This is a genomic window from Romboutsia sp., from assembly GCF_051659545.1.
GTDB lineage: Bacteria > Bacillota > Clostridia > Peptostreptococcales > Peptostreptococcaceae > JBOFOR01.
This window is the reverse complement of record NZ_JBOFOR010000021.1, coordinates 1-54,515: the sequence shown is the minus strand read 5'-3', so window position 1 is coordinate 54,515 and position 54,515 is coordinate 1. Positions and strand designations below refer to the sequence as shown.

Sequence of the window (54,515 nt, the reverse complement as noted above, 5' to 3'; positions counted from 1 at the left end):
AAATATAATTTAAAAAGTTGTCCATCGCTCAGCTAATCATTATCTGAATATCTGGCTTGGTTTGTTTGTGTTTTAATTCTGTTAAGAATTATGTTTGTTTCTATAAATTAACCTACTGTTTAATTTTCAAAGTTCATATCGTTGCTATCTTGCAACTTCTTTAGTCTAACAAAGCAATTTCACTTTGTCAACAACTTTTTTCTTCAAGTTGTTTTTACTTTTCTTAAGTACAAGTAATAATATATCATCTTTATTTTATTTAGTCAATACTTTTTTATATCTTTTTATTTTTATTTTAAATAATAAAAATTCTATTTAATAATATAATGTATTTTATAGTTAATGAACCATACAATTAAGCTACCTTCTTATTTAAGGTAGCGAATTTGTTTTGCCTTAACTTTATCATTTGAATAGTATATATAAATTTTGTAACAATATATAATAATTCTATTTTCTATAAGGAGATGATTCTATGACTAATTTTAGCACTCTAAAAGGTTTGTATGAAGATGGATATAGATGCATTTATTACGACCAAGTTAATAACAGCCATACTATTTACCTTAAAAATTTCGACAGCGAAGATTCTCAAGTAGTCGAATTAGATGACGAAAATGAATTTTCTCAATTCCAAGCTTATATTGACGATTTGAAAATGTCATAATTAAATATCTTATTACAAATTTAAAGGTATAACGACAAAATAAGGAGTGTTACCACTCCTTATTTTGTCGTTATTATTCTCTTTATTAGTTGCAAAAGCTCTTTTCTATTTGTATCTGATTTCGTTTTTTTCTCTCTATATTCCTCAAAGTTGATAATTTTCGCCATAGATTTTTCCATAAAATCACTTCCTAATAAAAAATCATTCATTTTCTAGCATTATTATCTTATTTTATTATAATTCTATATGATTTATATTTTTCCTTTTATTTAATTTTTCATTTTTTCTCAATATTTTCTTCTTATTTCATTTTTTCTTTAATCCAATTAACAGCCGCATCAAGCTGCTTTTCTGTGTCTTTTTCTTCGATTGTAGGCTTTATACCTTTTTTATTTATATAATCACCACTAGGAGTAAAATATTGAGCTACCGTTAATTTATAACCAGTTCCATCTTTTAATTCTTTTACACTTTGTACTAATCCTTTGCCAAATGTAGTTGTTCCTATAGATATACCGGCTTTATTATCTATAATAGCACCTGTAAGTATTTCTGAAGCAGATGCACTTCCTTCATTAGTCAATATTGCTATAGGTAATCCTAATTTTTTTTCGTTAGATTTTAAGTATTCTGTGTTTCCTTTATTGTCCTTAGTATAAACAATAGTACCTTCTCCTATTAATTCATCTGCTATATCTTTGCATACGTCCAATAACCCTCCAGGATTATCCCTTACATCTAATATTAGACCTTTTATGTTTTTCTCCTTTAATCCATCTAAAGTAGTTTTAAATTCTTTATATGTATGTTCACTAAAGGAAGTAATTTTTATGTACCCTACATCATCTTTTAACACTTCACTTTTTACTGTTTTTGAAACTATTTCTTCTCTTTTTACTGTTTTGTCAAATATTTCAGTTTCTCTTTTTATAGTTAGAGTTACTTCTGTTCCTTCTTTTCCTTTTATCATCCCTATAGCTTTATCTGAATCTTTAGCTGAAACAGTTTTTCCATCTACTTTTAATATTTTGTCTCCTGACTTTATTCCACTTTTTTCTGCTGGCGAACCTTCTATAGGTGCAATTATTGTTATATGATCATCCTCTGATGTAGGACTTATATACACTCCTATACCTACAAATGAACCACTAGTTTGTTCCATTAATCTCTGAAACTCTTCTTTTGTATAATACTGCGAATACGGATCATCTAGTCCAGAAAACATTCCTTTTATAGCTCCATCAACCAATTTATCATCTGATGGTTTTTTATAAAATTCTTCTTTTACAGCCCCTTCTAAACCTACCATTTTATTATACTTTTTATAACTTTCATACATATCCTTAGATATTACTACTCTATTACCTATAGTAATTGAAAATGTAGAAGTAAATAAAGCTGTTACTATTACTAATACTACTCCATACATAATAGCCTTCTTTTTAGATATCATAAGTTGCATCTCCTTTTTATAATCTACTTTATATTATATGACTAGCTATTCTTTTTATTACTCTTTCCCTATTATGTTGCCTTAAGTTGTTTAAATGTACTAAACTTTATATTAGATATATATTATATCCACATTATACCATATTAAAAAGGGGGGGGAGATTATATGAAAAAAGAATTTAGAAAAAATGTTATCGCTGATAGAAAAAAACAACCTCATGAATTTATTGCTAAAAATTCTTCTATAATCACAGAAAAGTTATTATCTATGGATTGTGTAAAAAATGCAAAAATTATTATGCTTTATTTAGATTTTAATAATGAAGTTCAAACAACTGAGCTTGTTAATAAGCTTTTATGCCTTAACAAAGTAGTTGCAACACCTGTAACTATAATGGATAAAAGAGAATTAGTTCCTTGTCAAATTACAGACTTAAAAGAAGGTATAAAAATAGGAGCATACGGAATAAGAGAACCTAAAGAAGATTGTTCTCCTAGAGTAAATATAGAAGATATTGATCTTGTTATTGTTCCAGCTGTTGCATATGATGAGGATTGCTATAGACTTGGATATGGCGGTGGATTCTATGATAGATTCCTTAACAGACTAAGAGATGATTCCTTAACAGTGGGAATAGCTTTCGATTTACAAATATTTGATACTGTTCCAAAAGAATCTCATGACGCTCAACTCGATTACATAATTACCGAGTCTAGAGTTTTAACTCCATCTAGATAATTATTATTTTAAAAACATAAGCAAAAGTATTCTTGATTAATAAATTCAAGAACACTTTTGCTTTTAATTATTTTATGTCTATATCTTTTTTATCATTTTATTTTGACTCTTCATTTTGTTTTGAGTTTTCTTTTTTACTTTCATCTTCATCTTTATCTTCTTTATCAAATTTTCTATACATCTCTAATTTATCTTTTACAATACAATCTATTTCTTTCATAGTTTTTCCCATTAAAATTTCTAGACCTTCTTCAATATTTGATATTGCATATATATTAAACTTTCCTTCTTTTACAGCTTCTATAACTTCATCTTTTAATAATAGATTTTTTACATTTTGTATCGGCATTAAAACTCCTTGATTGCCTGTAAATCCTTTTATTTTGCATACATCAAAGAATCCTTCTATCTTTTGATTAATCCCTCCTATTGGCTGAATTTCTCCTTTTTGACTTACTGATCCAGTTACCGCAATATATTGCTTTATAGATATGTCCGCTATGCTAGATATAATAGCGTATAATTCTGTACTAGATGCGCTATCTCCATCTACTCCACTATAATTTTGTTCAAAAGTTATAGATGTAGTTATAGATAGAGGTTTTTCTTTGCCGTATCTTGCTCCTAAGTATCCACTTAATATCAACACTCCCTTGTCGTGTATACTTCCACTTTGTTTTATTTCTCTTTCTATATTTATTACTCCACTTCTACCCTTGTAAGTAGATGCAGTTATTTTAGAAGGTTTACCAAAAGAGTATTCTCCCGTTCCCATTACTGCCAGACCATTTATTTGACCTGTTTTTTCCCCTTCTATATCTATAAGTAATGTTCCATCCTTAAACATCTCATTTAATTTTTCTTCGTATTTATTACTTCTATATATTTTTTGGTCTATAGCATTTTGAACATCTTCTTTTGTTACATATCGATTCTCATCATTACTAAGAGCATCCGACTCATATATAATTTCTACTACCTTATTAAATCTAGCTGTCAGCTTATCTTGATGGTCGCTCATTCTTGTACTATACTCTATTATTTTTTCTACTGCTAGTTTATCAAAATGTTTTAATTTTTCCTCATTGCACTTATTAGATATCAATTGAACTGTTTTATATACATTATCTTTAGTTTTATCAATTTCTATATCAAAGTCCGCCATTATTTTAAATAAATTTCTAAAATCCTCTTCATGAGCATATAAAAGACTATATAAATATCCATCACCTACTAGTATTACTTTTATATCTAAATCTATAGGGTCTGGTTTTAGGGTTGATGTAACTAAGTATCCATACTGTTTATTTAACGACTCTATGGATATCATTCCCGTTTTCAAAGTTCTCTTTAAGCAGTCCCAGGCATATGGGTTTATTAATAAATCTTTTACATTTATTATTAAATAACCTCCATTAGCCTTGTGAAATGAACCAGGTTTTATTTCCATAAAACTAGTAGTCATTGCTCCTATTTCATTTTTATATTCAATACATCCAGTGAGGTTATAATATGTAGGGTTATTTTCCATAATTATTTTACACTCATCACATTCACTGTTATCTATAAATAAATTAACCTTATATCTATTGAAAAACCTCTCGTCATTCTTTGGAGACATAATTCCTAGCATCATCATTGGATTTTGTTTGTTATCGTCTTCTTCTATTTTAAATTTAGATATATGATTTACTATATCATTGCACAAATCATTTATATACTTTTGAGTTTTTTCATCTTGCCCATACTTACTTATAAGATATTGTCCGTAAAATCCAACTAAGCTTCTACCTACATTCTTGTCTAATTCTCCATTTTTAACCTTATAATTTTCTTCACACAACTTTATCTTATCTATATAATCTTTGCTATCTTGATTTAATTTTAATCCATCTTCTCTTAGTTTTTTTATTTCTATTGCTGTAAGGCCTCCTAATTCTTCTTCCTTCATTATTGTCCCATCTTCTTTCATAGGAACACTCATTAAACCTCTTTCAGTAACTTGAAATTTGAATTTTCTTGGTTTAGAAAACTCATTTAATTCTTCTATTATTTTTTGTACATTATCTTCTAGTTCGCTCACCAATAATCTGTTGTGGTATTCATATTCTTTTGAGTTAAATATTTTAGGTATTTCAAATTTAAGTTTTTCAATAATATCTTCTACATCCTTTTTGAATACTTTTCCAACACCAACCTTAAAACACAATGCTATAGGTTCATTAGCATTTTTGAAATTATTCACATATATCCAATCTTTCAGGTTATAACTCTTCTTTGCATGTTTTTTTATTAGTGTATAAGTATAACTAGTCCTACCAGTACCACTAACTCCAGCTACATATATGTTATATCCTTTTTGTTTCATTTTGAGCCCAAATTCAATTGACTGCACCGCTCTATTTTGACCAATTATTTCTTTTATTGGAATTATATCTTCAGTACTATTAAACTCTATGTCATTTAATGAATGTTTACACTTTAAATTGCCTATGTCTACCTTGTATTTATCTATATTCAACATTAATTCACCTCTAGGTATTATTTTGAGTTTTATTTTTCCCTATTTGATGGTAAATAATTAATAATTATAGATAATTTATAAATATTAATAAAATAATAGTGCCAATATGATATTTTATCATACTGGCACTATTATTTTATTTTCCCTCTGTAGAAGTACTCAACTCTATTCTATCTGGTAAATTAGTAAGATTTGTTTCAACTACTATGTACGGATAAGATTTTTCCTTATCTTTATATATAACTTTAACTCTCATCACATCCTTGTCTTCTTGTTTTAGCAAGTCTATTTTATCCATTTCGATTCCATAATTATTAGTTCCCCTTGTTACTATTACATAAACTTTCCCATCCAACTTAGCCGCTAATGCTCTTTCTTCACTCGTGTATTTGTCCATCATATCTAAAATTTTCGTAGGCACTGATTCTCTTTGTACAATTGTGTAATCTACAGGTTTATTTTTTTCCATAAACATATTCGGTAGTAAAACAAACCCTCCTATTATTAGAGCTATGAATATCACACCATACATTACCCCTTTAATATTAAATTTTATCTTCATTTCATCACCTCCATATACATTAAATATATGAAAGTAATACAAACCTTAGAAGAACATTTAAACTAAAAATTCACTTCGCTTGAGCGACCTGTCGGCGAAACACTTCATATCGCCAACAGCTCTGCGCGTTACTTAAATATGGCAACTTTTTCACATTTTTTGAGGTAATATAATTTCTTCAAGCGTAAAAAAGGATATAATCTAGAACTCTAGACTATATCCTTTTTTACGCTTATTATTTCTTTTTTATAGTTTCTTTTACTGCTATAACTATATCATCAGCTGTTAAACCGTATTTTTTTAATAGTTCTGCAGGTGTTCCAGATTCCCCAAATGTATCTTTAACTCCTACTTTTTTAACAATAACTGGACATTCCTCTGTAACAACTTCACTTACAGCAGAACCTAATCCACCTATTATGCTGTGCTCTTCAGCAGTTATTATTGCACCAGTTTCCTTAGCTGCATTTATTATTAACTCTTTATCAATTGGCTTTATAGTAGACATATTGACAACTCTAACATTTAATCCTTCTGCTTTTAATGTCTCACAAGCTACTACCGCTTCATTTACCATTATTCCACAAGCTATTATAGTAGCATCATTTCCTTCTCTGACTACTACACCTTTTCCTATTTCAAACTTGTAATTTTCATCAAATAGCGTAGGCACTGCACTTCTTCCTAAACGAACATACATTGGTCCATAAACTCTTGCAGCTTCAAATATCATTTGTTCCGCCTCTACACCATCTGCAGGAACTAAAATAGTCATATTAGGTACTGCTCTCATTATAGCAATATCTTCTATACTTTCATGAGAAGCCCCATCTTCACCTACTGTAAGACCAGCATGTGTTGCACATACCTTTACGTTTAATTTTGGGTATGCTACTGAGTTTCTTATTATTTCAAATGCTCTTCCTGTTGCAAACATAGCAAAACTACTTGCAAAAGGTATTTTCCCTGCTGTTGCAAAACCACAAGCTGCACCTATTAAGTTTTGTTCTGCTATACCCATATTGAAGAATCTTTGTGGGAATGCTTTATAAAAATCATTTGTTTTAGTAGATTTTGATAAATCTGCATCTAAAACAACCACTTTATCATTAACTTGTCCTAATTTAACTAATGCTTTTCCGTATGCTTCTCTAGTTGCTATATTACTCATTATCAGCACCCCCTAATTCTAATAAAGCTTTTTCTAAGTCACTATCACTCGGAGCTGTACCATGCCATCCTGCTTCATTTTCCATAAACGATATACCTTTACCTTTTACAGTTTTAGCAACTATCATTGTAGGTTTTTCTACTATTTCTCTAGCCATATCTAAAGCTGCAAATATTTGGTCAAAATCATGTCCATCTATTTCAATTACATTCCATCCAAAAGCTTTGAATTTATCTACTATCGGACCTATGTTCATTACTTTTTCTGTAGCTCCATCTATTTGGAGACCGTTGTAATCTAAGAATGCAACCATATTGTCAAGCTTGTAGTGTGCTGCACTCATAGCAGCTTCCCAAACTATACCTTCTTGAACTTCCCCATCTCCAAGTACAGTATATACTCTCCAAGGAGCATTATCTAATTTAGATGCCATTGCCATTCCACAAGCAACAGAAAAACCTTGTCCTAAAGATCCAGTCGACATTTCTACTCCTGGAGTACCCTTCATATCAGGATGTCCTTGTAGCATACTTCCTATCTTTCTTAACTTTTTTAACTCTTCCTTATCAAAATAACCTTTTTCAGCTAATGCTGCATATAAAACTGGTGCTGCATGGCCTTTTGATAAAACAAATCTATCTCTATCTTCCATTTTACAATTATTAGGGTCAATGTTCATTTCATCAAAATATAAAGCTGTAACTATTTCTACTGCCGATAGCGATCCTCCTGGATGACCAGATTTAGAGCCATGTATCATAGATACTATATCTTTTCTTATAGTACGTGTAATCTCATTTAATCCTTTATGGTCTCTCATGTAATTACCTCCTGTATTTGTAAAGTAAAAATTACTCATATATAGTGTATTTTTATTCCAATCCTCATATTATTATATCACTTTTATTTACATTTTTACCTTCTTTTTTAAATAAAACACATAATATATGTTTTTATGATGTATGATTATTTTTCATTTATGTATAATATTATAATTTTTTCTAAAAAAAAATTATTGATATTACTCATATCAATAATTTTTACAATGTAAATAAGCCCAAACTTATCTGTAGGCTATTATCTACTTTTACCATTGTGTTCTTATCTAGACAACCAATTTTCTCTCTTAGCCTTTTCTTGTCTATCGTTCTTATCTGCTCTAAGAGAATAACCGAATCTTTATTAAGCCCATATTCATTAGCACTTATCTCTATATGAGTAGGTAACTTAGCTTTGTTAATTTGAGATGTTATCGCTGATACTATGACAGTCGGACTGTACTTGTTTCCTATATCATTTTGTATAATTAAAACTGGTCTAACTCCACCTTGTTCTGATCCTACGACAGGGCTTAAATCGGCATAGTATAAGTCTCCTCGCTTTATATCCAAGTTAATACTCACCTTGAGCGATATTTCCTTCCACACTATCTTGGGAAGATACCTCATTTGTCATACCTAATTCAGCTAATGACAGGTTAATTTGACCCATTTCTTTATAACCCTTAATCATAGATTCTTTAACATCTATTTTCTTTTTTTGAGTTATATAGAATTGAAGGGCAGCTTTTGCAAAGTCTTCTCTATTGCTATTCTCCATCTGTACAATATAATCAACTTCAGATATTAGAGAATCAGGCAAAGTAAATACAATTTTTTCCTTACTTTTATTGTGCACAAAATCGCCTCCCGGGGTATACTATCATTTCCATTTTACCAAATAACTATCTACTTGTAAAATTGCATCTTTTTCCATATAAACACGGTCAACTCTTCTTGATACCATACATAAAACTTCGTAGTTTATAGTATTTAAATCTGTAGCTATATTTTGCACATTATTTTCAACATCTCCAAATATTATAACCTCATCACCAATTTTTATGTTTATTTCCTTATCTATTTTTACCATACACTGATCCATGCATATTCTTCCTACTACATCAAATAGCTGACCTTTTATATATACCTTAGGATTTTTCTGCATTCTTGTGAAACCATCCGCATATCCAATAGGTAATGTGACTATTTTTTCAATATGCTCTGCTTCGTATTTCAGTCCATAACTTATACCAGTGTGAGGGGTAACGTCTTTGATATGTGCTATTCTTGTTTTTAGAGTCATCGCCGGTTTTAATATAAGGTTTTCTTTTATAACATCCTCTGATGGATAATGACCATATAGTACTATACCACATCTAACCATATCAAATTTCAAGTCTGCTAAGTCCATTGTAGCCGCACTGTTTGATACGTGTTTTATAGGTATATTTATTCCTATGGATTCTAAGCTTTCTACCATATATTTAAATCTTTTAGCTTGAATATAAGTAAAGTTTTTATCCTTTTCATCTGCTGTTGCAAAATGAGTATAGATACCTTCTACTTCTACAAATTCTAGTTTACAAATTTGTACAATGTCTTTGATAGCAAGCTCATCAGCCATAAATCCTATTCTAGCCATTCCTGTGTCTATCTTAATATGAACCAAAGTTTTCTGTTTTATACACTTACCTATATTATCAATTTTTTGAGCCATTTCAAGTGAATAAACAGTAAGAATTATATTGTTCTTGATAGCTATTTCTAAGGATTCCTCAGGGACATAACCTAAACATAGTATTGGAAGCTTTATATCATTTTGTCTAAGCTCTATTGCTTCTTCTAATCTAGCAACTGCTAGATAATCTACTTTTTCATTTTCTAATATCTCTGCAACTTTAACTGCACCATGTCCATATGCATTAGCTTTTATTACTCCACAAATTTTAGTATCTTCTTTTAATAATTTTTTTATATTATTTAAATTAAACTTTATGTTATCTAGATTTATCTCCGCCCACGTAGGAGCTGTTATTTTAGTTTCCATAGTCTTTAGTATTCCCCCTTATTTTTTCCACTGAAAATCTTTGTAGGTTACTACAAACTTAATATTTTCTTTATTATCTAGTATCTCCATAATTTCAGGAGTTTTAGTGTCACAGTTAACGTATAATACTTGTTTATTAAAGTATTCGTTATCTCCCGGTATGTACGTTTCTAAAACTAATTTATTATCAGACAAACTTATACTTACTTCTTCATTTTGAAGGTAGTTTTTTATAAAATCCCCAATAAACATATACTGTTCGTTTTTACCAACGTTAGGTAACTCTAGTACATCATTAATATTAGGGTTTTTGACTAATATTTTATCACCTTTATATTCTATAGTTTTTCCTTTTAAGTGCTTTGGTGATATAACTTCTAATTTATAATTATCTGGCTTATTATAACTATGAATAAATACATAATTATGTTCACTCTTATTTCCTACAGCCTTTATCTCTGCTATACAACTATATGAGGACATTGTAGAAATTTTCTTTTGAAAATCACTATAAACTTTTTCTTTTGTGGACTGTTTCTTTTCGCATCCTATAAAAACCCCAAGGATTACTATAATCATAATCGAAATAATTGCCCACTTACTTTTCACAAAAATCCTCCTATTAATTTTTATTCATCATACATAGCTCGTATAATATCATACCTGCATATTATTCCTTTTAATTGGTTGTTTTCATCTACAACAGGTACTCTATTTATAGATTTTTTTATCATTATATTTGCTATATCATCAAATTTGTCATCTTCATTAACCTTAATTATGTCTTTAGACATTAAATCTTCAACCTTATATGCAGCTATTTTTTTTAGGTCATCTTCCATCTTTTTTACATCATCTAAAAATATTATACTTTCTAAAAAATTTATAACTCTAGGTGTGTCTACATATTTTTCTTTCTTCATAATATCAGTTTCTGATATTATACCTATTACCTTATTTTCTTCATCTACTACAGGCAATCCTCCTATTTTTTCTTTAATTAACAATTTAGCTACATTTGCTATATTCTCTCCTTTATGAGCCACTATTACTTCTGTGGTCATTATATCTTTAGCTGTTTTGTTCTTCATATTATCACTCCTTAACTATAGCTATAGCATTAGCTACAGCATATTCTTTGCAATGGGATATACTTACTTTTATATCTATAACATTATAATCTATGCAAATCTGTGTTAAATTATTATATGTTTTTACAATGGGTTTACCTATTTCATTTCTTAATATTTCTATATCTTTAAAGTTAAAATTTCTAATTCCAGTTCCTATAGATTTACTTATTGCTTCCTTAGCTGCAAAGTTACCAGCTATAGTTTCATGCTTTAATCCTCTTTTATTAAAGTAGGCTATTTCATTTTCTGTAAACATTTTATCTAAAAACCTAGGATTTGTTTCTATAGCTTCTTTAATCCTATTTATTTCAATAATGTCTACTCCAATATCTAGTATATTCATAATATCCTCCAAAAAGTGCTTATACTACTATTGTATTACTATTGACTATTTATATTCAACAGCAGAATATATTTTTAATAAAAACAAAAAAAAGGACTAGATATTAACCTAGTCCTTTTTTATAAACTTTACATTATAACCATTTTGCAGATTCAGTAACTATAACAATTTTTTCCTTCTCTACATTCATAAATCCTCCAGAGATTTCAGCTTCTCTGAATTTTCCATCCTTTTTTATACGTAAAGTTCCTGTTGCAATTCCTGTTACTAAAGGTCTATGATTTTTAAGTATACCTCTATCACCTTCAGTAGTTCTAACTATTATCATCTCAGCATTTTCCTTATAGAAGGTATTATCTGGAGTAACAATTTCAACCGCAAATTCGCTAGCCATTATTATCTACTCTCCTTAGCTTTTTCCACTGCCTCTTCTATACTTCCTACGAATAAGAATGCTGATTCAGGTAAGCTATCATGCTTTCCTTCTAATATTTCTTTGAAACTTCTTACAGTTTCCTTTAATGGTACATATTTACCTGGGAACCCTGTAAACTGCTCTGCAACGTGGAAAGGTTGAGATAAGAATCTTTGTATCTTTCTAGCACGAGCAACTATTATTTTATCTTCATCAGATAATTCATCCATACCAAGTATAGCTATTATATCTTGAAGTTCATTGTATCTTTGTAAGATAATTTGAACTCCTCTAGCTATTTCATAGTGTTCTTTACCAACTATTGATGGATCAAGAACTCTTGAAGTTGACTCTAATGGGTCAACTGCAGGGAATATACCTAGAGATGCTATTTGTCTAGATAAAACTGTCTTAGCATCTAAGTGAGAGAATGTTGTAGCTGGTGCTGGGTCAGTTAAGTCATCAGCAGGTACATATACAGCCTGAACAGATGTTATTGATCCGTTCTTAGTTGATGTTATTCTCTCTTGTAGTTTACCCATTTCTGTAGCAAGTGTTGGTTGGTATCCAACTGCTGATGGTGTACGTCCAAGTAACGCAGAAACCTCAGAACCTGCTTGAGTAAATCTAAATATATTATCTATGAATAATAAAACGTCTTGATTTTCTTTATCTCTAAAGTGTTCTGCCATTGTAAGTCCTGATAACGCAACTCTCATTCTCGCTCCAGGCGGCTCATTCATTTGTCCAAATACTAGTGCAGTTTTCTTTATAACTCCAGACTCAGTCATTTCTTCATAAAGGTCATTACCTTCTCTTGTTCTTTCACCAACACCTGCGAATACTGATATTCCACCGTGTTGAGTAGCTATATTGTTTATAAGTTCTTGTATAAGAACTGTTTTACCAACACCTGCTCCTCCAAATAGACCTATCTTACCACCCTTTAAGTAAGGTGCTAATAAGTCAACTACTTTTATACCAGTTTCTAGTATTTCTGCAGTTGGCTGTATATCTTCAAAACTTGGAGCTGCTTTGTGTATAGGTGACATAGGCGCTTCTTTTAAAGCTCCTTTTCCATCAACTGCCTCTCCTAGTACATTGAATATTCTTCCTAACGTTGCATTACCTACTGGAACACTTATAGGTGCTTCTGTATCTACAACTTCCATTCCTCTTACAAGTCCGTCTGTCGAACTCATTGATATACATCTAACAGTGTCATCGCCAACGTGTTGAGCAACTTCCGCCACTATTTCTTGATCTCCATGCTTTATCACTAATGCATTTAATAGATTAGGTAAGCTTTTTTCACTATTAAACTTAACGTCTAATACTGGCCCTATAACCTGAACAATTTTACCTATATTTGCCATGGCCTAACCTCCTTAATTATTTAGCTGATGCTGCAGCTCCTCCAACTATTTCAGATATCTCTTGAGTAACTGCTGCCTGTCTCGCTCTATTGTAACTTAATTCTAGTTTTGCTATCATATCATTAGCATTGTCTGTAGCTGATTCCATCGCAGTTCTTCTTGCAGCTTGTTCAGATGCATAAGATTCTGCTACTGCTCCATGTATAATACCTGAAACATACTTTGGTAATATATATCCTAATACTTCATCCGGTGATGGTAAGTACTCCACTGCAGCTTTTGCTTGTTTAATTTCTTCAGTTTTATTTTTATCAATCGTTAAAGGTAATAACTTAACTACTTTTGGTTCTTGATTTAACGCAGATATAAATTGTGTATAAACAAGATGTACCTCATCAACTTTTCCTTTTTTAAAAGCCTCCATAGCAGTTTGTGCTATTCTGCTTGCATCTTCATAGACAGCATACTCTACACTAGGTATAGAATCTATTATTTCATAATTCCTCTTAGTAAAATATTCTTTAGCTTTTTTACCTACAGGTATTACTTTTCCTGTTCCTAAAGTATTGCTTCTAAGTACAGTTTTTAGAATATTAGAGTTATAACCTCCTGCTAGTCCTCTGTCTCCAGCTATTACTATATAACATACATTCTTAACTTCTCTTTTTTTAAGAAAAATATTCTTACTATTCCCCGTATTTTCAGCTATCTTTTGTACAGTACTGTACAACGTGTTAAAGTAAGGTCTTGTACTTTGAGCTCTTTCCTTAGCCCTTCTAAATTTAGAAGATGATACTAATTCCATAGCTTTAGTAATTTGTCTAGTACTCTCAACACTCTTAATACGAGTTTTAATTTCCTTCATTCCAGCTCCTGCCAATTGGGTTACCTCCTTTTGTAAAAAGGATTACGCTTCTATAACAAATTTTTTCTTAAATTCATTTATAGCGTTAGTTAATTCTTGAATGAAGTCTCCACCTTCAAGAATTTTCTTTCCTATTTCTGGATAATTCATATTAACGAATTCATATAATTCATTTTCAAATTTTAATATATTATTAACTGGTATATCTGCTAATAAATCATTTGCAACTGCATGTATTATCATAACTTGATTTTGTACAGCTAATGGTTGTTGTTCACCTTGCTTTAATACTTCAACTATTCTTTCACCTTGAGCAAGCCTCTTTTTTGTATCTTCATCTAAATCAGATCCAAACTGAGCGAATGCTGCAAGTTCTTTGTATTGAGAGTAAAGAAGCTTTAATGGTCCAGCAACTTTTTTCATTGATTTTATTTGAGCAGCTCCACCAACTCTTGATACCGATATACCAGGGTCAACTGCTGGTCTTATACCTGCATAGAATAATTCAGGCGTTAAGTATATCTGTCCATCAGTTATAGATATAACATTTGTTGGTATATATGCTGAAACGTCTCCAGCTTGAGTTTCAATTATAGGTAATGCAGTAATAGATCCTGCTCCTAATTTATCCGATAACTTAGCTGCTCTTTCTAATAATCTTGAGTGTAAGTAGAATACATCCCCAGGATAAGCTTCACGTCCTGGTGGTCTCTTAAGTAATAATGACATCTCTCTATATGCAACAGCATGCTTAGTTAAATCATCATACACTATAAGAACGTGTTTTCCTTCAAACATGAATTCTTCACCCATTGAAACCCCAGCATATGGTGCTAAGAATTGAAGTGGTGCAGATTCAGAAGCTGTAGCAGATACTACTATTGTGTAGTCCATTGCTCCATGTTTTTCAAACGTATTAACTAATTGTGCTACTGTAGAACGTTTTTGCCCTATAGCAACATATATACATATAACATCCTTACCTTTTTGGTTAAGTATAGTATCTATACATATAGATGTTTTACCTGTTTGTCTATCACCTATTATAAGCTCTCTTTGCCCTTTTCCTATTGGAATCATTGCATCTATAGCTTTTATACCTGTTTCAAGTGGTTGATGAACAGATTTTCTAGCCATTATGCCTGTAGCTTTAGACTCAACTGGTCTTTTCTTATCTGTATTTATAGGCCCTTTTCCATCTATTGGTTGACCTAATGAGTTTACAACTCTTCCTAATAAGGCATCTCCAACAGGAACAGAAACTACGTTTCCAGTTCTCTTAACTATATCGCCTTCTCTTATACCTTGATCATCACCAAGCATAACTGCCCCAACCATATCTTCTTCAAGGTTAAGGACCATTCCGTATACTTTACCAGGAAATTCTAAAAGTTCTCCGGCCATAGCATTTTCTAATCCATAAACACTCGCTATACCATCTCCAACTTTTAAAACACTGCCTGTGTCAGTCAATTCAACTTTGTTTTCATAATTTTTTATTTGTTCTTTTATTATAGTACTGATTTCTTCAGGTCTTAATTTCATGGATTCACCGCCATTCTAAGATATTACTTGCGATAGTTGTTCTTTCATACCCGCTAAGCGAGTTTTAACAGTCCCATCTATCTCTTCATTTCCAAGTCTAACTAGAATTCCTCCTAATATAGACTCATCAACTTTATTTTCTAAAGTAACATTTTTATTGTATTTACTTGAAAGTTTAGCTTCAAGTTGCTTTAATTCTTCTAAACTCATAGTCACCGCTGTTATTGCGATTCCTTCTATGATATTATTTTTTTCATTTAATAATACTTTGTAATATTTTGATACTGCCTCTAAAGCAGACATTCTATCTTTATCTATCATTATCTTTAAGAAACTATTTAAGTTAACACTTAATTGGTTTCCAAAAACTTTTTCTACTAAATTCTTCTTTTCTCCCTTTGCTACAAGTGGAGATTTTAAAACATTATTGAAATCTACATTAGATTTCAATATATCTACTACTTCATTTAATTCTTCATATAACTTAGTAGTAGAAGCTGTTTCTTCTCCTATTTGAAATAGGGCTTCAGCATATCTTCCTGCTACTATACTTATCATTTAGCTTCGCCTACCTCTTTTATAAAGTTATTTATTAACTCTTCGTGTTTAGACTTATCTATATCTTTCTCAATAACCTTAGATGCAGCTAACAATGCTATGTCTGATATATCATTTTTGATTTCATTCATAACTTTCTGTTTCTCTTGTTCTACATCTTTGCTAGCTTTTTCTTTTAAGCTTTGAGCTTCTTCTTTTGCAGTAGATATTATTTCAGATTCTTTTTTCTCTGCTCTTAAAGTAGCTTGTTTGATTATTTCTTGCCCTTCATTCTTAGCAGAAGTTATTTTTTCTTCGTATTCTTTTTTTATAGATAAACCTTCAGATTTAGCCTGTTCTCCTTGAGCTAAATTTTGATCTATATCTTTTTGTCTAGCTTCTATTACTCCCATAACAGGTTTAAATAAAAGTTTTTTTAGTATCCAGAATACTAAGAAAGTATTTATAAGCTGAAATACCAATTCGTATGTTATGCCTATAAGTGGCTTAAATTCCATTATTTATCCTCCTTTCTACTAATCGTAATCGCAATTCATAATTAGAAGATGATTATACCATCTTCTAATTATGATAACTAATTATAATCTTTTCCATAAATTTATTATATCCATGGGTTTGCGAATAAAAGGATTATTGCTATAACAAGTCCGTATATACCTGTAGACTCTGCAACTGCTGCTCCAAGTAACATTGTTTGAGTTATATCTCCTTTTGCTTCTGGTTGATTTCCAACTGCTTCTGCTGCTTTACCTGCTGCAAATCCTTGTCCTATACCTGCTCCTATACCTGTTATAACTGCAAGACCTGCTCCTATAGCTGAACCTGCTGCTACTATTGCTGTAGTCATATCCATAATTTTTTCCTCCTTGAATTTTTAATTATTTTTTAATTATATTTTTACTCTGCTGCATTTCCTACGAAAACCATCGTTAACATTATAAATATAAACGATTGTAGTAGTCCAGCAAATAAGTCAAAGTATAAATGTAATGGCACCGGTATTAATATTTGTCCTATCGGCACTGAACCTATAGCTGGTATAAATGATGATAAATACGCTAAAAAGTCATAGAACAACTTCATTATAACCGCACCACCTAATATATTACCAAATGGACGGAAACTTAACGAGATAGGTCTAGCTAACTCTCCTATAATATTAAGTGGTAATAAAAATGGAATAGGTTCCAATAATCCTTTGAAATATCCAAATCCATTAAATCTTACACCTGTAACATAAATCATAAAGAATGTTATAAGTGCCCATGCTAATGTTGTATCTAAGTCTGTGGTAGGAGATCTAAATCCTAATAACCCTATTAGATTCGAACATGCAAAGAACAAGAATAAGCTTCCTATGTATGGCGCTATATTTGGCATTCTTTTTACTGTTTTTTCACCCATAGTATCATTCACTAGCTTATAAAGACCACCTACTGCAAACTCTAAAAGTATTTGTACTTTGCTTGTAGGTGTTTTCTTTAAATTTCTTGTTAGTAAATAAGATATTATGGCTAAACCAGCTATTATAATCCAACTTACTATAACAGTTTCACTTATTTTAAAATCACCTAAAATAGCAATCCATCTTGCTTGACTCATACTTACGCCTCCTTTCTTTTTAGTTTGTCTATTAATAATTTTCTTGCTAATATAACAAACTTAGGGCTTACAAGTCCAATAGCAACTCCTAAAACACTTAAATGAGGTGCTTTAGCTGATACTAATAAAACTACACCTACAATAACCATTCTAAGTATATACCTACTTGCTGAATATATCTGAGCTTTATTTTGAGGCATAGTTACTACTTTTTCTATAGTTATAGCTAATAGCCTAAAGTTTAGTATTGCTATTATTGTTCCAAATATTAAGCCTAGAATCATTGGTTTATTAAAATTAGACGTAATTATAAATAGTATTAATATAACTACATCAAAAACAACAACACCTTTTTTCACGTTGTTTATTTCATTTTGTAATCTTATGTCCATTAAATCACTTCCTTTTCATATACACCTTTAAGGTTTTATAAACACCCATAAAACCCCCACCAATACCCAAAATCATAAATATTAAAATGAACATTGGAGATGTATTTAGTTTAGTGTCTAAAGCTTTCCCTACATAAGCAAGACCTAATATAGGTATTAACATCATCAAACCCAACTGACTTAATAACGATAGCGTATTGGCTATTTCCATATACATTTTTTTTTTACTCATAAATAGTATATCCTCACTATAGTAATATAATTAGTTAATAAGCTAATTATATTTATAATTTTATAAATATATATAGTCATAATTATAATCAAATGATTTTATTATAAAATATATCTTATCACTATTTCTAATTTTTTTAAATAACTTTTTTATTTTTTAATATTTTATTCAAGTTCATTCAATTTTATTCAAATTTTCAAGTTTTTTTTCATCTCAACTTCCAAACTTCTTGTCGTTATAAATCGTTTTCTACTTATTTATAAGCTTTTTAATATTTCATTCTATTTATGTAAGCTATTTATATCATGAAATATTTTTCTTATGAAAGTTTAATTCCTAACCTTATGTTTATGTGTACTATTTATATTATATACGTTATGAAATCATTTTTGTTAACTTGAAGTTAAAATCTCTTAGCTTTTTTAATATATTTATTTTTTTTTAAAAAAAAGAATCTATATAATGATTATATAGATTCTTTTTTAGGCAATATCTATTTTGTACCGAATAATCTGTCTCCCGCATCTCCTAGTCCAGGAACTATGTATCCATGATCATTTAATTTTTCATCTATCGAAGCTACATATATATCTACATCTGGATGATACTTTTGAACCTCTGCAATACCTTCTGGAGCTGCAACTAAGTTAACTAATTTTATACTATTTGCACCTCTTGCTTTCAATACATCTATAGCTGCTACAGCCGATCCTCCTGTTGCAAGCATTGGATCTACAACTATCATTTCTCTTTCTTCTATATCTTGAGGAAGTTTGCAGTAGTATTCTACCGGTTGTAATGTTTCAGGATCTCTATATAATCCTACATGTCCAACTTTAGCAGCTGGTATTAAGTTAACTAATCCATCTACCATTCCAAGTCCAGCTCTTAATATAGGTATTATTCCTAATTTTTTACCAGATAACACTTTAGATGTTGCCGTTACTACTGGTGTTTCTATTTCAACTTCTTCTAATGGTAAGTTTCTTGTTATTTCAAAGCCCATTAACATTGTTATTTCTGTTAAAAGTTCTCTGAAATCCTTTGATCCTGTGTTTTTATCTCTCATTAATGTTAACTTGTGTTGTATTAATGGATGGTCTGTCACTACTACTTTGCTCATTTTTTATATTTCCTCCTACTTACTGTGTTTTTGTTCTATTTTATTTATCATATCAACTCTTTTTGAGTGTCTATCGCCTTCAAACTCTGTTTTTATCCAAGCTTCGACTATTTCTAAAGCCAATCCTTTTCCTAAAACTCGTTCTCCTAAAGATAACATATTAGCATTATTGTGAGCCTTCGACATTTTAGCCGAGAAAACATCTGATACTACTGCACATCTTATCCCTGGTACTTTATTTGCTGCCAAAGATATTCCTATCCCCGTTCCACAGCATATTATTCCATAATCTACTTCTTTTGCAGCTACAGCATTTGCAACTTTCTCTCCATATACAGGATAGTCAACTGAATCTAATCCATTGTTAGTTCCAAAATCTACACATTCAATACCTTTTGTTTCTAGGTATTTGATTATTTCAGATTTTAAATTGTATCCTCCATGATCACATCCTAAACCTATTTTCATATGTACAATGCCTCCGATATGTTATATTATTTCTCAGGTTACATTTTATTCATGTTATTTAAGAACAAAATTGCTCCTGTTGATATTATATTACATTTAAATACTTTTTTATAGTATAACTTATTTAATAAAACATATTTTATAGTGTACTCTTTTTATGTATGAATGATTTTATATCCAGCTGATTTAAGTAGTCTATTCATTATAGCTCGTCCAATTCCTTGTGAAGGAAATTCCTCTGAGTAGACTATATCTACATTTTTTTTGTCCATTTCTCTTAGAATATCAAATAGATTTCTACCGACTTCGTCTAGATTATTACCTAGCGAAACGACTTCCCCTTTATATTTATGCTTATTTTTTTCTAAACACATTACTCCCGTTTTTAGTCCCTTTTCTAAGTTAACACTAACTAACTCATTTATTTTATTCGCTACATTTTCTATTGCTCCCGAAACTATATAAACATCTGCATCTGGTGAATAATGAGTATACTTCATTCCTGGAGCTCTTGCTTTTTTATTATCTTCTTTTTTTTCTAAGGACGGGTCTATTGTTACTTCGCCTATTACTTCTTCTAAATCCTCTTTTGTAATACTTCCTGGTCTTAGTATCATAGGAACTTCGCTAGTCATATCTAGTACAGTAGATTCTAGTCCAAAATTACTATCTCCACCTAAAACAATTCCATTTACTCTACCATTCATTTCTTCATATACATGGTCTGCTTTAGTAGGAGACGGCCTTCCAGATATATTAGCTGAAGGTGCCGCTATAGGAACTCCTGCGTATTTAATTATTTTTCTTGCTATAGGGTGAGATGGAATTCTTATTGCCACTGTATTTAATCCACCACTAGTCTTATAAGGTATTATCTCTTTTTTATTTAGTATTATAGTTATTGGACCAGGCCAAAATTTATTCATTACAGTTTCAGCCTTTTCACTTATATCTTTAGCTAAATCATAAATCTCATTTTTTTCATATATATGTACTATAAGTGGATTATCACTTGGTCGTCCTTTTGCTTCATATATTTTCTTTACAGCATCTTCATCTAATGCATTTGCACCTAATCCATATACTGTTTCAGTAGGAAATATAACAGTTTTTCCTTCATTTAATAATTTGGCTTGTTTCTTTAGTTCTTCTTTGTCCATATTATTGATATCAATTTTACTTATTATAGTTTTCATTTTGGTACACCTACTTTCATCTTTAGTTTTTAGTTTTAGATGCAATATACGATTACTGTTCCAACTAGAAATCCAAATATACAATATAAACTCCTAGATTTCGGAAATATTTCTTCAAGTACAACATACATCATGGTTCCCGCAGCTATAGAAAGAAATACTCCTATAAGAGAATTAAAAGTTCCACCAAAATAGGCCCCTAAAAAACTTCCTATCCCCATAGGTATTCCCGCTATTATTGTAAACAAAATGACTTTAGATATTTTCATTTTTGTTCCTACTAAGCTGAGAGCCATTGCTAATCCCTCTGGTATATTGTGAATACCTATTATAATCGCCAAAGTAATTCCTAGGGATTCAGTAGACATAAATGAAGATCCTATAGCTAATCCTTCTGGTAAATTATGTAGTAATATACTCATGAATATAAGATATCCTGATTTCATTTCTTTAGAGACTTCTAATCTTGATTTTATGTACATAGTAAGGAGTACTCCCATAAAAATAAATAATACAGTATAGAGTACTCCCATTTCATTCATAGCTTCCTTCATTAAGTCAAATACCACCACTGCTAGCATTATACCTCCAGCTAACCCCATAAAGAAATCTAAATATCTATCTACATCTTTTTTAAATATTGCCGATAGAACTCCTCCAAATCCAGTACCTATTATCCCTGCTAATAATCCTATCATCGTTATTTTTAATATCATTTACACCCTCCTTGTACTATATATATTAAAGTATATACATAGCACATCTATAACATGACCACGTTATTATAGAAAAATCCCTAAATTAATAGGGATTTATATTGCTGACATTTTCTCAGTTTGGTCTACAGTTATCAGGGCATCTATCATCTCATTTATGTCCCCATCTAAGAATGAATCTAATTTATATAATGTTAGGTTTATTCTGTGATCACTCACTCTACCTTGAGGGAAATTGTAAGTTCTTATTCTCTCTGCTCTATCTCCAGTACCAACTTGACTCTTTCTTTCTGCCGCTATATCTTTATTTTGTTCAGCTATAGCTTTTTCGTTAAGTCTAGCAACTAATATTTTAAGAGCTTGCTCTTTATTTTTTAACTGCGATTTACCATCTTGGCAAGATACTACCTCACCTGTTGGTATATGAGTTACTCTTACCGCAGAGTCAGTAGTGTTAACACTTTGTCCACCATTTCCTGAAGAACGGAACACGTCTATTCTTAAGTCATTTTGGTTTATGTTTACTTCTACTACGTCTACTTCTGGTAATACTGCAACTGTTGCTGTAGAAGTATGTATTCTTCCTCCAGATTCAGTAGCTGGTATTCTTTGTACTCTATGAACTCCTGATTCATACTTAAGTTTTGAATAAGCACCTTTTCCTTTTATTAAGAATGATACCTCTTTGTATCCACCAACACCAGTATCACTAGCACTTAATAATTCCGTTTTCCATCTTGATCTTTCAGCGTATCTAGTATACATTCTAAATAAATCCCCTGCAAATAAAGCTGACTCATCTCCACCAGCTCCACCTCTTATTTCAACTATAACGTTCTTGTCATCGTTAGGATCTTTTGGTAATAATAATATTCTAAGTTCTTCTTCTAATGGTTCTACTAGATCTTCCATTTCTGATAATTCCATCTTAGCTAATTCTCTTAGTTCTTCATCTGATTCTTCTTGTAATATTTCTTTAGAATCTTTTATAGCATTTAATACATTCGTGTACTCTCTGTACTTCATTACTATCGGTTCTAAGTCAGAATGTTCTTTCATATATTTTTGCCAAATCTTTTGATTGTTTATTACTTCCGGATCACTTATTTTTTCAGTTAAATCTCTATATTTATCCTCTAATACTTCTAATTTTTCTAGCATCCTTATTCACCTCGTTTATTGTAGCATATCAATTTTTCATTATATCATAGTTTAAAGCCTATAACAACTCTCTCAATACCTTGAATATCCTTCTTAGTATATATTTTTGCGTATCCATTTTCTCTCATAATCTCAGAAACTTCTTCTGCTTGATCATGTCCAACCTCATAAGCTAATATTCCATTTTCTACTATATACTGTTTCGATTGCTGTGTTATATCTCTATAAAAATCTAATCCATCATCTCCACCTTCTAATGCATTATACGGTTCATAGTCTTTTACCTGAGTATGAAGTGTATCCATATCTTTTTTAGGTATATAGGGTGGATTTGATACTATTACATCAAATTTAATATTTTTACCTTCTATAGAACTAAACAGGTCTGATTTTACAAAATCTATTTTATTATCAACTCCGCTATTTATAGCATTTATTTTACCTACTTCTAACGGAATATCTTCTATATCAAAAGATGTAACCTTTGCATTTTCAATATATTTAGCTAGACTTACAGTTATAGCTCCTGAGCCTGTACCTATATCTAATATACTTATGTCTTTTTTGTTTTTACAAAGTTCTATTATTTCTTCTACTAAAGTTTCTGTATCTGGTCTAGGTATTAGTACACCTTCTTTAACTTCAAAATCTAAACCCATAAATTCTCTTTTTCCTACTATATAAGCAACAGGTCGACCTTTAATTCTATCTTCTACTAATTCTAAAAACTTTTCTTCTTCTTCCTTTGATAAGTGTTTATTTATATTAACATGTATATAAATTCTATCTATATCTCCTAACGCTTTTTGGAGTAATATTTCAACATCTAATCTAGGTGTATCACTTATTTCTTTTAGAACTTCTGAATATTTGATAATTATATCTCTTATAGTCATAGTATCTCCTTTATTTCTAATCTATAACAGCTTTAAGTGCCGCTATAGCAACTTCCAATTGTTCATCATCTGGTTCTTTTGTTGTTAAATACTGTAACATCATACCTGGGTATGCGACAATTTTAGTAAGTTTATTGTTGTATTTCCCAAGAAATCTTATTATCTCGTACGATATTCCTGCAACTATAGGAATAAATAGAATTCTCATTGCTATTCTAACTACAGGATTTGGCCATCCAAAAAAAGAAAATAATATTATAGATGTAAACATAACTATAAACAAGAAATTTGTTCCACATCTTGGATGAAGTCTAGTAAATTTCCTTGCATTTTCTACAGTAAGCTCTTGTTCATTTTCATAACAATGTATACTTTTATGCTCTGCTCCATGGTATTGAAATACCCTTTGTATATCCTTACTTCTAGATATCAATAACATATATCCAAATAAAATTCCTATTCTAATTATTCCTTCAATTAAATTAAGTATAATCTTATTTTCTACAATTTTTGAAAAAGTTCCTCCAACCATAGTCGGAAGTATTGCAAATAAACCTACTGAAATTATAATAGCCAATACCATAGTAATACCTATCATTACATCATTAGCTTTATCCTTAAATACCTTTTTAATAAATCTGTCAAAAGCATCTTCTTCATCTTCTAAAAAAAACTCTGATGAAAAATTCAAACTTTTCATTCCTTCAATCATCGTGTCTATTAATACAAAAGATCCTCTCAAAAAGGGGATTTTATCTATATTCTTCTCATTTATCCAACTTTTTATTTTATTTTTTCTTACTACTATATCTCCATCACTTTTTCTAACTGCTATTGCTCTTTTTTCTTTTGACTGCATCATAACACCTTCAATAACAGCTTGCCCCCCTACAAATTGCTTACTCATCTATTCACCTCTTAACTTGTATTTAATTACCTACATTCTATTATAATATAAAAAAACTATTAAGTTAAAACTTTTAATACCTCATACATTTTTAATTATAAAAATTCCCCTTAAAGTAAACCTTTAAAGGGACAATTAATCATTATTTATTTTTTTCACTATAAACCACATGACATTTTCTACATCTAGCTTCGTAACTTTCTACTGCACCTACTTGTATTATTGGGTCATTATATCTTGCAGGCTCTCCATTTATTAATCTTTGAGATCTAGTTGCGGGTTGCCCACAAACTGAACATATAGCTTGTATTTTATCAACGAATTCAGAAACAGCTAAAAGTTTTGGTGTCGGCCCAAAAGGTTCACCTTTAAAATCCATGTCTAATCCAGCTGCTATAACTCTTATTCCTTTATCAGCTAAATTCACGACAACTTCTATTACTTCTTCATCAAAAAATTGAACTTCATCTATACCTACAACTTGTGTCTTACTATTTATATAGTTGTAGATTTCTTTTGCTTTGTTAATAGGTATAGCATTTATACTATCTCCACTATGAGAAACTACATCGTCTTTGCTATATCTATCATCTATTTGTGGCTTAAAAACGACAATGTTTTGTTTAGCTATTTGGGCTCTTTTCAGCCTTCTTATAAGCTCCTCACTTTTACCACTATACATAGGTCCTATTACTAGTTCTATATATCCATGATTTACTGGTCTGTACATATACGGTACCCCCTATTACTGAAATAAAATAGGAGTTGGCTCCTCCAACTCCACTTTTATAAAAATTAGTCCATTTTGAATCTTTTCTTGAACTTGTCTATTCTTCCACCAGCTTCTATATTCTTTTGCTTTCCAGTATAGAATGGATGACAATCTGAACATATTTCCACTTTTATTTCATCCTTTACAGAACCAGCTTGGAATGTGTTTCCACAAGCACATTTAACTGCTACAGCTTCGTACTTTGGTTGTATATCTTTTTGCATTCTCTTCACCTCTTTCTCAATCTTTATAAATTAACTATATTAATTTTTCGTTTTGCATTATCAACTATACCATTATAACACAAGTTTTTTATGCGTTCAAGGAGTTTTTATTATAGTTTAAAGGGCTTTTATTGATTTTATAAATTCCTCATTATTTTTAGTTCTCTTAAGTAATTCTATAACTTTATCTGTAACTTCTAGCACTGAATTATTGCTCATTTCTCTTCTTAATCTCCAAAGAGCTGTTTTTTCTGCTTCCGCTAATAATAAATCTTCTCTTCTCGTTCCTGATTTGTAGATATCTACTGCCGGGAATATTCTCTTCTCTGCTAATTTTCTATCTAAGTTTAATTCCATGTTACCTGTACCTTTGAATTCTTCAAATATTACATCGTCCATTCTTGAACCTGTTTCTACTAATGCTGTTGCAAGAATAGTAAGAGATCCACCTTGTCTTATATTTCTAGCTGCTCCAAAAAACTTTTTAGGTCCATGTAATGCTCCTGGATCAAGACCTCCTGATAAAGTTCTACCCGTTGGAGATATTGTTAAGTTGTATGCTCTTGCAAGTCTAGTAATACTATCTAATAATATTACTACATCTTTTCCATGCTCTACTAATCTTTGTGCTCTATTTAAAACCATTTCTGCAACTTTAACATGATGACTAGATACTTGGTCAAAAGTAGAGTATATAACATCTCCATTTATAGATTCTCTCATATCTGTAACCTCTTCTGGTCTTTCATCTATAAGAAGAACTATTAATTCAACATTTGGGTGGTTTTTTACTATGCTATTAGCTACATTTTTAAGAAGACTTGTTTTTCCAGCCTTAGGTGGAGCTACTATTAATCCTCTTTGCCCTTTACCTATAGGTGATATTAAATCGATAAGTCTAGTAGCTATATCACTTTGACTTCTTTCTAATGTTAGTCTTTCTTCTGGATATATAGGCGTTAATAGCTCAAATGATTTTCTTTGAATAGCAGTTTCTGGATTTTCATCATTTACTTTTTGTACATATAAAAGAGCTCTAAATTTTTCTCCAGTTTTAGGATGTCTAGTTATACCCCTTATTTTATCTCCTGTTTTCATGTTAAATCTTCTAATCTGAGATGGCGATACGTATACATCTTCTTCCGTAGATAAATAATTCGAACCTCTTAAGAAGCCAAATCCATCTGGTAGTATTTCTAAAACACCCATTACCTCATCATCTTTTGAAGTGTTGAATTCATCTATTATTTTAGATTCATCAACAACTTTTGGAGTATAGTAATTTTTGTTGTTATTATTTCTTTGATTTCCATTATTTATACTAGAATCTCTATTATCATTTCTTTGATATTTATTTTCTGTATATTTAGGAGTACTCTGATTCGTATTTTCTCTCTTCTCATAAGGTCTTGTATATCTTCCATTTCCAACAACCTCATTAGTTTTTTCTTCTTTAACAACTTTAACTTCTTTTGTTGTATTCTTTTTAGATTCAAAGTCTTGATTAATCACTTCAATTAATTCACTTTTTTTATATTTACTTATAGATTTTATTCCTACTTCTTTAGCTATATCTTTTAATTGTTGTAATGTCTTGTTGCTTAACTCATCTAATGTTATCTCTTCTGTATTCAAAAAAATCCTCCTTATCTTATATATTTATTTATATATAATTTTAATTATTTTTGGAAATTAAAGGTGTGAAAAAGAAAAGTTTTACTTAATAATCATTTCTAATAATATCACTACTAATACTATCTGGTCAATAAATAAAACTTACTATTATATTTATCATAATTAATTCTTCTTAGCTTTTATTTTATACTATTTTCTATAATTTTAAACTGTTTTTCAAAAAAAATAGCAACATGATATTCATGTTGCCATTTTTCTACTACATATTATATTTTTTCATTAGTTCAATAAGTATATCATTTTTATCTAAATTATGAATAGCATCTACAAATCTAATCGTACCTGTCTTAGCTCTCATAACTACTGATTGAGTTTTAGCTTTATTGTTACCTACATTTATTACTCCACTTAACAAATCTCCATCTGTTATACCAGTAGCTGCAAAGAATAGATTTTCTCCTTTTGCTAAATCTTCTATACTTAGCTTCTTTTCTAAGTCTTCATCTGAGAATCCCATTTCATAACATCTATTTCTTTCTTGGTCACTTAGTGGATATATTTGAGCTTGCATATCTCCACCCATACATTTTATAGCTGCTGCAGTTATTACACCCTCTGGACCTCCACCTATACCCATAAGCATGTCTATTCCTGTTTCTTCAAAACAAGTTGCTATACCAGCTGCAACATCTCCATCTCCGAACATTTTTATTCTACATCCTAATTTTCTAGCCGTTTCTACTATATAGTCATGTCTTTCTCTATCTTGAGTTATTATTGTCATTTGTGTAGTTTTCTTTCCTAATGCATTAGCTACAGCGATTATATTTTCTTCTACACTTTTATTTAAATCTATGCATCCTTTTGCTTTAGGTCCTACTATTATTTTTTTCATATATGTATCTGGTGCATTTAATAAGCTTCCTTTTGAACCTACAGCTATTACAGATATTGCATTTGGTAATCCTTTAGCTATTAATGACGTTCCATCTAATGGATCTACTGCTATATCTACTTCCATACATTCAGAAGTTTGCATTCCTACTTTTTCCCCTATATATAACATAGGCGCTTCGTCTAATTCACCTTCACCTATAACTACTTCTCCAGTTATCTTTACTGATTCAAAAGCTCTTCTCATAGCTTCTACTGCTGCTCCGTCCGCTCCATTCTTGTCGCCTCTACCCATGAATTTAGACGATACTAAAGCTGCTGCTTCCGTCACCCTAACAAGTTCTAATGCTAAATTTCTATCCATAATATACTCATCTCCTAAGTCAATCTAGTTAATAAAAATTATACATTATATACCTGCTTTAGTAAACATATATATGTTTTTTTGTAAAATAGTGTATTATATTGACTTTAATTATGTGCATAATACCATATTATACACATAATTAAAGCTAGCCTTTTTTCAAAGACTAACTTTTCTCATGATTTATAACTTTATTTATATCATTGATGCAAGCACACTTATAAGTGAACCCATACTTGTTAATACAAGAACAACAATTATACATATAGCTACAATTCTATTTTTTTTCTTTTGCTTTGTATTTGCCATTTAAATCACTCCATTAAAATTTATTTTATAATTTACTCTTCGTATCTATTACAAACTTCTTTTAAGTATTGTACAAATTGTTTTTTGAGTTCTGGTCTTTTTAAAGCGAAATCTATAGTTGCTTCTAAAAATCCTAGCTTATCTCCTACATCATATCTTCGACCTTCAAATTTATAGGCATACATAGCTTCTTTTTTTGATAATAATCTAAGAGCATCAGTTAATTGTACTTCTCCACCTTTACCTGCTGGTAAATTTTCTAATATATCAAATATTTCAGGAGTTATAATATACCTTCCTAATATAGCTATATTTGATGGAGCACTTTTAACATCTGGTTTTTCTACTAAATCCTTAACTTTATACACTCTATCTTCTATATGCTTAGCTGATATTATACCATATTTATTAGTGTCTTTCCTATCTACTTCTTGTACACCTAACATTGTAGTTCTATATTCATCATATGCGTCCATAAGTTGTTTTAAACAAGGAACATCATTGTCAACTATATCATCACCTAGCATTACTGCAAAAGGCTCGTCACCTATAAAATGTCTTGCACAGTAAATAGCATCTCCTAAACCTTTAGGTTCTTTCTGTCTTATGTAATGTATGTTAATCATATTAGATATACTTTGAACAATATCTAGTAACTCTTTTTTCCCCTTTTGTTCTAACTCTAATTCTAACTCCACAGATTTATCAAAATGATCTTCTATAGATTTTTTGTTTCTTCCTGTAATTATAAGTATCTCTTCTATACCTGATTCAACAGCTTCTTCTATAATGTACTGTAAAGTTGGTTTGTCAACTATTGGTAGCATTTCTTTAGGTTGTGCTTTTGTAGCTGGCAAAAATCTAGTCCCTAAACCTGCTGCAGGTATTACAGCTTTCCTTACTTTTCTTTGCATAGACTTTCCCTCCACATATATTACTCATAAATAAAAAGTCCCTTAATAGGACTTTTTATTTATATTTTAACATTAAACTAATATTTATGTCATTTAATTTCTTTCGATAAAATGCCTTCAAGCTCAGTAACTAAACTATCAAATTTTTTAATTGTAGATTCTATAGGTTTAGTACTAGTTAAATTTACCCCAGCATCTCTAAGAAGATTTACAGGATAGTCTGAACCACCTTCTTTAAGGAAGTTTATATAATAGTCAGGTCCATTTTTTAATATATATTCTGCAAAGCTAACTCCCGCACTACAACCTGTCGCATATTTATAAACATAAAAGCTATTATAGAAATGAGGAATTCTTGACCACCCTACTTTAGATAATTGATCTATACCATAATCCTTACCATAGTATTTTTGTAAAAGCTGTCCCCATACATCATTTAAAACTAATGCATTTAAATTTTTACCACTTTCCATCATTTCATGAATAGTTTTTTCAAATTCCGCATACATAGTTTGTGTATATAAAGTATTTTTGATTAAATCTAAATATTGAGTTATATAATAAGCTTTTTCTTTATCATTTTTAGCATTTCTTATAAGTACTTCATATAAAAGTGCTTCATTAGTAGTAGATGCAACTTCATGAGTAAATATAGATGGATTCGAATTTAAATAGTTTTGGTTCTTTGAACTTAAATACTCATATGCTGCATGTCCTAACTCATGGGCTAAAGTAGACACTGAACCTAATGAATTATTATAGTTTAATAGTATATACGGATGATTATCATAAACAGAAAGACAATATGCTCCACTAACTTTATTTTCACTCGAATAAACATCTATCCATCTTTCGTTGAAAGCTTTATAGATTATATCTCCGTATTCTTTTCCTAAAGGAGACAATGCAGCATATATTATACCTTGTCCTTTATCATAGGTTATATTATTGTCTACAGGCTCTACTATAGGAACAAACATATCATAGTAATAAACTTTATCTAACTTAAGAACTTTTTTTCTTAGGCTTGTGTACTTATGAAGACTTCCTAAATTTTGATCAACAGTTTCGATTAATTTATTGTATACTTTTTCATCTATGTTATCTGAGTTCAGATACATATCTAAAGATGACTTATATCCTCTTTCTGATGAATAAAATACATTCTTTTTAACTTGCCCTATTAATAATCCTGACAATAAGTTTATATTATCATTATAAGCAACAAACTCATCTTGAAATGCATTCTTTCTTTCATCTCTATTTACATCTTCCATAACGGATGCATATTGAGAAGGATTTAAGTTTGTTTTTTTATCCATATTTCTAAAAAGTTCGTACAATTCACCAGGCAAAGATGATATAGTTGAGGTATTTGCAAGTAAATGCTCTAACTTATTATCTAAATAATGAGCTTTGCACCTTCTTATATCTTTTAAATACATACCATATTTTTTGTCTATTTTTTTGTTAGCTACTATTTTTTTAAATTCTTGTTCTGGTAACTTAAGTATTTCTTGCTCTAAATCAGAACATATACCACTGTACTGTCTATAAACTTTGTTTATGTCCTCATTCATATCTAAGTATTTATATGAATCTTTATTTATGTCTTGCTTTAGTTTAACATAAGCATATAGCTTTTCTATTCTTGAATCTAATTTCTCTTTAATCTCTAATGCAAATTTTAAATGAGTTGATGTTTTTGTAACTCTTCCTACATAATTATTTAGTTCTTTACTATCTTTATTAAACTTTTCTAATTCTTTTCTCCATTCATCATCACTGTTATATAAGCTCTGCAAATTCCAATAAGTTTTTGTATAATTATTTTCTTTTGGTTTTTCTACTTCCTTCTTTAATTTCTCGCTTTCATCTTTATTGTCAACAATAGAAACTGCATCAATCACATTACTGATATATTTGTTATACTTTTCCTGTGTTGTTAATGAGATACATAATATAGATATACATAAGGGTATAATTGCTTTACATAATTTTTTACCCATAAAAAGCCATCCTTTCAATAAAATCTAATTATTTATTAGGATGGCTTTTTGAGGGAATATTATTCAGATATTACCACTATCAATATTCTATTATTTTATTAGTTATCCACATAGTTATTAACATATCCACATTATTTAATTAAGTTTAATCTTAGTTTTTCCAATGTTATCTATATACATGGTATTTTTTGGTTATTAAATTTTACAGAGCTTATTAACATAAAATATCATTTTATCAACAGTTTTTACTCATTTATTCATCTTTTTTGTTGATAGATATCATCTTTAGTATTTTTTTATATCTATCTGTGTAAAAGTCATCAGTCTTATTGTTTGTTATATTTTGTCGATTATTGTAATTGCAATATATTTAAGCTATTTTAGAACTAATTCCAATTTATACACAATTTATTAACATTTTACACACAAGCTGTTGATTAGTTATTAAATAGCTTTGTAACTAACACTGTCATATCATCTTCTACTATTCCATCCTGAATTTCAAGAGCTTTATCTAGAATAATATTCGCTATTTCTTTAGGATTAGTTGTCTCAATTTTTTGTAAGAAGTCTATTAACCAATTATCACCCAAGTTATTATTCTTACCTGCATCTAAAATTCCATCAGATATCATAATTACGTAGTCACCATCTTTAACCTTTACAGCTTTTCTATCTAGTTTGACCTCTGATAATATTCCTACTGGGAGAGATGATGCTGATATTAAATCAACTTCTTTTTGATTTCTTTTTATGTAAGTAGAGCAAGCACCCATTTTTATAGTATCTAATACTCCTTTTTTTAAATCTATTATACCTAAATCTAAAGTAGAAAACATCTCATCATCTGATGACTTAAGTATTAACATATTATTTATGGTATTGATAACTATTTCATCTTCAATTTTAGCATCCATCATTTTTTCTAGTATATCAATAGTTATAGAAGACTCTTCATATGCCTTTTTACCTTTTCCCATTCCATCACTTATAGCTACCATGTATTTACCATCATCTATGTTCATGTAAGTATAATTATCTCCGCAAAGTATATATCCATCTCTAGACATAACAGCCACTTCAGTTATAGCTCTATATTTTTGAGCTTTAGTAAGATTTATCTTACATTTTTCACCTAATGAATTGCATCCTATTTTTTGAGCTGATATACTCTCTCCTAGAAATTCAGAGATAATCTTAACTAATTTTTCATCACACATACATCCATCACTACAAGTTTTCTTTTCTATAGTTATTTCAAAATCATCTTTATTTTTACTCATATAACTAATTCTTTGTATTGGTATGTTGTGTCTTTCTAATTGATCATTTATACATCTTTCTCTTTCTAAATCTATAATTATATTATCTTCTAGGTCTTTGGATAAGGATTCCATAGATTTTGATATACTTCCAATTTGATTTCCTATTAGCTTTCTACTTTCAGAAAATTTTAATCTCCAATTATAATCTAGAACAAATATTTTATAATAATAACTAGCAACTTTTACTATATCTTTTGGCTTTAGACATTCCTTTTTGAAATTTTCGGATACATCATTGATATTTATATCTCCATGTTCTTCAAGAATTTCTAATATCTCATACATTAAGGTATATGTATGATTAAATTTTAACTCCCAACACCTTCTTCTCATTCCACAATCCTTACATTCATCATTGTGTATCATATCTATGATATTTGCTATATCCCTTTGATCTATAACTTTTTCTTTATCTCTTATTTGATCAAAAGTAGTAGCTAATTCTCCATATGCTTTATACATACTCACTAATCTATTGTTTGTTAGGTTTTTGCTTCTAATAATATAGTCATAGACTATATCGTTAGATCCTATATTAGTTTTTACTAATTTCTCTATTTTATTAAAAAACTTATTAGGTAATAAAATTACTATTAGTGCAGCTATTAATATATCTCTAATTTGTGTTAAATTAGATTGAATTCCTGTTGTATATGCATATATTATAGTCCAGCTTAATATATATCCTAATATAACAAAATACTTATTTAATTTATTGAATACTCCTCCTACCAAACCTGCAAAGGAATATATGCCCATATAAACAGCCGAAACAATATTATTTATTATAAATGCTATACCAACGATTACTCCAGAGGTAGCACCTATAGGAGCGCCTCCTAATATAGCTGAGATTAATATTACTATTGTAGATAATACCGTTGTTACAGATACGCCAAATAGTTGGATATTGCCTATTCCCATTATACTAAAAGTAACTATTAGGCTTAGAGAGATAGATTCTTCTATTTTAACGTATAATCGGTTATTTACATTCATCAATAACTCAATGCCATAAGAAAACATATATACTGAAATTAAAAATATAATAACTTCCATACCAGCTAATAATAAATCATACATATATTTATCTGATAAAAGTGCTTGTCCAACAGATATTGGTAACATTATAAAAGTCCCTATCATAGCTACTTTTACAACAGAGGCTAGTTCACTCAGTTTTTGACTTATAAACATAAATATAACCAAGCATAAAGCATACTTAAGCATATAAGGTGTTGTATTACCAGATAGTAATATTCCCGCTAATGTAGTTATAAAAACAGGAATTCTATATCTTTTTACTTTAGATATATATAAGAAAAAAGCTATACCTAAGGGTGCTATTGATCCTATTAACATTGACCTACTTAATAAAAAACCAATCAAGCTAAATATTATAGTCTTAGAATCTATATGCCTAACCATTTCTATATTTTCTTTATTTAAAATTCTACGCCTTATATCTATTGTACTTTTATCCATAAAAAAATCCCCCTTCTTTTGTATTGATAAAGCAATTGTAACAAAAGGGGGAATAGTTTTTTTGTCATAATGAGTTTTTATATTCTTAAAATATTAAGACATTTTTTTTGACTTATGACACATTAAGCCTTCCAAATTATCGTATTCACTTACAGTTAAGTTTTGTATTTCTAGTTTTTCCATTATTATATATAGTATTTTTACACCAGCCGTTATAATATCCGCTCTTTTTGGTTGTAGCCCTTTTAATTCTTTTTTATCATTTAGTGTCATCTTTTTCAGATTTTCCAAGATTATTTTTATTTCATCTTTTGTAATGTTGCTATTGTGTATTTTTTGCATAGAATACACTTCTAATTCTTGGTTCATAGCTGATAAAGATGTTATAGTACCTCCTATACCAATAAGTTTTTTTATTCGTTTTTGTTTTATATAACTTAAGGTATCATTAATTTCATTTTCTATAAATGTAGACATTTCTTCGAATTCATCTTCAGAAATAGGATCTTGTTTTAAAAATTTTTCTGTCATTCTAAGAGCACCTACATTTTCACTTTTAGAAAATTTTATTCCTTCTCTATCTCCTATTATAAACTCTGTAGATCCTCCACCTATATCTATTACTAATATAGGTTCATCTCCTTCTAATCCTTCTAATACTCCACTAAATCCTAAATTAGACTCTTCCTCTCCACTTATTATCTCAACATTTATTTTTGCTTTTTCTTTAGCTAGTTTAACAAAATAATCTCCATTTTTGCTATCTCTAAGAGCTGACGTTCCCATACAGTATATATTTTCACAATTTTCTCCTATACAGATATTTTTAAACTCTATTAGAGCATCTATATTTCTTTGTATCGCTTCTTCTCTAATATATCCTTCTTGGTCTACACCTTGTCCTATTCTAGTTGTATTTATATGTTTTTTTCTATTTTTTATTTTTCCATCTACATATTCGCCTACAAGTAATCTCATCGAATTTGTTCCAATATCTATAGTTCCTATTTTCATAACTTTCTCCTTTGTAGTTGTTTTATATTCAAATCTTAGCGTAAAAAAAAGGTAACATCAGTTACCTTCTCTACTTACGTCAATAAACACTATCTCATTGAATTTAACCATGTTTAGTTTCTCTCTAGCAACAGATTCTAAATCCCCATTAAAAGTGTAACCTTGAATGTTCTTCAAATATTTTATCTGAGACTGAGTATTCTCTATTTGCTTATTTAAGGTTATTATTTCTTTTTTATATTGCTTAACTTTAGAAAATTGAATAACAAAACTGTTTGCCAAAGTAAATACTACAAAAATAACCAACATAGCTACAACTGTAAACTGCCCTAAAAATTTTTTTCTTAAGTTCATTTTACCTACACCCTTTTTTTAGTTTTAAATCTAATTCTAGATTTTCTTTTTATAGCTTTTTTACTTGCTAATAATATATTTGGTATATAAAATATAATATCAAATAAAAGGTGTGTAGTGTATATTATAACGTAATACAAATTGTTTAAAATAACGACTATGTATTCTACTGTTTTTTTTGTTGTATTTGTTATTAAACAAATAAATTTGTTCATTATTGATAAAATAAATTTACTTATGGTAATATAGTACAAAATAAACCCACTAAATAATGCCACAAAATGATAATATCTTAAATCAAAGGATTCTATAAAGTTTATAGTCATAAAAACTATTGTAGTAACTATAATCCAAAACAATATATCAAAAGCAAAGGACAAACTTTTGATTATTTTAAAATTGGATTTTAAACTTCTGTAAAAATCCAATAATATTCCTATTATTATTCCACCATAAATAGTTGCATAAAATGAAGTTACGTCCTGCGTAAAAGGCATCATTTACTTAAACAACCTTTTTATAAAACTTTCTTGCGGCTTTCTATCTTTAGAATAAATAATAGAATTTATAGTTCCTTCTATACTTATAACATTATCCTCTATGCTTAATTTATTCATGTCTAGGTTTACACCTGCTACTACCAACTCACCTGCACTAGTTCTTACTTCAACTTTTTTATCGCTAAAAGAATAAATATGTTCTATTCCTGAAACAACAAGGTTGGATCTATCTTTTAACGTTATATTATGTTCCATAATATCCCCCCAGTAAATATTTCAATCATACTACTATAAATATACTGAGGAGTTGCTAATTTTATTCTATTATCTCATACATTTCTTTAGCATCATTTTTTAGTACATGCTCTTTTATTTCAGTTATTTTAAATTTCATTTTTTTCTCACCAAATTGAATCTCTAATACATCCCCTATGTTAATCTCTGATGAAGATTTAGCTGCTTTTCCATTTATAGTAACTATACCTTTATCACAAGCTTCTTTTGCTACAGTTCTTCTTTTTATAATCCTAGATACTTTTAAAAATTTATCTAATCTCATTTTTACTCTCCTTGCTTAATTATACAGAAAAAGTGTGGCATAATAATACTCCACACTTAATCGTTAATTATCCATTTATTATATCTTTTAATCCTTTTCCAGCCTTGAATACTGGCGCCTTAGAAGCTGGTATTTCTATAACTTCTTCTGGATTTCTAGGATTTCTTCCTTGTCTAGCTGCTCTTTCTCTTGTTTCAAATGTTCCAAATCCAACTAATTGAACTTTTTCACCTGCTACTAATGCTTCTTCAACAGATTTCATGAATGCATTTAATGCAGCTTCTGCTTCCTTTTTTGTTAACTCACTCTTTTCTGCCATTTTTGATACTAATTCAGCTTTATTCACGGTGTTTACCTCCTAAAAAATTTATAATATAGAATTCTAGTTATTAAAAAATTCTAGATTTTTGACATATTTCCTTCTTAAAGTTTGTTAATTTTAGCCAATTCCCAAAGTTTGTCCATTTCTTCAAGCGTCATATCTTCTATCTTTTTATGTAAGTTGATTGCACTTTGTTCTATAAATTCAAATCTGTTTATGAATTTTTGATTTGTACAGTTTAAGGCTTCTTCTGGGTTAACTTGTAAAAACCTAGCTAAATTTACTATTGAAAATAATAAATCGCCTAGTTCTTCCTTTATGTATTTTATATTTCCTACTTCACATTCGTCAAGTAATTCTTTGTATTCTTCTTGAATTTTTTTAAATACATCGTTTATATCGTCCCAATCAAAGCCTACAAGAGCTGCTTTATGTTGAATTTTTTCAGCTTTTATTAGAGCTGGTAAATACTTTGGTATTCTTTTCAGGCCATCAGTTACACTACTTTCGCCTTTTTCTTCTTGCTTTAACTCTTCCCATGTTCTTTCAAATTTATCCATGTCTATATCTATATTCTCAAAAACATGTGGATGTCTATGTATAAGCTTTTTGCATATTCCATTTACTACTTCTTTTAAATCAAAGAATCCTTGGTCTTGTCCTATTTGACAGTGGAATATAACTTGTAATAGAACATCACCTAATTCTTCTATAATTTCATCTATGTCATCATTATCAATAGCTTGACATAGTTCATATGCTTCTTCTATTACGTATTTTTTTAGTGATTCATGTGTTTGTTTTTTGTCCCATTCACATCCATTTGGACCTCTTAAAGTACTCATTATATTTTCTAAGTCATTGACTGTATTATACATCTTTTTAGTACTTTTGGGTATATATAAGCTACTTAAATAATCAAATAAATTTCCACTTCTATCTAGTTCATGCAAAGGTACATACTTTTTACTCTCTAGATTTTTTACACCAGCACCATTAACTATACATACTTGTTGGTCATAATCATAATATTCCATCAATTTTAGTTTAATATTCGATGCTATAAATGGATCATATATTTGAGTTATTATCATAGATGTATTTGTATCTATATAAGAATTTTCTATCTCAAAAGCATCAATTAACTTAAATCCATCAGCAGGGTCTACTTCTAAATAGTTAAACATAGCATCTACAAAGCTCATAGAGGCAATTGATTCTACTTCTATGCCCTTTTCCCTAGCTATTTGTTCAATTGTACTTACAGTCTTTTCTGCTACCCTTGGATGTCCTGGTACAGCGTATACCAAGTCTCCTTCTTTAGCTAACTCTATAATATACTCCGAAATTTTGTTGTACACACTTTCAAAATTTTCTTCACTATTATAAAAGTAATCTAGAGAAGTGTATTGTATAGTTTCCTTAAGCTTGTCTACAATTGGATGTTTCTCAGTTCTAAGATATATCCTCTTACTTGATTGTAGTATATCTAAAGCACCTTGACTAATAAGAGAATAATCTCCTGGGCCAAGTCCTACAATACTTATCTTACCCATAATATCACTCCTCTTAGTTTATTTCAATTAATTAATATTTTTATACATATTTTGAAGCAAATAAAGGAATTTGACTATTTATAAGTATTTCCTCTATTTGCAAATATATTCTTATACTACTTCATAAGATTAAGTTTTTTTAGTAATTTATATATTTTTTCACCTTTGGGCATAGTTAATAACTCATCTTTTCTAATTCCACCTATAGATATTAGCACTATTACATAAACTATTGCTCCTGCTCCTATAGATATTAATGTTGCTAAACTATTTCCTAAAGTTCCAACTAATACACCATATCCTAACTTAACAACTACAAACATTGTTACAACAGTTATTAAAGGTCTTATAACAAATTCTTTGATAGAAAATCTTATACCTATGTTTTTCTTGATATAAATTAATTCTATTACTACAGCTATAAAATATGCTGCTACCGTTCCTAATGCAGAACCAAATACATTTATTTCAGGCATTGCTGTTAGTGTATAACTTATTACTATTTTAAATAGCATACCTACACTCAATGCAATTACAGGGATCATCGGTTTACCCATACCTTGAAGTATTCCATTCATAGTTTGCATTAAACCTAATAATATTACGCATGGCGTTAAAACTAATAATAAAGTTCCTACCATAGGCGGTTGGCTTGGATATAAAAGCTTCATTATTGGTGATGCAAGAGAAGCTATACCAAACGCCGCTGGAAGTACCATTAATAAAGTAACCTTAATAGCACTCTTAGTGTCTTTTCTAGCTTTTGCCTTGTTACCCATTGCACAAGCTTCAGATATTGAAGGAACTAAACTCATACTCATTGCTATTGTTAAAACCGATGGTAGATTTATTATAGCCATTGCAAATCCTGTCAGCTGACCAAACATAGCATTAGCTTCTTGTAATGTGTATCCTGCCACCATAAGTCTTCTTATAACTATTACATTATCTATCATATTTACTAGAGGCATTACAGATGCACCTATTGATATAGGTATTGCTACTACTAGTATTTTTTTGAATATTCTAGAGATTTTTTCATCTTTAAAGTGTTGACTAGCTTGTATTTCCTTTTTACGTATTTTTCTATCTTTTAGGTAAACTAGTATTAAATATGTAATAGATGCTATAGCTCCTATTGTAGCTCCTACAATAGCACCTGCCGCTCCCAACTCTGGTCCTGACTGTTTCATTAGGTAATATGCAAGTCCTATCCCTAATACAACTCTAAATAGCTGTTCACTTATTTGAGATACTGCTATTCTACTCATTTCTTTTCTACCTTGGAAATATCCTCTATAAGAAGACATAACAGGTACGAATATTAACGCAGGAGATATAGCTAACATAGCATAATAAGCACCTGGGTTTTTCATTACATCATTTACTATATATTTTGCTCCAAAGAAGAATATGCAAAACGCTAAGATACCTGTAATACATAGTACAGTATAAGATACCTTAAATATTTTATGTGCTCCTTTGTAATCTCCTATTGCATTTTTTTCGGATACTAACTTAGCGATTGCAGTTGGAAATCCTGCTGTTGCTAATGTTAAAAACAAAGTATAGACAGGGTAAGCTGCCTGATAGTAACCCATTCCCTCTTCACCTATTAAGTTGCCAAGAGGTATCCTAAAAAATGCACCTATTATTTTAACGATTATACCTGCTGCTCCAAGTATAAGTGCACCCTTTAAAAAAGAGTCTTTATTCCTGTTATTACTCATAACATAACCTCCATTTATTTATATAACAAACCTTAATATATCATATATTCAATATCATATTCAACATATTACAAAAAAAGTTAAAATTACCATATTGGTTATTCAAAAAAGACTCCTTTTGTAGGAGTCTCTTATGATCTTAATTATTGGACTTGCTTACCTAAGAAATTAGCAGCTATTTTTAATATTTTTTCGTCTGTTTCTGAAAGACCTTCTGCTTCTTTGCAAACCATTGATATTGAGCCTATACAGTCACCAGATGAGCTTACTATCGGTATTATAGCTTGTGAAACATAATCCATCGCATCATCTTTGTGCAGCGATATTAGTTTGCTATCTTTAACGTGTTTAGGTTCTCTATTTTCTATAAGTTGCTCTAAATCATCACTTATGCTTTTTTCTTTGTAATCTTTTTTAGGTAGTTTTGAAACAGCTATTATTGAATCTAAATCTGTAACTACTACACCGAATCCTAAAGTTTCTCCTAAAGTTTCTGCATATTCTTGAGCAAATTCATTTAATTCACCTATAGGTGAATATTTTTTTAGAATTACTTCCCCATCCTTTGCAGTAAATATTTCCAAAGGATCTCCTTCTCTTATTCTTAAAGTTTTTCTTATTTCCTTAGGAATTACAACTCTTCCAAGATCATCTATTCTTCTAACGATTCCTGTTGCTCTCATATCTAATTTATCCCTCCATTAGTAACTTTACGTTTATTTTTACCATTGATAAGAAAAATATGCAAAAAAAGCTATGTATTGCTAACATAGCTTTTTTATATTTAGATATTTATTTTTTAGAAAGTTATTTTCTTTATTATATCTTCATTTTTTTCTACTTTCATATTTTTATATAACTTTTGAGTTTCTTCTTTATATTTTTCTGCTAATAAAGCGCTCTTTATTGTTTCTTTAGCATCCTCAAAAGAAGTTTGCCCTTGTACTTTATCTGTTAATTTAATTATATGGTAACCATATTCACTTTCTACTAATGCTGATATATCCCCTACTTTCATAGAAAATGCAGCGTCTTCAAATGGCTTAACCATTTCTCCTTTACCAAAATAATCTAAATCTCCACCTTGGCTTCCTGAGCCTTTGTCATCAGAAAATTCTTTTGCCAATGCTGAAAATTCCTCTCCACCTTTAGCTCTTTTAAGTATATCTTCTGCTTTTTTCTTAGCTTCTTTTTTCTTAGTTTCTGATAATGGTTTATTATTTGCATCTAATGTAGATATTAGTATATGAGAAGCTTTTACTTCATCTTTGTAGAAGCTTTTCTTATTATCTTCATAGTATTTTTTTAATTCTGTGTCTGATATAGTTGTTGCCTTTTCAAAATTAGCCTTATGGTTTTGTATAGCTAAATCTTGTTCTTCTTGCTCTTTAAGAAATTGGTCATTTACTCCAATTTCTTCAAATTTCTTTTTAGAAGTTTCATCTGCATATAAGCTTTTCTTTAATTCTTTAACATTTTTTTCTACATCTTCTTTGCTAGGTAGTAAGTCTTTCTTTTTAGCGTCTTCATAAACTGCTTGTATACTTACCATTTGCTCTATCATTGACTCTTTAAATTTATCCTTATATTTTACACCTTTTTCTACTTCAGTTTCCCATATATCTTTGCCATACATAGATTCTATACTAGTTTTGTATAAAGATAATGTTGTTTTGAATTGCCCTGATGTTATTTCTTTTCCATTTATTGTTGCTACAACTTCATCACTTTTTGATCCACCGCTACAAGCTACTGTAGATATTCCTAAAAGCATAGTCATAACTAATGCCATTATTTTCTTATTTTTCAATTTCTAACACCCCTTATCATCTTTTTGTTCTTTTAGAGCACACATATTTTCTAGTAGCTCTTCTAGTTCCGTAACTATATTATACCCTATTTTTTCCTTTGTTCTATATCTAGTTATAGGCACTAGTATTATTTCGTCTTTAAGTTGTCTTACTTTTTCTATTTTTAGCTTCTTACAAAGTGTCTTAATGTAGGCAATTCTAAGTAAGGTTTGAACAGCTTTTGGTATATCTGAGAATCTATCTGCTAGCTCTTCTTCAACCTCTACCATATCGTCCTTATTTTCTATGCAGGCTATTTTTTTGTACATTTCAATTTTAATTAGCTCATCTTCTACATATCTATCTGGTATATATGCATTTACACTTAAATCTATTTCTACATCTACTTCTTCTACAATAAACTCTCCTTTAACCTTCTTGATAGCATCATTTAGCATTTTTACGTATAAATCGTATCCTATTATAGCCATATGCCCATGCTGTTGAGAACCAAGTATATTACCTGCTCCTCTTATTTCTAAGTCTCTCATGGCTATTTTGAACCCTGATCCAAATTCTGTGAACTCTCTAATAGCTTTAAGTCGTTTTTCTGCTATCTCACTAAGAGCCTTGTCCTTTTGATACATTAGATATGCATAACCTTGTCTAGTACTTCTTCCAACTCTTCCTCTTAACTGATATAACTGTGCTAATCCCATCTTATCTGCATCGTATACTATCATTGTGTTGGCATTAGATATATCCATTCCTGTTTCAATTATTGTAGTACATACTAATACGTTAAATTCCTTATTTAAAAAACCTAAAATTATATTTTCTAAAGTTTTTGAAGTCATTCTACCATGTGCTACTGCAACTTTTGCATCAGGAACTAATCTTTGTATCATACTAGCCATTTCTTCAATATGCTCTACTCTATTGTATACAAAGAATACTTGACCACCTCTACCTATTTCTCTTTCTATTTCATCCTGCATTATACTTTCTTTGTTTTCTGTAACATAAGTTATTACAGGATGTCTTTCTTGCGGTGGCTCTTCTATCACACTCATATCTCTAATACCACTTAAAGACATGTGTAAAGTTCTAGGTATAGGCGTTGCAGATAGTGTAAGTACATCTACTGTTGATTTTATTTGTTTTAAAGATTCCTTATGCTTAACTCCGAATCTTTGCTCCTCATCTATAACTACCAGACCTAAATTAGGTAAACTTATATCCTTAGATATTATTCTATGAGTACCTATTAGTACGTCTACTAAACCTTTTCTTGCATCTTCTATTATCTGTTTTTGTTGCTTTGGTGTTTTAAATCTACTTAGTACTTCTACTCTTATTGGATAATTCTCAAATCTTTCTTTAAAAGTATTGTAGTGCTGCTGAGCAAGGATTGTAGTAGGAACTAGTACTGCAACTTGTTTTTGGTCCATACAAGCCTTAAATACACCTCTAATAGCTACTTCTGTTTTACCATACCCAACATCTCCGCAAATAAGTCTATCCATTACCTTATTTGATTCCATATCCTTTTTAGTTTCTTCAATAGCCTTTAATTGATCTTCTGTTTCTTGATGTGGGAACAAGGACTCAAATTCACCTTGCCACGGAGTATCTTTTGAATATTTGTAGCCTTTTACCTTTTCACGCTTAGCATAAAGTTCTACTAAATCTTTTGTCATATCTTCTATTTCTTTTTTGACTTTAGCTTTAGCTTTACTCCAATCATGACTTCCTAGCTTGTTTAATTTCACTCTATCTTCTTCTACACCAATGTATTTTTGTACCTTGTCCATTTGGTCTATTGGTACGTACAGGTTATCTCCACCTTGGTATACGATTTTCATGTAGTCCTTCTTGATAGCGTTAACAGTAATTTGTTCTATACCTGTATATCTACCTACACCACTATTTTCATGTACTACATAATCTCCTACATTTAGTTCTAAGAAGGATTCTATTTTTTTACCCTTTTTAGATTTTTTGGATTTTGAGGTAGAAGTTCTTTTGTGAACACCTATCATTTCATTGTCTGTTATTATTACATATTTTATAGTTTTATACTCAAAACCACTACTTATACGAGCAGGTATAATTACAATTTGAGAAGATTTAATCTCTATATCTCTATCTTGAGATATAACCGCTTCTACTCCTAAGTCTAATAAGTCTCCATGAAGTTTTTTAGCTCTCTCATAAGTATTAGTAGCTAATATTATTTTATAGCCATTATATTTTAATCTATTCAATTCCTCTACAAGAACATCTACTTTTGCATTAAAAGTAGGCACTTCTCTTGCTTCAAAGTTTACTATAGATTTTATGTTAAAATTGTTTATAGGCTTTGGTAACAGAGAGTTTAGTATTAGCTTCTTATTACTAGTTATAAATTCTAAATCACTATAGTGGTATAATACCTTTGCTTGATTTTTTAAAGCTAAACCTCTCTCTAAATTAAGTTTATAATTTTCTCTAAATTCATCTGTATAATTTTCACATCTTTCCTTAGCTCTGCTTATATCATTAAAGAAAACTAGTGCATTATCTTTTAGATAGGTAAATAAACTTTTGTTTTCATAAGTATATATATAATCAATATAGTTTTCTACTCCTTGGAAGTAGGTTTTAGTAGCTATATTATCTATATTTCGAAATACATCTTCATTAGTATTTTTGCCTATATCTTTTTTGATTCTATTTACTGCATCATCTGTGACTTCTGGATATATAAATTCTCTAGAAGGAGTTATAGAAAACTCTTTTATTTTTTCTATAGATTTTTGTGTAAACACATCAAAAGTTCGTATAGAATCTATTTCATCATCAAATAATTCCATACGAATTGGATTACTATATTCTAGAGAGAAAATATCTATAATTCCACCTCTAATACTAAATTGACCAAATCCTTCTATCTTTGAAACTCTTTCATATCCTAATCTTACTAGCTTTTCACTTATGTTTTCTAGGTTAATTACATCTCCAACTTTGTAAGTAGATGTGTTTTCTAGTAATACTTCTTTAGGTGTATATTTTCTAAGAATCGCTTCGATAGATGTTACTAAAACTATCTCTTCTCCTTTTGCTAACTTTAGTAAAACCTTTAATTTTTTAGCTTCTTCATTTCTGTCCTTTGCATCTAAATGGTAGAAGAAAATATCTGAGAATCCTAGATATTCTACCTTATCCTTCATATAAAAACTTAAATCTTCATACACCTTTTTAGCTTCTAGGTCACTATTCGTTATAAAAACAGTTTGCCTATTTAAATCCTTGAATAAAGAATATGCTATATGTGGCTTTTGAACTGGTAAAAGACCATTAACTAATAATGATCCTTTGTTGTTTTGTATGCAGTTTATTATATCTTTATATTCTTTGGAATTTTGCAAAGGGTATATAAATACGTCGTTCATATACAATCCCCTCTCATTATCCGTTATATTTGTTCATAGATGTATCTATGTTTTCTCTAATTATGCAGTCTACTGCACGGTAAGACTTCTCTAGTCCAGTATCTAAATTATCAGCTTCTTCTTTTCTAAATCTAGAAAGTACAAAGTCTGCCAAATCTTGTCCTGGCATTGGTTTAGAAACTCCTACCCTTACTCTTGGAAACTCTGTAGAACCTAAGCATTTTACAATAGATCTCATTCCATTGTGTGTTCCACCGCTTCCTTTTTTTCTAATTCTTATTTTGCCAACATCTAAGTCAATATCATCATAGATTACTATTATGTTCTCCAAATCTACTTTGTAGTATTTATATATATCTATTAAAGTTTCACCACTTAAATTCATATATGTTTGTGGCTTAACTAATAAAACTTTTTCAGTTCCAATTCGTCCTTCACCTATTAAAGCCTTATGTTTTATTTTCGTCACAGACATGCCATATTCCTTCGCTAAAATATCTATAACATTAAATCCTACATTATGTCTTGTGTTTTCGTATTGTTTTCCTGGATTTCCTAACCCTACTATTACGTACATTTTTACTCCTCCTAACTTATAAATTATGTCAAAATAATATTAAGTATATCATAGTTTGTTAATATTATTAAAATTGTAGCCATTGAGATAAATGGTGCAAATGGTATTTTTACTATTTTATCACTTTTTATTACAAGTACATATATGCAATATGCACAAGCTAGTATAAAGGAGAGTGATATTAGGTATAAAGTGTAATTATGACCTAATGTAAAACAACATAAGCTATATACGCCTGTGTCTCCTGTTCCTAATCCTTTAGTTTTTGCTAGTATGTACGGTATTAGAAAGCCTAGTGTTAGTGATGTTATGTGACTTATAGCGTTGTTTTCTAGTTTTAAAGTTGCTAGAAAAATTGCACCTTGAATAATTATACCACTAAGTACAGTTATATCATATATGTAGTTTGTGTGATAATCTATTATTGAAATTAGTATTATGAATGGTATTAATGCTAGGTATTTTAGTGATTCTGTGGTTATTCCGTATTTATAATAGATTAGTAGTGATGTTAGCAGTATTGTGGTGTATATAAGTATTGTGTTAAGGTTTGTTTTTGATATTTCGTCACATATTTTGTAAAGGTATTTGTTGATTATGTAGGCTGATATTATTGAGGTTATTATTATATAAATCATAGTTTTTTACATAATAATAGGGTCAATTGGATTATTGACCCTATTGAGTATATTTAGTCATTATGTATGTGTTTATTTAGAATATATTAAGATACCAGTTTATCATACTGTTTCCGTACAGTATGGTAATAAAGGCTGCCACTGATATAAATGGTCCGTAGGGTATCATTGAGTTATATTCTATTTTTTTTATTTTGCTGTAGATGATTGTAGCTATTCCGTAGATAGCTCCTACGTATACGCTTAGGATTATTGTTAAAAATCCTAGTTTCACTCCTAGGAATAATCCTAGCATGGCGAATAGCTTTATATCCCCTCCGCCCATTACTTCTTTTTTTATTAGAAGTTCTATTAGATAGATTACTGCTAGCGTTCCTCCTCCACATGCTAAGGCTCCTATTAGTCCTTCTTTTATTCCTGTTCCGTAGCCTAGTGTGTTTACTATTAGGGCTATTATGCTACCTATTATAAGTAGTTCATCTGGTATTATGTAGTGGTCTAGGTCTATGAAGGTTATTATTATTAATAGTGAGATTAGGAACATGTAGTATAGTGTGGTTAGGGTGTAGCCAAAGTTTAGGTACACTACTGCGAATAGTATTCCTGTTAGTAGTTCTACTAGTGCGTATCTTGGTGATATTTTTTGTCCACAGTATCTGCATTTTCCTTTTAGTAGTGTCCAGCTTAGTATTGGTATTAGGTCTTTGGGTTTTAGTCTTGTGTTACAGTTGTAACAGTGTGATGGTGGTGTTGCTATTGATTGTTTTTCTGGTATTCGGTAGATACATACGTTGTAGAAGCTACCGAAGATTGTTCCTATTATGAATGATATTATTGTAAAATATGTCTGCATTTTTAATCTCCCTAATTTAAATACATTTAATAACTATTTATAAATTAATTCAATAGCTAATTTAGATGTATCTCCACTATTTTTTAAATTGTCAAATACAAAACTACCTGATAATAATATTTTAGACTTTTTGTCTTTAGGTATATCAAATATATAACTATTTTGACTCTGTGTTATTTTTAAATCTGTATAAATAGTTTCATTATTATCAATTTTAGTTTTTATATTTTGTAAAACTATTCCACCATTAACTTTAAATTTCAAACCTATAATATCCTCAATATCCTTTTTGTAATTTGTCTTAATTACTATTTCACTCTCTAAGCCTCTTACCCTTATTGCAGGTTCATGTTTTAATATTTCTATATTCATATTTGCTGGATTGTTGCTAGCATTTTGATTTTTATGTATTGATGTATCATTTCCAATGTTAGATTTTCCTTCAACATAAAATCTATTATTTTCATTTTTCAAGTTATATATAATATCTTCTTGTATTTGTGTATTTTCTTCATTATTGCTTCCAACATACACAACTGCGTATCCTGATGAATACAATCCTGTGCTGTTCATTTCTAATTTTCCAACAACGTTAAAACAAGTCATTGTTTGACCTTTTTCAAAATCAACCTTATACCAGGTTCCAATTTTACCACCTTCTAAAATATATTTACCATTATTAGGATTTAACATTTCTTCATTGTCTATACTTATTATACTTTTAAATGTACCTTTGTTACCATTATTAAATATAATTTCTGTACTCTTAAGTGTGGTATCTGGGCTAATATATATCATTATAGTATCTGTTTTTTTAGCCCTTGTAAATTTTCCATCCTTCACTTCAGCTTTCCAATCAGAGGTATTATATCCTATTTTAGAATCTGCCTTCTCTGCATTACCATTAGATGTATCTGCTAGAATATCAAATTCAAATTTATTTCTTTCATTTTGTCTACCAAAAACTCCAGCATCATTTACCCATGTATATAGACTATCTATATATTCAGTTCCCACTTTAGGGCATTTAGTTTTATCCGCTGTCCAAAATCCTATAGAATCATATTCTCCATTAAATCCTGGTATATCCGGTATTTCATCTATCGTGGGAGGTTTTGGTATTTCTGGATTAACACTTCCTCCATTTGAATTACCCGTTATGTACCTTGATGCGACTTGAAACTCATTTACATTTAATTTTCCTTTATCATCTTTATTTTCTATTATTACAAAATATGGATTACTTTTAGTTATCGCTATAGGGTTTGGAAATAAATCCCCTTCTTTTTTAACTTTATTATTTATAATTTCTATATTTCCCTCACCTGGCAAAGACCTATATATTGAGTACTCAATATATGAATTATTTTTATTGTACTTCATATCAACAGTGTAACTAGGTGATTTTGATTCATCCAACTTATCTATCCTATAAGCATAAGTTAATTTATTTTCTTCTTTACTAGATATTATTTTATTTCTTTCTGTTATTTCATTTAAAGCATTCTCTAAATAATTTTCGTCTTTACTTTCTTCATTATTTTTAATACTATAAATATAAGTTTCATTCGGATCTATACATTTCAGTGTTATTCCTTGTGCTTGTTCTAAGTCTTTTGTTATAAAATTATTTAAACTGTTGGTTGATAATTGATTTTGTGTAATATTACTCTGTTCATTTACACTTACATTGTATTTATTAATTAAACTATATCCCATAAATATAACTATAGTAAAAATACTTATTGAAATTAATAATTCTAATAAAGTAAATCCTTTATTATTAGACTTATTATGTTTATTCACTTCATCTCCCCCTTTTATTATAATTATTTACTTACTTCAATCTATAGTTTAATAGTTCATTGAACCCATTAATCTAGATGCATATTCATAGTCAGTACATCTACTTAATGCACTTTCTCTTGAAATCAATCCTTGTCTATATAAATTAACTAATTCCTGATCCATAGACTGCATCCCTTGTTTACTTCCTGTGTGTATAATATTTTGAATTTGATAAGTTTTATTTTCTCTTATAAGGTTTCTTATAGCTGGGTTTGCTACCATTACTTCTAATGCTGCTACTCTTCTTCTTCCATCTATTGTTTGAACTAATTGTTGTGATACTACTCCTTCACAAACTGTAGATAATTGAGTTCTAACTTGTTGTTGTTGTTCTGCTGAGAACATATCAACTATTCTATCTATAGTCTTAGCTGCTCCTACTGTATGTAATGTTGAAAATACTAGATGTCCTGTTTCTGCTGCTGTTAAAGCTATAGATATAGTTTCTGGATCTCTCATCTCTCCTACAAGTATTACATCTGGATCTTGACGCAGTATTGCCCTTAGTGCCGAGTTAAAACTTTCTGTGTCTTGACCTATTTCTCTTTGATTTACTAAGCTTTTTTTATGATTGTGTACATATTCTATGGGGTCTTCTAATGTTATTATGTGTCTTTGTTGATTAGTGTTTATTATGTCTATAAGACTTGCTAGAGTCGTACTTTTTCCACTTCCTGTAGGTCCTGTTACTAATATTAATCCTTTGTGTTTTTCTGTAAAAGTTCTTAATATTTCTGGTAGTCCTAGTGTTTCAAATGTTGGAATTGTAGAGGTTATTGTTCTTATCGCTATTGCATAGTTTCCTTTTTGTTTATACGCATTTACTCTAAACCTTTCACCACTTTCTATTGCTACAGAAAAATCACATTCTCCGTGTTCTTCTATTCTTTTAAAATTTTTATCTCCTGCTAACTCTTTTGCCATTTCTTTTGTATCATAGTTAGTCAATATTCTTTCCGTTAATTTGATAAACTTTCCTTTTATTCTAGCTATTGGTGCACTTTCTACCGTTATATGTATATCAGATGCTCCTAATTCTATTGATATTTTTAATAAATCAAATATATTCATATATATTTCCTTTCTATTTGTTCCAGCTTATTACATCATATCCTGATTGATTCTTAGAAATATCCTTAACCATGAATTTTATTTCAGAATTAAGCTCATATTCCTTTCCATCTAATTCAGTACTAACGCTAATATCTCCTACATATTCATCTATATTTTTTATAACTCTATAAGATGGTTCTGCCATTTTACCATCTTCATCTATTGTCATATATTTCTCTGCATTTATATTCAGAACTATTTTTACGTCTTCTTTTAATCTATAATTCATCTCATTAATATCTAATGATTTTATCTCTATATCCATAGGGTTTAAAATTATATCACTCTCTTTTTGAGTATTTGTTGGAGGATGTAATCTTATATCTGATGTTTTTAGTATATTTCCTAATTTCTCTTCTATTTGTACACATACTTGCCCTATAACATTCTCCATACCCGCCTCTAGTGTATACTTTGCTTGCATATCTCTATAAGATCTACTGTTCATTCGTATTACATTATTTATTTGACTAGAAAATAGCATTATTCCCATTGATACCAAAAACATTAATATTATGGCAAATACCATTGCAGAACCTTTGTTTTGTTTGATCTTATTATTTAATCTCATTATATATCTCCCTACTTACCGAATACTTCTGTTTCTAGTTCAATTATTTTTTTACTTAAGTTCTGATTATTAGATTGAACTTTTACATTAATATTGTATATAAAGTTTGAGGTTTCCTTATTTGAACTGTCTTTGATAGGATCTTTTTTAACAATAAGCTTAACTGTATATAAGTTAGAGTCTCCTTCTATCTTCTTTTTATATTCTTTTTCAGTTCCAATAGTAATCGAATCATTCATATAAGAATTTGAAGAGGTTTGATATGCATTTACAGTAATACTTTTAGTAGTAGAATCTATTTGTTCTTTTATTTGGTTTCTAATATTCTCTACTTCACTTTGAGCTATATTAAGAGATTTTATATCTTTTTCATTCTTGGCACTTAATCTTATTGTAGAGTTCCAGACTGTAAAAAAAGCCATAACTATGAGCGAAATAATGCTCATAGCTATCAATAATTCTATCAAAGTAAATCCTTTGCTCTTTTTTAATTTATTCTCCATCATATTGCACCTGCTAATTAGTTTGTTTTCGTTCCAAAGGTTATTATAGCTTCACCATATGTAGATCCCTGAGTCTTTATAATTTTACCTTCTATTAATATATCTTTACTATTTGTATTTATAGGAAATATATATTTACCTACTTTATCAAGGGTTACCTTATGAAGTATGGGCCATAAATTTTCATTTCCACCATCTTTTTGTTTAATTACTAGTTCAAGTCGTGCATCACCTAATATAGTTGCATTAATTTGATTCACTTGTAATTTACCAAAATCATCTCTCTGTTCATATAAAGGGTAAGAGTCTATTTTAGTTTCACAATGACCATTATTGTTATTGAAAGATAGCATTCCTCTTATGGTATATTCTCCTTTGTCATTATTTATTTCTCTTCTAGCATATTCGTTATTAGGTTTATCTTGTACTTTACTTGACCCTATTGATGTATATGCCTTCTTGTCGTTATAGCCGAATCTAATGAAACCATTTAGACCGTTACTTCCCTGTAATTCTTCGTCTATCTCTGGTTCTTCTGTTGGTGGAAGAGGATTTTCTGGCGTTCCATCTCCTACTTCTCCTCCAGATGTTACAAATTGGTTGTATCTATAACTAACATCAAAATTATAATATTTATTAGATTTTTCTTTATATTGCATTCCTACAGTATAAATGTTATTATCATTTTCGATGTAAAATGGAGGTGTATTTATATCATCTATAGGCTGATTACTTATAATCTCTATATTGCTTTTACTTATATTATTATCCATATCTGATTGGCTTGAAAATGTATTTCTAGTTAAGTCATATCTATTATTACTTATATTAACGTCATATCTTATATAATTTATTTTTTCGTTAGATTCAATAAATTCATTTGTATTTAACTTATAATTATATGTTCCACTACTAATTTCTATTTGTGTTGGTTTTATAATATTATTAGGTTGAGTTTTTTCTAAATCTTTTGTCAAATATTTATTAACTATATTTACAGACATTTGGCCTTCTGTGCTAATCATACTCGCACTTACACTTTCAGTATTTTTATTGATAATCATATATCCAATTCCTATAGCTGTTGTAAATATAGTAATTGAGATAATTATTTCAATTAGGGTAAAACCTTTATTATTTTTTTTCATTCGCTTAATCCCCCCTTGTTTATCTACTTGTGGTTGTAAATGGGTTATATTTTCCTGGTTTCCACTTACTAGAATCATCATTTTCTAAATCTAATACAGGATTTTCTGAAGAATACATTATAAATTTAAATGTAGCTTCAACAGTTCCATTAGATTTTGGCTTTTCTGGTTCTTCCTGTGGTTGATTAGATATTTGTGTTGTATATGGCTTACATACTTGACAAGCTGTATTTTTACCGCTTTGTGTTGCTGAACCACTTGAGTATTTATATCCACTTAATACTTTTTCTTCTTCCAAAATAGTACATCCTTCTTTATGATAGCTCAATCCTTTTGTTGTCCAATAAACAATACTGTCTGGAATAATAACTGAATCATTATTGCTATTACTCTTATTTTCTTCTTCCTTTGGAATATAAGTTGTCATGCTATAATCTAACGTTTGTGTCATATTCTTTTGCTCTTCTAAATAATACATTATCTCTCTAACATGTCTATAGTCCCCTCTTACGGATATTGAAGTAGGTATAGCATAAAAAGTTTCATATGGAACAACCTCATCCATAGAATAATCAAGTAAATCCACATTTACTTCCTTCATAAGCTTCGACAAACCTATTAAAAACATTCCATCTTCCATATTATGAGATAACATTCTACTCTTTATCTTTATTTCCTTATTTAAATTATCTAGCTTTTCTTTTTTTATAGGTAATTCACTTATTCCATCTTCATATTTTGTTATTTCTGCATTAATTCCTTTTAAAGTGCTTACCTTACTTTGATAATCCTTATATTGAGGATATATACACATATATCCATAAGCAAAAACAACTCCACATATACCTATTGCAACTAGCATTTCTTTAGTGTTTAAATCTCTCTGTAATATACTTTTTTTATCTACATTATCTTTACTCACCTGAAACCGCCCCTTCTCTTAATTCTAGAACTATATTGAAGGTATAGCCTCCATTTTCCTCGTCCTTTGTACTATTTGTTAATTCTACAGATTTAAAATAATCTAACTTATTTAAGCTATATACAAATTGACCTACACGAGAAGGTGTAGTTGCTATTCCGTCTATAGATATAACATTTGGTATTTGTTCGTATATTGGCGTTTCTTGTTGTTCAGGTGTTTCTGAATTTTCTGTTGAATT

General features: G+C 29.6%; 59 protein-coding genes. 2 read left to right on the top strand and 57 right to left on the bottom strand.

Annotation, left to right across the window (positions count from 1 at the left end; all coding sequences use genetic code 11):
* Nucleotides 1-475: 475 nt before the first annotated feature.
* Nucleotides 476-667, top strand: a complete 192-nt coding sequence (locus tag ACRC03_RS01220; RefSeq protein ID WP_438650724.1) for a hypothetical protein — start codon at nt 476-478, stop codon at nt 665-667.
* A gap of 59 nt (nt 668-726) precedes the next feature.
* Here the strand turns inward: ACRC03_RS01220 and ACRC03_RS01215 are convergent, their stop codons facing one another.
* Both ACRC03_RS01215 and ACRC03_RS01210 read right to left on the bottom strand, forming a co-directional pair.
* Complete coding sequence (locus ACRC03_RS01215) at nt 727-876, bottom strand: hypothetical protein (RefSeq protein ID WP_438650723.1); 150 nt, start codon at nt 874-876, stop codon at nt 727-729.
* A 92-nt stretch (nt 877-968) separates the two neighbouring features.
* A complete protein-coding gene (locus ACRC03_RS01210) occupies nt 969-2,120 on the bottom strand; it encodes a S41 family peptidase (RefSeq protein ID WP_438650722.1) in 1,152 nt (383 codons plus the stop codon).
* Between the two features lie 165 nt (nt 2,121-2,285).
* Between ACRC03_RS01210 and ACRC03_RS01205 the strand changes: the two genes are divergently transcribed.
* Entirely contained in the window at nt 2,286-2,858 is a 573-nt protein-coding gene (locus ACRC03_RS01205) for a 5-formyltetrahydrofolate cyclo-ligase (RefSeq protein ID WP_438650721.1), read from the top strand.
* Nucleotides 2,859-2,955: 97 nt separating this feature from the next.
* Here ACRC03_RS01205 and ACRC03_RS01200 read toward each other — a convergent pair whose 3' ends face one another.
* The 55 genes from ACRC03_RS01200 to ACRC03_RS00930 form a co-directional block, all read right to left on the bottom strand.
* The gene (locus tag ACRC03_RS01200; protein ID WP_438650720.1) at nt 2,956-5,382 is read right to left on the bottom strand and encodes a Lon protease family protein; all 2,427 of its coding nucleotides are present in this window, start codon (nt 5,380-5,382) and stop codon (nt 2,956-2,958) included.
* 136 nt (nt 5,383-5,518) lie between these two features.
* Nucleotides 5,519-5,944 (bottom strand): hypothetical protein, encoded by a 426-nt coding sequence (locus tag ACRC03_RS01195; RefSeq protein WP_438650719.1) that lies wholly within the window; start codon nt 5,942-5,944, stop codon nt 5,519-5,521.
* A gap of 235 nt (nt 5,945-6,179) precedes the next feature.
* Nucleotides 6,180-7,115 (bottom strand): transketolase family protein, encoded by a 936-nt coding sequence (locus ACRC03_RS01190; RefSeq protein WP_438650718.1) that lies wholly within the window; start codon nt 7,113-7,115, stop codon nt 6,180-6,182.
* Complete coding sequence (locus ACRC03_RS01185) at nt 7,108-7,935, bottom strand: transketolase (protein ID WP_438650717.1); 828 nt, start codon at nt 7,933-7,935, stop codon at nt 7,108-7,110. The genes ACRC03_RS01190 and ACRC03_RS01185 overlap by 8 nt, the downstream gene beginning before the upstream one ends.
* 220 nt (nt 7,936-8,155) lie before the next feature.
* Nucleotides 8,156-8,518 carry a type II toxin-antitoxin system PemK/MazF family toxin gene (locus tag ACRC03_RS01180; RefSeq protein WP_438650716.1) on the bottom strand — a complete coding sequence of 121 codons (363 nt, stop codon included), beginning with the start codon at nt 8,516-8,518 and terminating at the stop codon, nt 8,156-8,158.
* Nucleotides 8,508-8,792 (bottom strand): antitoxin, encoded by a 285-nt coding sequence (locus ACRC03_RS01175; protein ID WP_438650715.1) that lies wholly within the window; start codon nt 8,790-8,792, stop codon nt 8,508-8,510. The genes ACRC03_RS01180 and ACRC03_RS01175 overlap by 11 nt, the downstream gene beginning before the upstream one ends.
* A gap of 24 nt (nt 8,793-8,816) precedes the next feature.
* The gene (gene alr, locus ACRC03_RS01170) at nt 8,817-9,983 is read right to left on the bottom strand and encodes an alanine racemase (RefSeq protein ID WP_438650714.1); all 1,167 of its coding nucleotides are present in this window, start codon (nt 9,981-9,983) and stop codon (nt 8,817-8,819) included.
* An 18-nt stretch (nt 9,984-10,001) separates the two neighbouring features.
* Nucleotides 10,002-10,592, bottom strand: coding sequence for a germination lipoprotein GerS (gene gerS, locus ACRC03_RS01165; RefSeq protein WP_438650713.1), 591 nt, complete (start codon nt 10,590-10,592; stop codon nt 10,002-10,004).
* 20 nt (nt 10,593-10,612) lie between these two features.
* Nucleotides 10,613-11,074 carry a CBS domain-containing protein gene (locus tag ACRC03_RS01160; protein ID WP_438650712.1) on the bottom strand — a complete coding sequence of 154 codons (462 nt, stop codon included), beginning with the start codon at nt 11,072-11,074 and terminating at the stop codon, nt 10,613-10,615.
* Between the two features lie 4 nt (nt 11,075-11,078).
* Nucleotides 11,079-11,459, bottom strand: a complete 381-nt coding sequence (gene acpS, locus ACRC03_RS01155) for a holo-ACP synthase (RefSeq protein WP_438650711.1) — start codon at nt 11,457-11,459, stop codon at nt 11,079-11,081.
* A 133-nt stretch (nt 11,460-11,592) separates the two neighbouring features.
* Nucleotides 11,593-11,853, bottom strand: coding sequence for an ATP synthase F1 subunit epsilon (atpC, locus tag ACRC03_RS01150; RefSeq protein ID WP_438650710.1), 261 nt, complete (start codon nt 11,851-11,853; stop codon nt 11,593-11,595).
* Nucleotides 11,854-11,855: 2 nt separating this feature from the next.
* Entirely contained in the window at nt 11,856-13,250 is a 1,395-nt protein-coding gene (atpD, locus tag ACRC03_RS01145) for a F0F1 ATP synthase subunit beta (RefSeq protein WP_438650709.1), read from the bottom strand.
* A gap of 16 nt (nt 13,251-13,266) precedes the next feature.
* Entirely contained in the window at nt 13,267-14,130 is an 864-nt protein-coding gene (gene atpG, locus ACRC03_RS01140; RefSeq protein WP_438650708.1) for an ATP synthase F1 subunit gamma, read from the bottom strand.
* A 27-nt stretch (nt 14,131-14,157) separates the two neighbouring features.
* Complete coding sequence (gene atpA / locus ACRC03_RS01135) at nt 14,158-15,660, bottom strand: F0F1 ATP synthase subunit alpha (protein WP_438650707.1); 1,503 nt, start codon at nt 15,658-15,660, stop codon at nt 14,158-14,160.
* Between the two features lie 15 nt (nt 15,661-15,675).
* A complete protein-coding gene (locus ACRC03_RS01130; protein ID WP_438650706.1) occupies nt 15,676-16,218 on the bottom strand; it encodes a F0F1 ATP synthase subunit delta in 543 nt (180 codons plus the stop codon).
* Nucleotides 16,215-16,715 (bottom strand): F0F1 ATP synthase subunit B, encoded by a 501-nt coding sequence (gene atpF / locus ACRC03_RS01125; protein ID WP_438650705.1) that lies wholly within the window; start codon nt 16,713-16,715, stop codon nt 16,215-16,217. Before atpF ends, ACRC03_RS01130 begins: the two co-directional genes overlap by 4 nt.
* A gap of 104 nt (nt 16,716-16,819) precedes the next feature.
* Nucleotides 16,820-17,065 (bottom strand): ATP synthase F0 subunit C, encoded by a 246-nt coding sequence (gene atpE / locus ACRC03_RS01120; protein WP_438650726.1) that lies wholly within the window; start codon nt 17,063-17,065, stop codon nt 16,820-16,822.
* A 50-nt stretch (nt 17,066-17,115) separates the two neighbouring features.
* Nucleotides 17,116-17,820 (bottom strand): F0F1 ATP synthase subunit A, encoded by a 705-nt coding sequence (gene atpB / locus ACRC03_RS01115; RefSeq protein ID WP_438650704.1) that lies wholly within the window; start codon nt 17,818-17,820, stop codon nt 17,116-17,118.
* A 2-nt stretch (nt 17,821-17,822) separates the two neighbouring features.
* Nucleotides 17,823-18,212 carry an ATP synthase subunit I gene (locus tag ACRC03_RS01110; RefSeq protein ID WP_438650703.1) on the bottom strand — a complete coding sequence of 130 codons (390 nt, stop codon included), beginning with the start codon at nt 18,210-18,212 and terminating at the stop codon, nt 17,823-17,825.
* A gap of 4 nt (nt 18,213-18,216) precedes the next feature.
* On the bottom strand, nt 18,217-18,423 hold the full coding sequence (locus ACRC03_RS01105; protein WP_438650702.1) for an AtpZ/AtpI family protein: 207 nt from the start codon (nt 18,421-18,423) through the stop codon (nt 18,217-18,219).
* Nucleotides 18,424-18,937: 514 nt separating this feature from the next.
* Nucleotides 18,938-19,567, bottom strand: coding sequence for a uracil phosphoribosyltransferase (upp, locus tag ACRC03_RS01100; RefSeq protein WP_438650701.1), 630 nt, complete (start codon nt 19,565-19,567; stop codon nt 18,938-18,940).
* 15 nt (nt 19,568-19,582) lie between these two features.
* Entirely contained in the window at nt 19,583-20,035 is a 453-nt protein-coding gene (rpiB, locus tag ACRC03_RS01095) for a ribose 5-phosphate isomerase B (RefSeq protein WP_438650700.1), read from the bottom strand.
* Between the two features lie 155 nt (nt 20,036-20,190).
* Nucleotides 20,191-21,231 carry an L-threonylcarbamoyladenylate synthase gene (locus tag ACRC03_RS01090; RefSeq protein ID WP_438650699.1) on the bottom strand — a complete coding sequence of 347 codons (1,041 nt, stop codon included), beginning with the start codon at nt 21,229-21,231 and terminating at the stop codon, nt 20,191-20,193.
* Nucleotides 21,232-21,266: 35 nt separating this feature from the next.
* Entirely contained in the window at nt 21,267-21,947 is a 681-nt protein-coding gene (locus tag ACRC03_RS01085; RefSeq protein WP_438650698.1) for a ZIP family metal transporter, read from the bottom strand.
* A 96-nt stretch (nt 21,948-22,043) separates the two neighbouring features.
* Nucleotides 22,044-23,108: a peptide chain release factor 1 gene (prfA, locus tag ACRC03_RS01080; protein WP_438650697.1), complete on the bottom strand. Its 1,065-nt coding sequence runs from the start codon at nt 23,106-23,108 to the stop codon at nt 22,044-22,046.
* Between the two features lie 44 nt (nt 23,109-23,152).
* Entirely contained in the window at nt 23,153-24,004 is an 852-nt protein-coding gene (gene prmC, locus ACRC03_RS01075) for a peptide chain release factor N(5)-glutamine methyltransferase (protein ID WP_438650696.1), read from the bottom strand.
* Nucleotides 24,005-24,020: 16 nt separating this feature from the next.
* On the bottom strand, nt 24,021-24,911 hold the full coding sequence (locus tag ACRC03_RS01070; protein WP_438650695.1) for a DUF1385 domain-containing protein: 891 nt from the start codon (nt 24,909-24,911) through the stop codon (nt 24,021-24,023).
* A gap of 142 nt (nt 24,912-25,053) precedes the next feature.
* Entirely contained in the window at nt 25,054-25,641 is a 588-nt protein-coding gene (locus ACRC03_RS01065) for a thymidine kinase (RefSeq protein WP_438650694.1), read from the bottom strand.
* A 65-nt stretch (nt 25,642-25,706) separates the two neighbouring features.
* Entirely contained in the window at nt 25,707-25,907 is a 201-nt protein-coding gene (gene rpmE / locus ACRC03_RS01060; protein WP_438650693.1) for a 50S ribosomal protein L31, read from the bottom strand.
* A 117-nt stretch (nt 25,908-26,024) separates the two neighbouring features.
* Nucleotides 26,025-27,542, bottom strand: a complete 1,518-nt coding sequence (gene rho / locus ACRC03_RS01055) for a transcription termination factor Rho (RefSeq protein WP_438650692.1) — start codon at nt 27,540-27,542, stop codon at nt 26,025-26,027.
* Between the two features lie 259 nt (nt 27,543-27,801).
* Entirely contained in the window at nt 27,802-28,800 is a 999-nt protein-coding gene (gene glpX, locus ACRC03_RS01050) for a class II fructose-bisphosphatase (RefSeq protein ID WP_438650691.1), read from the bottom strand.
* 341 nt (nt 28,801-29,141) lie between these two features.
* Nucleotides 29,142-30,023: a UTP--glucose-1-phosphate uridylyltransferase GalU gene (galU, locus tag ACRC03_RS01045; RefSeq protein ID WP_438650690.1), complete on the bottom strand. Its 882-nt coding sequence runs from the start codon at nt 30,021-30,023 to the stop codon at nt 29,142-29,144.
* Nucleotides 30,024-30,112: 89 nt separating this feature from the next.
* A complete protein-coding gene (gene pepF, locus ACRC03_RS01040) occupies nt 30,113-32,032 on the bottom strand; it encodes an oligoendopeptidase F (RefSeq protein WP_438650689.1) in 1,920 nt (639 codons plus the stop codon).
* A gap of 437 nt (nt 32,033-32,469) precedes the next feature.
* On the bottom strand, nt 32,470-34,842 hold the full coding sequence (spoIIE, locus tag ACRC03_RS01035) for a stage II sporulation protein E (protein ID WP_438650688.1): 2,373 nt from the start codon (nt 34,840-34,842) through the stop codon (nt 32,470-32,472).
* Nucleotides 34,843-34,935: 93 nt separating this feature from the next.
* The gene (locus ACRC03_RS01030) at nt 34,936-35,856 is read right to left on the bottom strand and encodes a Ppx/GppA phosphatase family protein (RefSeq protein WP_438650687.1); all 921 of its coding nucleotides are present in this window, start codon (nt 35,854-35,856) and stop codon (nt 34,936-34,938) included.
* 57 nt (nt 35,857-35,913) lie between these two features.
* Complete coding sequence (locus ACRC03_RS01025) at nt 35,914-36,210, bottom strand: FtsB family cell division protein (RefSeq protein ID WP_438650686.1); 297 nt, start codon at nt 36,208-36,210, stop codon at nt 35,914-35,916.
* A 5-nt stretch (nt 36,211-36,215) separates the two neighbouring features.
* Nucleotides 36,216-36,707, bottom strand: coding sequence for a spore cortex biosynthesis protein YabQ (yabQ, locus tag ACRC03_RS01020; protein ID WP_438650725.1), 492 nt, complete (start codon nt 36,705-36,707; stop codon nt 36,216-36,218).
* 3 nt (nt 36,708-36,710) lie between these two features.
* Nucleotides 36,711-36,965 carry a YabP/YqfC family sporulation protein gene (locus tag ACRC03_RS01015; protein ID WP_438650685.1) on the bottom strand — a complete coding sequence of 85 codons (255 nt, stop codon included), beginning with the start codon at nt 36,963-36,965 and terminating at the stop codon, nt 36,711-36,713.
* Nucleotides 36,966-37,026: 61 nt separating this feature from the next.
* On the bottom strand, nt 37,027-37,269 hold the full coding sequence (locus ACRC03_RS01010; protein ID WP_438650684.1) for an RNA-binding S4 domain-containing protein: 243 nt from the start codon (nt 37,267-37,269) through the stop codon (nt 37,027-37,029).
* Between the two features lie 67 nt (nt 37,270-37,336).
* Nucleotides 37,337-37,615 (bottom strand): HU family DNA-binding protein, encoded by a 279-nt coding sequence (locus ACRC03_RS01005; protein WP_438650683.1) that lies wholly within the window; start codon nt 37,613-37,615, stop codon nt 37,337-37,339.
* 77 nt (nt 37,616-37,692) lie between these two features.
* A complete protein-coding gene (mazG, locus tag ACRC03_RS01000) occupies nt 37,693-39,147 on the bottom strand; it encodes a nucleoside triphosphate pyrophosphohydrolase (RefSeq protein WP_438650682.1) in 1,455 nt (484 codons plus the stop codon).
* Nucleotides 39,148-39,263: 116 nt separating this feature from the next.
* Nucleotides 39,264-40,877, bottom strand: coding sequence for a putative polysaccharide biosynthesis protein (locus tag ACRC03_RS00995; RefSeq protein WP_438650681.1), 1,614 nt, complete (start codon nt 40,875-40,877; stop codon nt 39,264-39,266).
* A 143-nt stretch (nt 40,878-41,020) separates the two neighbouring features.
* The gene (locus tag ACRC03_RS00990) at nt 41,021-41,560 is read right to left on the bottom strand and encodes a stage V sporulation T C-terminal domain-containing protein (RefSeq protein ID WP_438650680.1); all 540 of its coding nucleotides are present in this window, start codon (nt 41,558-41,560) and stop codon (nt 41,021-41,023) included.
* A gap of 116 nt (nt 41,561-41,676) precedes the next feature.
* Entirely contained in the window at nt 41,677-42,687 is a 1,011-nt protein-coding gene (locus tag ACRC03_RS00985; RefSeq protein WP_438650679.1) for a peptidylprolyl isomerase, read from the bottom strand.
* Between the two features lie 3 nt (nt 42,688-42,690).
* Nucleotides 42,691-46,101: a transcription-repair coupling factor gene (gene mfd, locus ACRC03_RS00980; protein WP_438650678.1), complete on the bottom strand. Its 3,411-nt coding sequence runs from the start codon at nt 46,099-46,101 to the stop codon at nt 42,691-42,693.
* A 16-nt stretch (nt 46,102-46,117) separates the two neighbouring features.
* A complete protein-coding gene (pth, locus tag ACRC03_RS00975; RefSeq protein WP_438650677.1) occupies nt 46,118-46,678 on the bottom strand; it encodes an aminoacyl-tRNA hydrolase in 561 nt (186 codons plus the stop codon).
* A gap of 23 nt (nt 46,679-46,701) precedes the next feature.
* A complete protein-coding gene (locus tag ACRC03_RS00970; protein WP_438650676.1) occupies nt 46,702-47,316 on the bottom strand; it encodes a prepilin peptidase in 615 nt (204 codons plus the stop codon).
* A gap of 76 nt (nt 47,317-47,392) precedes the next feature.
* Nucleotides 47,393-48,169 carry a prepilin peptidase gene (locus ACRC03_RS00965; protein WP_438650675.1) on the bottom strand — a complete coding sequence of 259 codons (777 nt, stop codon included), beginning with the start codon at nt 48,167-48,169 and terminating at the stop codon, nt 47,393-47,395.
* A gap of 33 nt (nt 48,170-48,202) precedes the next feature.
* Complete coding sequence (locus ACRC03_RS00960; protein WP_438650674.1) at nt 48,203-49,975, bottom strand: prepilin-type N-terminal cleavage/methylation domain-containing protein; 1,773 nt, start codon at nt 49,973-49,975, stop codon at nt 48,203-48,205.
* 48 nt (nt 49,976-50,023) lie between these two features.
* Nucleotides 50,024-51,088 (bottom strand): type IV pilus twitching motility protein PilT, encoded by a 1,065-nt coding sequence (locus tag ACRC03_RS00955; protein WP_438650673.1) that lies wholly within the window; start codon nt 51,086-51,088, stop codon nt 50,024-50,026.
* Between the two features lie 13 nt (nt 51,089-51,101).
* A complete protein-coding gene (locus tag ACRC03_RS00950) occupies nt 51,102-51,701 on the bottom strand; it encodes a hypothetical protein (RefSeq protein WP_438650672.1) in 600 nt (199 codons plus the stop codon).
* Nucleotides 51,702-51,712: 11 nt separating this feature from the next.
* On the bottom strand, nt 51,713-52,207 hold the full coding sequence (locus tag ACRC03_RS00945; protein ID WP_438650671.1) for a type II secretion system protein: 495 nt from the start codon (nt 52,205-52,207) through the stop codon (nt 51,713-51,715).
* Nucleotides 52,208-52,221: 14 nt separating this feature from the next.
* Nucleotides 52,222-53,352 carry a prepilin-type N-terminal cleavage/methylation domain-containing protein gene (locus ACRC03_RS00940; RefSeq protein WP_438650670.1) on the bottom strand — a complete coding sequence of 377 codons (1,131 nt, stop codon included), beginning with the start codon at nt 53,350-53,352 and terminating at the stop codon, nt 52,222-52,224.
* Between the two features lie 19 nt (nt 53,353-53,371).
* Nucleotides 53,372-54,274 carry a hypothetical protein gene (locus tag ACRC03_RS00935; RefSeq protein ID WP_438650669.1) on the bottom strand — a complete coding sequence of 301 codons (903 nt, stop codon included), beginning with the start codon at nt 54,272-54,274 and terminating at the stop codon, nt 53,372-53,374.
* The coding region (locus tag ACRC03_RS00930; protein WP_438650668.1) for a PilN domain-containing protein at nt 54,267-54,515 on the bottom strand (249 nt) is incomplete at its 5' end. The genes ACRC03_RS00935 and ACRC03_RS00930, both read right to left, overlap by 8 nt.

Excerpts from the sequence above, each read along its gene's own strand:
- prmC (WP_438650696.1), bottom strand. The coding sequence starts at position 24,004 with ATGACTATAAGAGATATAATTATCAAATATTCAGAAGTTCTAAAAGAA.
- glpX (WP_438650691.1), bottom strand. The coding sequence starts at position 28,800 with ATGGATAGAAATTTAGCATTAGAACTTGTTAGGGTGACGGAAGCAGCA.
- ACRC03_RS01010 (WP_438650684.1), bottom strand. The coding sequence starts at position 37,269 with ATGAGATTAGATAAATTTTTAAAAGTATCTAGGATTATAAAAAGAAGA.
- rpmE (WP_438650693.1), bottom strand. The coding sequence starts at position 25,907 with ATGCAAAAAGATATACAACCAAAGTACGAAGCTGTAGCAGTTAAATGT.
- mazG (WP_438650682.1), bottom strand. The coding sequence starts at position 39,147 with ATGGGTAAGATAAGTATTGTAGGACTTGGCCCAGGAGATTATTCTCTT.
- ACRC03_RS01215 (WP_438650723.1), bottom strand. The coding sequence starts at position 876 with ATGAATGATTTTTTATTAGGAAGTGATTTTATGGAAAAATCTATGGCG.
- ACRC03_RS00965 (WP_438650675.1), bottom strand. The coding sequence starts at position 48,169 with ATGCAGACATATTTTACAATAATATCATTCATAATAGGAACAATCTTC.
- yabQ (WP_438650725.1), bottom strand. The coding sequence starts at position 36,707 with ATGCCTTTTACGCAGGACGTAACTTCATTTTATGCAACTATTTATGGT.
- pepF (WP_438650689.1), bottom strand. The coding sequence starts at position 32,032 with ATGGGTAAAAAATTATGTAAAGCAATTATACCCTTATGTATATCTATA.
- ACRC03_RS01025 (WP_438650686.1), bottom strand. The coding sequence starts at position 36,210 with ATGAACTTAAGAAAAAAATTTTTAGGGCAGTTTACAGTTGTAGCTATG.
- atpE (WP_438650726.1), bottom strand. The coding sequence starts at position 17,065 with ATGACTACAGCAATAGTAGCAGCAGGTTCAGCTATAGGAGCAGGTCTT.
- ACRC03_RS01090 (WP_438650699.1), bottom strand. The coding sequence starts at position 21,231 with ATGAAAACTATAATAAGTAAAATTGATATCAATAATATGGACAAAGAA.
- ACRC03_RS00995 (WP_438650681.1), bottom strand. The coding sequence starts at position 40,877 with ATGAGTAATAACAGGAATAAAGACTCTTTTTTAAAGGGTGCACTTATA.
- ACRC03_RS01015 (WP_438650685.1), bottom strand. The coding sequence starts at position 36,965 with ATGGAACATAATATAACGTTAAAAGATAGATCCAACCTTGTTGTTTCA.
- atpB (WP_438650704.1), bottom strand. The coding sequence starts at position 17,820 with ATGAGTCAAGCAAGATGGATTGCTATTTTAGGTGATTTTAAAATAAGT.
- atpF (WP_438650705.1), bottom strand. The coding sequence starts at position 16,715 with ATGGAATTTAAGCCACTTATAGGCATAACATACGAATTGGTATTTCAG.
- mfd (WP_438650678.1), bottom strand. The coding sequence starts at position 46,101 with ATGAACGACGTATTTATATACCCTTTGCAAAATTCCAAAGAATATAAA.
- alr (WP_438650714.1), bottom strand. The coding sequence starts at position 9,983 with ATGGAAACTAAAATAACAGCTCCTACGTGGGCGGAGATAAATCTAGAT.
- ACRC03_RS00950 (WP_438650672.1), bottom strand. The coding sequence starts at position 51,701 with ATGAGATTAAATAATAAGATCAAACAAAACAAAGGTTCTGCAATGGTA.
- galU (WP_438650690.1), bottom strand. The coding sequence starts at position 30,023 with ATGCAAAGAAAAGTAAGGAAAGCTGTAATACCTGCAGCAGGTTTAGGG.
- acpS (WP_438650711.1), bottom strand. The coding sequence starts at position 11,459 with ATGAATATACTAGATATTGGAGTAGACATTATTGAAATAAATAGGATT.
- prfA (WP_438650697.1), bottom strand. The coding sequence starts at position 23,108 with ATGCTAGAAAAATTAGAAGTATTAGAGGATAAATATAGAGATTTAACT.
- atpD (WP_438650709.1), bottom strand. The coding sequence starts at position 13,250 with ATGGCAAATATAGGTAAAATTGTTCAGGTTATAGGGCCAGTATTAGAC.
- ACRC03_RS01105 (WP_438650702.1), bottom strand. The coding sequence starts at position 18,423 with ATGGAAATAGCCAATACGCTATCGTTATTAAGTCAGTTGGGTTTGATG.
- atpA (WP_438650707.1), bottom strand. The coding sequence starts at position 15,660 with ATGAAATTAAGACCTGAAGAAATCAGTACTATAATAAAAGAACAAATA.
- ACRC03_RS00945 (WP_438650671.1), bottom strand. The coding sequence starts at position 52,207 with ATGATGGAGAATAAATTAAAAAAGAGCAAAGGATTTACTTTGATAGAA.
- ACRC03_RS01205 (WP_438650721.1), top strand. The coding sequence starts at position 2,286 with ATGAAAAAAGAATTTAGAAAAAATGTTATCGCTGATAGAAAAAAACAA.
- ACRC03_RS00990 (WP_438650680.1), bottom strand. The coding sequence starts at position 41,560 with ATGAGAGCAACAGGAATCGTTAGAAGAATAGATGATCTTGGAAGAGTT.
- ACRC03_RS01065 (WP_438650694.1), bottom strand. The coding sequence starts at position 25,641 with ATGTACAGACCAGTAAATCATGGATATATAGAACTAGTAATAGGACCT.
- ACRC03_RS00955 (WP_438650673.1), bottom strand. The coding sequence starts at position 51,088 with ATGAATATATTTGATTTATTAAAAATATCAATAGAATTAGGAGCATCT.
- ACRC03_RS01110 (WP_438650703.1), bottom strand. The coding sequence starts at position 18,212 with ATGGACATAAGATTACAAAATGAAATAAACAACGTGAAAAAAGGTGTT.
- ACRC03_RS01085 (WP_438650698.1), bottom strand. The coding sequence starts at position 21,947 with ATGATATTAAAAATAACGATGATAGGATTATTAGCAGGGATAATAGGT.
- ACRC03_RS01210 (WP_438650722.1), bottom strand. The coding sequence starts at position 2,120 with ATGATATCTAAAAAGAAGGCTATTATGTATGGAGTAGTATTAGTAATA.
- ACRC03_RS01220 (WP_438650724.1), top strand. The coding sequence starts at position 476 with ATGACTAATTTTAGCACTCTAAAAGGTTTGTATGAAGATGGATATAGA.
- pth (WP_438650677.1), bottom strand. The coding sequence starts at position 46,678 with ATGTACGTAATAGTAGGGTTAGGAAATCCAGGAAAACAATACGAAAAC.
- ACRC03_RS01130 (WP_438650706.1), bottom strand. The coding sequence starts at position 16,218 with ATGATAAGTATAGTAGCAGGAAGATATGCTGAAGCCCTATTTCAAATA.
- spoIIE (WP_438650688.1), bottom strand. The coding sequence starts at position 34,842 with ATGGATAAAAGTACAATAGATATAAGGCGTAGAATTTTAAATAAAGAA.
- ACRC03_RS01160 (WP_438650712.1), bottom strand. The coding sequence starts at position 11,074 with ATGAAGAACAAAACAGCTAAAGATATAATGACCACAGAAGTAATAGTG.
- upp (WP_438650701.1), bottom strand. The coding sequence starts at position 19,567 with ATGAGCAAAGTAGTAGTGACAGACCATCCATTAATACAACACAAGTTA.
- ACRC03_RS00970 (WP_438650676.1), bottom strand. The coding sequence starts at position 47,316 with ATGATTTATATAATAATAACCTCAATAATATCAGCCTACATAATCAAC.
- atpC (WP_438650710.1), bottom strand. The coding sequence starts at position 11,853 with ATGGCTAGCGAATTTGCGGTTGAAATTGTTACTCCAGATAATACCTTC.
- ACRC03_RS01070 (WP_438650695.1), bottom strand. The coding sequence starts at position 24,911 with ATGAGTAAGCAATTTGTAGGGGGGCAAGCTGTTATTGAAGGTGTTATG.
- ACRC03_RS01195 (WP_438650719.1), bottom strand. The coding sequence starts at position 5,944 with ATGAAGATAAAATTTAATATTAAAGGGGTAATGTATGGTGTGATATTC.
- ACRC03_RS01030 (WP_438650687.1), bottom strand. The coding sequence starts at position 35,856 with ATGAAAATAGGAACTATAGATATTGGAACAAATTCGATGAGATTACTT.
- ACRC03_RS00940 (WP_438650670.1), bottom strand. The coding sequence starts at position 53,352 with ATGAAAAAAAATAATAAAGGTTTTACCCTAATTGAAATAATTATCTCA.
- ACRC03_RS01200 (WP_438650720.1), bottom strand. The coding sequence starts at position 5,382 with ATGTTGAATATAGATAAATACAAGGTAGACATAGGCAATTTAAAGTGT.
- ACRC03_RS01190 (WP_438650718.1), bottom strand. The coding sequence starts at position 7,115 with ATGAGTAATATAGCAACTAGAGAAGCATACGGAAAAGCATTAGTTAAA.
- rpiB (WP_438650700.1), bottom strand. The coding sequence starts at position 20,035 with ATGAAAATAGGTTTAGGATGTGATCATGGAGGATACAATTTAAAATCT.
- ACRC03_RS01185 (WP_438650717.1), bottom strand. The coding sequence starts at position 7,935 with ATGAGAGACCATAAAGGATTAAATGAGATTACACGTACTATAAGAAAA.